52 protein-coding genes and 2 pseudogenes (1 of these 54 running past the window's edge) are annotated in these 56,923 nt (G+C 41.8%); 34 read left to right on the top strand and 20 right to left on the bottom strand.

Translation table 11 applies throughout. The features are described 5' to 3' along the window. The coding region (locus tag BC351_RS42380; RefSeq protein WP_079415173.1) for a hypothetical protein at positions 1-2,688 on the top strand (2,688 nt) is incomplete at its 5' end. A 45-nt stretch (positions 2,689-2,733) separates the two neighbouring features. On the opposite strand, the gene BC351_RS22640 is transcribed toward BC351_RS42380, so the two are convergent. Then, complete coding sequence (locus BC351_RS22640; protein WP_158082195.1) at positions 2,734-3,426, bottom strand: stalk domain-containing protein; 693 nt, start codon at positions 3,424-3,426, stop codon at positions 2,734-2,736. 104 nt (positions 3,427-3,530) lie between these two features. Between BC351_RS22640 and BC351_RS22635 the strand changes: the two genes are divergently transcribed. The 23 genes from BC351_RS22635 to BC351_RS22525 all read left to right on the top strand — a co-directional run bounded on the left by BC351_RS22635 (position 3,531) and on the right by BC351_RS22525 (position 24,510). Next, entirely contained in the window at positions 3,531-4,061 is a 531-nt protein-coding gene (locus BC351_RS22635; RefSeq protein ID WP_079415169.1) for a hypothetical protein, read from the top strand. Between the two features lie 148 nt (positions 4,062-4,209). Then, positions 4,210-4,479, top strand: a complete 270-nt coding sequence (locus tag BC351_RS22630) for an alpha/beta-type small acid-soluble spore protein (RefSeq protein WP_079415167.1) — start codon at positions 4,210-4,212, stop codon at positions 4,477-4,479. A 328-nt stretch (positions 4,480-4,807) separates the two neighbouring features. After that, a complete protein-coding gene (gene metK, locus BC351_RS22625; RefSeq protein WP_079415165.1) occupies positions 4,808-6,013 on the top strand; it encodes a methionine adenosyltransferase in 1,206 nt (401 codons plus the stop codon). 206 nt (positions 6,014-6,219) lie between these two features. Further along, on the top strand, positions 6,220-6,663 hold the full coding sequence (locus BC351_RS22620; protein ID WP_079415164.1) for a coiled-coil domain-containing protein: 444 nt from the start codon (positions 6,220-6,222) through the stop codon (positions 6,661-6,663). Positions 6,664-6,858: 195 nt separating this feature from the next. Beyond that, positions 6,859-9,462, top strand: a complete 2,604-nt coding sequence (locus tag BC351_RS22615; RefSeq protein ID WP_079415162.1) for a stalk domain-containing protein — start codon at positions 6,859-6,861, stop codon at positions 9,460-9,462. 95 nt (positions 9,463-9,557) lie between these two features. Further along, positions 9,558-10,745: a sensor histidine kinase gene (locus BC351_RS22610; RefSeq protein WP_079415160.1), complete on the top strand. Its 1,188-nt coding sequence runs from the start codon at positions 9,558-9,560 to the stop codon at positions 10,743-10,745. Then, a complete protein-coding gene (locus BC351_RS22605; RefSeq protein ID WP_079415158.1) occupies positions 10,723-11,448 on the top strand; it encodes a response regulator in 726 nt (241 codons plus the stop codon). The genes BC351_RS22610 and BC351_RS22605 overlap by 23 nt, the downstream gene beginning before the upstream one ends. Before the next feature lie 64 nt (positions 11,449-11,512). Then, on the top strand, positions 11,513-11,914 hold the full coding sequence (locus BC351_RS22600) for a hypothetical protein (RefSeq protein ID WP_079415156.1): 402 nt from the start codon (positions 11,513-11,515) through the stop codon (positions 11,912-11,914). Positions 11,915-11,956: 42 nt separating this feature from the next. Continuing rightward, positions 11,957-13,942: an ATP-dependent helicase ComFA gene (locus BC351_RS22595; RefSeq protein WP_079415154.1), complete on the top strand. Its 1,986-nt coding sequence runs from the start codon at positions 11,957-11,959 to the stop codon at positions 13,940-13,942. Then, positions 13,943-14,707 (top strand): ComF family protein, encoded by a 765-nt coding sequence (locus tag BC351_RS22590; RefSeq protein WP_079415152.1) that lies wholly within the window; start codon positions 13,943-13,945, stop codon positions 14,705-14,707. It abuts the gene before it with no gap. Between the two features lie 108 nt (positions 14,708-14,815). Then, on the top strand, positions 14,816-15,241 hold the full coding sequence (locus tag BC351_RS22585) for a flagellar protein (protein WP_079415150.1): 426 nt from the start codon (positions 14,816-14,818) through the stop codon (positions 15,239-15,241). Between the two features lie 96 nt (positions 15,242-15,337). Further along, positions 15,338-15,613, top strand: coding sequence for a flagellar biosynthesis anti-sigma factor FlgM (gene flgM, locus BC351_RS22580; protein ID WP_079415148.1), 276 nt, complete (start codon positions 15,338-15,340; stop codon positions 15,611-15,613). A 24-nt stretch (positions 15,614-15,637) separates the two neighbouring features. Continuing rightward, positions 15,638-16,144: a flagellar protein FlgN gene (locus BC351_RS22575; protein WP_079415146.1), complete on the top strand. Its 507-nt coding sequence runs from the start codon at positions 15,638-15,640 to the stop codon at positions 16,142-16,144. Between the two features lie 14 nt (positions 16,145-16,158). Continuing rightward, positions 16,159-17,724 carry a flagellar hook-associated protein FlgK gene (gene flgK, locus BC351_RS22570; protein ID WP_079415144.1) on the top strand — a complete coding sequence of 522 codons (1,566 nt, stop codon included), beginning with the start codon at positions 16,159-16,161 and terminating at the stop codon, positions 17,722-17,724. 25 nt (positions 17,725-17,749) lie between these two features. Next, on the top strand, positions 17,750-18,646 hold the full coding sequence (gene flgL, locus BC351_RS22565; protein WP_079415142.1) for a flagellar hook-associated protein FlgL: 897 nt from the start codon (positions 17,750-17,752) through the stop codon (positions 18,644-18,646). A gap of 150 nt (positions 18,647-18,796) precedes the next feature. Beyond that, positions 18,797-19,219, top strand: a complete 423-nt coding sequence (gene fliW / locus BC351_RS22560; RefSeq protein WP_079415140.1) for a flagellar assembly protein FliW — start codon at positions 18,797-18,799, stop codon at positions 19,217-19,219. Positions 19,220-19,222: 3 nt separating this feature from the next. After that, entirely contained in the window at positions 19,223-19,465 is a 243-nt protein-coding gene (gene csrA, locus BC351_RS22555) for a carbon storage regulator CsrA (protein ID WP_079415138.1), read from the top strand. Between the two features lie 108 nt (positions 19,466-19,573). Further along, positions 19,574-20,383, top strand: a complete 810-nt coding sequence (locus tag BC351_RS22550; protein WP_079415136.1) for a flagellin N-terminal helical domain-containing protein — start codon at positions 19,574-19,576, stop codon at positions 20,381-20,383. A gap of 67 nt (positions 20,384-20,450) precedes the next feature. After that, the gene (locus BC351_RS22545; RefSeq protein ID WP_079415134.1) at positions 20,451-21,515 is read left to right on the top strand and encodes a glycosyltransferase family 2 protein; all 1,065 of its coding nucleotides are present in this window, start codon (positions 20,451-20,453) and stop codon (positions 21,513-21,515) included. A 57-nt stretch (positions 21,516-21,572) separates the two neighbouring features. Further along, positions 21,573-23,354, top strand: coding sequence for a flagellar filament capping protein FliD (gene fliD, locus BC351_RS22540; RefSeq protein ID WP_079415132.1), 1,782 nt, complete (start codon positions 21,573-21,575; stop codon positions 23,352-23,354). Positions 23,355-23,376: 22 nt separating this feature from the next. Then, positions 23,377-23,754, top strand: a complete 378-nt coding sequence (locus BC351_RS22535) for a flagellar protein FlaG (protein ID WP_079415130.1) — start codon at positions 23,377-23,379, stop codon at positions 23,752-23,754. A 7-nt stretch (positions 23,755-23,761) separates the two neighbouring features. Beyond that, the gene (gene fliS, locus BC351_RS22530) at positions 23,762-24,151 is read left to right on the top strand and encodes a flagellar export chaperone FliS (RefSeq protein ID WP_079415128.1); all 390 of its coding nucleotides are present in this window, start codon (positions 23,762-23,764) and stop codon (positions 24,149-24,151) included. Next, on the top strand, positions 24,148-24,510 hold the full coding sequence (locus BC351_RS22525; protein WP_079415126.1) for a hypothetical protein: 363 nt from the start codon (positions 24,148-24,150) through the stop codon (positions 24,508-24,510). Before fliS ends, BC351_RS22525 begins: the two co-directional genes overlap by 4 nt. A gap of 91 nt (positions 24,511-24,601) precedes the next feature. On the opposite strand, the gene BC351_RS22520 is transcribed toward BC351_RS22525, so the two are convergent. The 17 genes and pseudogenes from BC351_RS22520 to BC351_RS22440 form a co-directional block, all read right to left on the bottom strand. Continuing rightward, a complete protein-coding gene (locus BC351_RS22520) occupies positions 24,602-26,563 on the bottom strand; it encodes a glycosyltransferase family 2 protein (RefSeq protein WP_079415124.1) in 1,962 nt (653 codons plus the stop codon). 9 nt (positions 26,564-26,572) lie between these two features. After that, complete coding sequence (locus BC351_RS22515) at positions 26,573-28,408, bottom strand: glycosyltransferase (protein WP_079415122.1); 1,836 nt, start codon at positions 28,406-28,408, stop codon at positions 26,573-26,575. A 250-nt stretch (positions 28,409-28,658) separates the two neighbouring features. Then, complete coding sequence (locus BC351_RS22510) at positions 28,659-29,111, bottom strand: transposase (protein ID WP_144028495.1); 453 nt, start codon at positions 29,109-29,111, stop codon at positions 28,659-28,661. 39 nt (positions 29,112-29,150) lie between these two features. After that, positions 29,151-29,456, bottom strand: a pseudogene (locus tag BC351_RS22505) (IS66 family transposase); the annotation flags it as partial. Then, positions 29,456-29,632 (bottom strand): annotated as a pseudogene (locus tag BC351_RS22500) (IS1380 family transposase); the annotation flags it as partial. The pseudogenes BC351_RS22505 and BC351_RS22500, both read right to left, overlap by 1 nt. A 325-nt stretch (positions 29,633-29,957) precedes the next feature. After that, positions 29,958-31,151 carry a UDP-4-amino-4,6-dideoxy-N-acetyl-beta-L-altrosamine transaminase gene (gene pseC / locus BC351_RS22495; RefSeq protein ID WP_079415115.1) on the bottom strand — a complete coding sequence of 398 codons (1,194 nt, stop codon included), beginning with the start codon at positions 31,149-31,151 and terminating at the stop codon, positions 29,958-29,960. A gap of 67 nt (positions 31,152-31,218) precedes the next feature. After that, the gene (gene pseI, locus BC351_RS22490; RefSeq protein WP_079415113.1) at positions 31,219-32,283 is read right to left on the bottom strand and encodes a pseudaminic acid synthase; all 1,065 of its coding nucleotides are present in this window, start codon (positions 32,281-32,283) and stop codon (positions 31,219-31,221) included. Then, positions 32,280-32,828, bottom strand: a complete 549-nt coding sequence (locus BC351_RS22485) for a formyltransferase family protein (protein ID WP_279628359.1) — start codon at positions 32,826-32,828, stop codon at positions 32,280-32,282. Before BC351_RS22485 ends, pseI begins: the two co-directional genes overlap by 4 nt. Positions 32,829-32,913: 85 nt before the next feature. Continuing rightward, a complete protein-coding gene (gene pseG / locus BC351_RS22480) occupies positions 32,914-34,020 on the bottom strand; it encodes a UDP-2,4-diacetamido-2,4,6-trideoxy-beta-L-altropyranose hydrolase (RefSeq protein ID WP_079415109.1) in 1,107 nt (368 codons plus the stop codon). Between the two features lie 3 nt (positions 34,021-34,023). Further along, entirely contained in the window at positions 34,024-35,367 is a 1,344-nt protein-coding gene (rfbH, locus tag BC351_RS22475; RefSeq protein ID WP_079415107.1) for a lipopolysaccharide biosynthesis protein RfbH, read from the bottom strand. After that, complete coding sequence (gene rfbG / locus BC351_RS22470) at positions 35,357-36,454, bottom strand: CDP-glucose 4,6-dehydratase (protein WP_079415105.1); 1,098 nt, start codon at positions 36,452-36,454, stop codon at positions 35,357-35,359. The genes rfbH and rfbG overlap by 11 nt, the downstream gene beginning before the upstream one ends. Continuing rightward, positions 36,436-37,215 carry a glucose-1-phosphate cytidylyltransferase gene (gene rfbF / locus BC351_RS22465; RefSeq protein ID WP_079415103.1) on the bottom strand — a complete coding sequence of 260 codons (780 nt, stop codon included), beginning with the start codon at positions 37,213-37,215 and terminating at the stop codon, positions 36,436-36,438. Before rfbF ends, rfbG begins: the two co-directional genes overlap by 19 nt. A 70-nt stretch (positions 37,216-37,285) precedes the next feature. Next, entirely contained in the window at positions 37,286-38,167 is an 882-nt protein-coding gene (locus BC351_RS22460; protein ID WP_079415101.1) for an NAD-dependent epimerase/dehydratase family protein, read from the bottom strand. Then, positions 38,164-39,975 carry a thiamine pyrophosphate-binding protein gene (locus tag BC351_RS22455; RefSeq protein ID WP_079415099.1) on the bottom strand — a complete coding sequence of 604 codons (1,812 nt, stop codon included), beginning with the start codon at positions 39,973-39,975 and terminating at the stop codon, positions 38,164-38,166. Before BC351_RS22455 ends, BC351_RS22460 begins: the two co-directional genes overlap by 4 nt. A gap of 12 nt (positions 39,976-39,987) precedes the next feature. Then, positions 39,988-40,980, bottom strand: a complete 993-nt coding sequence (gene pseB, locus BC351_RS22450) for a UDP-N-acetylglucosamine 4,6-dehydratase (inverting) (RefSeq protein ID WP_079415097.1) — start codon at positions 40,978-40,980, stop codon at positions 39,988-39,990. 22 nt (positions 40,981-41,002) lie between these two features. Further along, entirely contained in the window at positions 41,003-43,114 is a 2,112-nt protein-coding gene (locus BC351_RS22445) for a glycosyltransferase family 2 protein (RefSeq protein ID WP_079415095.1), read from the bottom strand. Between the two features lie 629 nt (positions 43,115-43,743). Next, positions 43,744-44,022 (bottom strand): IS66 family transposase, encoded by a 279-nt coding sequence (locus tag BC351_RS22440; protein WP_079415093.1) that lies wholly within the window; start codon positions 44,020-44,022, stop codon positions 43,744-43,746. 66 nt (positions 44,023-44,088) lie between these two features. Between BC351_RS22440 and BC351_RS22435 the strand changes: the two genes are divergently transcribed. Continuing rightward, positions 44,089-44,337 carry an ATP-binding protein gene (locus BC351_RS22435; protein ID WP_279628358.1) on the top strand — a complete coding sequence of 83 codons (249 nt, stop codon included), beginning with the start codon at positions 44,089-44,091 and terminating at the stop codon, positions 44,335-44,337. 30 nt (positions 44,338-44,367) lie between these two features. Beyond that, positions 44,368-44,523 carry a hypothetical protein gene (locus BC351_RS42375; protein ID WP_158082193.1) on the top strand — a complete coding sequence of 52 codons (156 nt, stop codon included), beginning with the start codon at positions 44,368-44,370 and terminating at the stop codon, positions 44,521-44,523. Here the strand turns inward: BC351_RS42375 and BC351_RS43970 are convergent. Beyond that, the gene (locus BC351_RS43970; RefSeq protein ID WP_144028494.1) at positions 44,493-44,927 is read right to left on the bottom strand and encodes a DUF6444 domain-containing protein; all 435 of its coding nucleotides are present in this window, start codon (positions 44,925-44,927) and stop codon (positions 44,493-44,495) included. The two genes, BC351_RS42375 and BC351_RS43970, sit on opposite strands and share 31 nt — an antisense overlap. A 432-nt stretch (positions 44,928-45,359) precedes the next feature. Here BC351_RS43970 and BC351_RS22425 point away from each other — a divergent pair, with 432 nt between their 5' ends. Further along, positions 45,360-46,466, top strand: coding sequence for a class I SAM-dependent methyltransferase (locus BC351_RS22425; RefSeq protein WP_079415091.1), 1,107 nt, complete (start codon positions 45,360-45,362; stop codon positions 46,464-46,466). Positions 46,467-47,038: 572 nt separating this feature from the next. On the opposite strand, the gene BC351_RS22420 is transcribed toward BC351_RS22425, so the two are convergent. Beyond that, positions 47,039-48,901 carry a glycosyltransferase gene (locus BC351_RS22420; RefSeq protein ID WP_079415089.1) on the bottom strand — a complete coding sequence of 621 codons (1,863 nt, stop codon included), beginning with the start codon at positions 48,899-48,901 and terminating at the stop codon, positions 47,039-47,041. A 352-nt stretch (positions 48,902-49,253) separates the two neighbouring features. On the opposite strand from BC351_RS22420, the gene BC351_RS22415 reads away from it, so the two are divergent. The 7 genes from BC351_RS22415 to argJ all read left to right on the top strand — a co-directional run. Beyond that, positions 49,254-49,451, top strand: coding sequence for a cold shock domain-containing protein (locus BC351_RS22415; protein ID WP_028556842.1), 198 nt, complete (start codon positions 49,254-49,256; stop codon positions 49,449-49,451). Positions 49,452-49,611: 160 nt separating this feature from the next. After that, positions 49,612-50,160 carry a ribosome hibernation-promoting factor, HPF/YfiA family gene (hpf, locus tag BC351_RS22410; RefSeq protein WP_079415087.1) on the top strand — a complete coding sequence of 183 codons (549 nt, stop codon included), beginning with the start codon at positions 49,612-49,614 and terminating at the stop codon, positions 50,158-50,160. Positions 50,161-50,395: 235 nt separating this feature from the next. Beyond that, on the top strand, positions 50,396-52,915 hold the full coding sequence (gene secA, locus BC351_RS22405; protein ID WP_079415085.1) for a preprotein translocase subunit SecA: 2,520 nt from the start codon (positions 50,396-50,398) through the stop codon (positions 52,913-52,915). A 69-nt stretch (positions 52,916-52,984) separates the two neighbouring features. Beyond that, positions 52,985-54,104 (top strand): peptide chain release factor 2 gene (prfB, locus tag BC351_RS22400; protein ID WP_144028493.1). Its coding sequence is split into 2 segments (ribosomal slippage): positions 52,985-53,056 and positions 53,058-54,104, totalling 1,119 coding nucleotides; the frame shifts between segments, so codons are not numbered across the junction. Positions 54,105-54,215: 111 nt separating this feature from the next. Further along, a complete protein-coding gene (locus BC351_RS22395) occupies positions 54,216-55,085 on the top strand; it encodes a YitT family protein (protein ID WP_425270938.1) in 870 nt (289 codons plus the stop codon). 475 nt (positions 55,086-55,560) lie between these two features. Beyond that, complete coding sequence (argC, locus tag BC351_RS22390; protein ID WP_079415079.1) at positions 55,561-56,610, top strand: N-acetyl-gamma-glutamyl-phosphate reductase; 1,050 nt, start codon at positions 55,561-55,563, stop codon at positions 56,608-56,610. 30 nt (positions 56,611-56,640) lie between these two features. Next, on the top strand, positions 56,641-56,923 hold the 5' end (the start) of the coding sequence (gene argJ, locus BC351_RS22385; RefSeq protein ID WP_079415077.1) for a bifunctional glutamate N-acetyltransferase/amino-acid acetyltransferase ArgJ. 944 nt of this gene lie beyond the right edge of the window; the window shows 283 of its 1,227 coding nt (coding positions 1-283); the start codon lies at positions 56,641-56,643; its stop codon lies off the right edge, out of view.

Here is a 56,923-nt window from a genome sequence, read left to right as displayed (position 1 = left end):
TACAACCCAGCTGGTAAAGTAACAAAAGAACAACTGGCTACTTTCTTGGTTCGCGTTCTTGGTAAAGATGCTGACGCTAAAGCAAAAACAGGTAACGATTCAACAGTTACAGACTGGGCACAAGGTTATGTTGCTCTTGCTCTTGAATTGAAACTTCTTCCAGCTGGCGACGGCGGTAAATTCAACGGTCAAGCAAACGCGACTCGCGATCTTCTTTTGACTGGTGCATACGAAGCGAAACAACAATATGTTTCCCCTGGTAAAGTATCCGTGACAGAAGCAAAAGCTACTGGCGCTCAAAAAGTGACTGTAACTTTCAACAAACCAGTTGATACAGACAAAGCAAAAATTGCCTTGAAAAAAGGTACTTCTGATGTAGTAACTACAACGAAGTTTGCTGATGACAAAAAATCCGCAGTTCTTACACTGACTGATGTTAAAATCAGCAATGGTGAATACACAGTAAACGTAACTGGCCTAGATGCAGCTAACACTGATAAAACAACTGCTTCTTTCACAGGTCAAGACGAAGTTCTTACAAAAATTGACTTCGTAAATGCTGGCGACACAATTGCTTATGCAGATAAAACGATCGTTAAGGTTAAAGCTTCCAACCAATACGGTGAAAATGCAACTACAAACGCTGGTTCATACAACGTTTACACATCTGCTGCATCATTCACAAAAATCACAAAAGACAATGATGGTACTTTGTTGATTACTTTGAATACAGCAAATCCTAACACTACTCAAGGTGTATCTGTAATTCCAGTAACGATTGTTAACAACGATAGCCACATTACTGCTACTAAGAACTTCAAGCTTGGTACGCAACCAATCCTGACTAAACTTGAGCTTGGTGCAGCTCGTTACTCCGTAGGTACGACGTTGAACGGTAAAGGTGAAAACGTTAAATTTGATCTTGTCCTGTTTGATCAATACGGCGGCACAATCTCCTATGATTCTTTGATCAATGCAAAAGTCTACAGCAAAGAGAACACTAATACTTCTAAATTATTTGGAGATACAACTCTAATTTGGAATGATTACATTTCAACTACTGATGTTAAAACAGAGTTTGAGGATAACGGAAACGATATCCCGCAAGTTAAGATCTCTTTATTGCAAGATATTGACAAAGCTGCTGAATACAACTTTACAGTGTTCAATCAAGCTGCTACAGCAACTGGTAAGATCTCCGTTAAATCCGCTAAAGTTGCCAATAAAGTTGTAATCGGCGACCTTAACGATGTAATTGCTGCTGGCGACCTAAATGTATATGTTCCAATTATTGCTTATGATGCTGCTGGAAATGAGCTTAGCATTGATGATTTGACTAGCGAACAAAACCGCAAACGTATTAGTATTAACGTTTCTGGCGTTTCCGGTCAATCTATCGCTACAATCCAAGATTCCGGTGAGCACAGAGGAACTATCAAATTGGATAAAATTAGCCCGAATTCTAAGGGCGCTGTTTCCGTCACTGCAATCATTGCAACAGCTAACGCAAGCAGCACTTCAACAAAAACTTACACAGTTCAAGACGCTCGTGTACCTGACCACTTCAATGTAGTAACTGATCCTGCGAAAGCAGCACTTCCAAGCGCTACAGTAGCAGTTGAGCTTGCTGTTATCGACCAATATGGTAAAAAACTTGACGATGCTCACTTCACAGACAGCCAAGGCAACAATGTTGAATCTGGGGGTAACGTATATCGAGTAACTGTAAGTTCATCAACTTACGATCAAGATGGCAAAGTATTTACAGATCCTACTAATGCTAAACTTGGATTGAAATTAAATGATTTCATCAATTCACCTGCAGTTTTTGGTAAAGGTGAAAGTTATGGTGACTTCAAGAAATTCAACGCCGAGTTCACATTGTTCACTAGTTCTACTGCTGATGCTGGTTCCAGAATTCAGTTCGTAGCTACAATTACTAAGAACGGTACTGAGATCTCCAAGATTACAAGATCAGTAACTGTTGCTCAAATTACAGATGATCTGACTTACTCCGTGAACGCTGTTCCTACTTTGTTCAACCTGAGCGATAGCGGTTCTGTTGTAGGAACAACTTACGGCAATGGCCAAACCATCACTGCTGATGATCTTAAAGATGTAACTAAGAGCCAAGTATTCGCACGCGAAGTTAAAGTTTCAGCTAAAAATGCTGCTGGCGATATTGTTAAAGTTCCATCTGGTACGATTACTGCTATTACTACGTCCAACAATGCTGCTGCTAAAGTAGCTCTTGTTAATGGTAAAGCTTATGTTCTTGGTAACAAAGTAGGTACTGCAACATTGAACGTATCCTACAAAACGATTAAAAACGAAATCAAAACAGCAACAGTAGCTGTAACTACTAAGAACGATGCATTGGCAGTTGATAAAGTTGCTGCTGACAGCACGATGACAATTGGTACAGCTGGAGGAAATGCATTCATCAATCCTGCTCTAAAAGTTACAGATAACTATGGTAAAGAGTATGAGAAAGATGCAGCTCAAAAAGCTAACGGCGTACTGGGTGTAACATTCGCAGCTAGCAACTACTCTACCGGCATTAAAAATGTTACAATTAATCCTTATGGTGATATCGCTGTAACTGGTTCTGGTACATTTGATCTGACAATTACTTCACCAAACGGTAAATCCGATGTTGTTGCAGTAACTGTTACTGCTACTCCATAAGATTAGCTAACGCGTAATAAAAAAGAAGGCCAATTGGCCTTCTTTTTATTTTTGCATAAATGTAGAATGCACATATTTATTTGTATTTGCTATATTTTTTTGACTGTTTTCAATACTGTTGAACAAACTAATTTGTAAGCTAGCGTTAATTTGCGAATCGTTTTTGCGAGTCAGCCAGATTTTAAACATTTCTTTGGTTTGTCCAACGTTTTCAAGCACTTTGGACTGGCTAGCGAGGATTTCGTTAATGCCGGTGTTCGCATTTTGCTTGTAGACGGAAGTCGCGAATTCCAATGATTTGTTATATTCGTCTGTAAGCTCCAAATAATCTCTATCGAGAATATCCTTGACGTTAGGCACTTGATCAAAATCCATGTATTGCTGTAGTTTATTTGCGTACATATAGATTTGCATGTCTGTATCACTTAGCCATTTATAAGCATTTACTATAGATTCGTTTTGATTTTCGTTTTTAGGTTGGTCATTCTTTAAAGAAACATTCACACTATACGTTGAATCATCCCAAGCAACATCAGCGCCTAACTGCTTCAACATATAAATAGGCACCATCGTTCTTCCCTTGTAATTGATAGCGGGAACGTCATCCACTTTAAGTTCATTTCCATTGTCTTTTACACTTACAATTGGATTGCCCTCGAAGTCTCCCCGGCTTGATGAAGCGTTGACGCTGCTAGTAATAAAGAATAAAATCATAGTTACCGTTAGTAATTTTTTCAAAAAATCACTCCGTTCTGTTGAATTATTTTTAATAGATAATTCAACAGAAGAAGTAAGATTTCCTTTAATTTTACAGATTATTATGACAGGAGAGTTTACTGCTAATGAATAGGAAGCAAATGATTTTGACAACAGGTTGCGTAATTCTTCTATTATCGTCATTTATTTCAGTTTCTCAAGCTGATGCCCCAACCCCTGGCTCATCCACCGACCCGGTGATTACGAAGAGCTACTTCGACCAGAACACCTTAAGCGAAGCCAAGGTGAAAGAGCTTGTCACAGCGGCGCTAGCTGCCAATGGTGGCAGCCAACCGAGCGCAGGAGGCTCTACGTCAGCGACAATGAAGGTTGTCCAGCTGCAGAACGGACAAACCCTTTACGCGGGAGCTGGCGCTGAGTTTATCGTGCGAAGCGGCAAAGTACTCGCCGTGAGCAACGATGAGAACGGTATCCCGGATGTAACGGGAGGCAAGGATTTGGCAGCGGGAACAGAAATCGCGCTGAATCATCTTTTGATTTTCCCGACCGAGGGCCGCGGGATTAAGCCAACGCCCAAGAATACGGCGGATATATTTGTCATGGTGCGCGGGGGTTATTTGATTTTGAATGCCGATGGTAGCAAGGTTACACAGTAACATCACTTTCCTCCATAATTTTACCCATTATGACAACTTCTTATGCGGTTTGGGTGCTGGATTCTAGCCATACTATAGATGCAACCCAATAAGGGTTCACGGCCTTATGAAGTATTGGACAACACAAACTCTAAGGAGGCGTTTAAGTATGGCTAGAGGCAATAAAGTGGTTCCTGAATCGAAGAAGGCACTTGATGTTCTAAAGTATGAAATCGCTGCAGAGTTAGGGCTGCCTGTAGGCAAGCAAATGTCGTTAAATGCCGATACGGAGTTTGCGACAGAACTAGGGGCGATTCCTTCAAGTTCGATCAAGGAAGATTACTGGGGACACATCTCTTCAAGGGATGCTGGAGCCGTAGGTGGAACGATTACGAAAAGGCTGATTCAACGTGCAGAAGAAGTGCTGTTTTCGCTGTAGCTACGGGCTTTATTCATAATATCTTCATGTTTTATACATTGACACTAGACGACAAATAAAGTAAGATAACTAATTGAAGGTCAATATTTAATTTAGCCTTTTCCAATCGGGAAAGGTTCATTTTTTTGTTGTCTTTATTCATTATTGCAGTGAAAATTATTTGTTTTTACCAGTGCGGAATTGAACGTTCTTGTTAGCGCTTGAGCGCAAAAGAGGGATTCCGTTTGGCGTGAAAAGCTGCGCGAAAGCCGGGCCCACATTTTTTCATATAGAGGCATCGAGTAGAAGCTTTTCAAACATACTAAATGATATTAGGAGGATGAATGATATGGCGCAAGTACGTGGACGTCGTTTATTTACATCCGAATCCGTAACAGAAGGTCATCCGGATAAAATTTGTGACCAAATTTCTGACTCGGTATTGGATGCATTTCTTGCCAATGATCCGAATGCTCGTGTAGCATGTGAGGTATCTGTAGCAACTGGTTTGGTTTTGGTAATCGGTGAGATTACATCAAGCTCTGAATATGTAGATATTCAAGCAATTGCTAGACAAACAATTAAAGAAATTGGGTACACACGTGCGAAATACGGTTTTGACTCCCAAACATGTGCGGTTCTCGTTTCATTGAATGAACAATCCCCTGACATTGCACAAGGTGTTAACAGAGCACTTGAAGCAAGAGAAGGTTCTATGTCCGATGAGGAAATCGAAGCAATTGGCGCTGGTGACCAAGGTCTGATGTTCGGATTTGCGGTTAACGAAACTCCTGAGCTTATGCCGCTTCCGATCTCCATTTCTCACCAACTGGCTCGTCGTTTGACAGAAGTTCGCAAAGACGGTACTTTGCCATACCTGCGTCCTGATGGAAAAACACAAGTAACTGTTGAGTATGTAGATGATAAACCAGTTCGTGTTGATGCGATTGTTGTATCTACACAGCATAGTGAAGATGTAACTTTGGAGCAAATCCAAAAAGACATCAAAGAGCACGTGATCAACCCAATTGTTCCAGCTCACTTGTTGGATGAGAACACAAACTACTTCATTAACCCAACGGGCCGTTTTGTTATTGGTGGACCACAAGGGGATGCTGGTTTGACTGGTCGTAAAATCATCGTTGATACGTATGGCGGATATGCTCGTCATGGCGGCGGCGCTTTCTCTGGTAAGGATCCAACAAAAGTTGACCGTTCCGGTGCATACGCAGCGCGTTATGTTGCTAAAAATATCGTAGCAGCTGGACTTGCTGAGAAATGTGAAGTTCAATTGGCTTACGCAATTGGCGTAGCGCGTCCGGTGTCCATTGCTGTTGATACTTTCGGAACAAGCACAGTTAGCGAAGAGAAGCTCGTTGAGCTTATCCACAAAAACTTTGACCTTCGCCCTGCGGGCATCATCAAAGAGCTTGACTTGCGTCGTCCAATCTATCGTCAAACAGCTGCATACGGTCACTTTGGCCGTAATGACCTGGATGTTCCTTGGGAACGTACTGACAAAGCTGAGACTTTGAAAGCACAAGCTTTGGTTTAAAATAGTTTAGCCGTCCTTCAGGGGCGGCTTTATTTATTTTTAAAAAGATATAACACAAAAGAGAACGTATGTTTGATTTTTGATTTAATTTATGGTAAAATATATAAGTACTCAATGAAAAAACAAAGGCTTATTGCTATACAAAATGTGATATACTTGGCTAACAGTAAACTTATTAGGGACAAGTGGTGGACGGGAGTGATGATATGGATAATGATTTGAAAGAGACGCTTTCTGCTTTACTTAAGGCTGAATTGTCACCCGTGATAATGAGACTTGATGGGATCGACTCCCGATTAGGTGGAATAGACTCTCGACTAGATAGTATGGATTCTAGATTAGACGGAGTAGACTCTCGACTAGATAGTATGGATTCTAGATTAGATGGAATAGACTCTCGATTAGATAGTATGGATTCTAGATTAAATGGAATAGATTCCAGATTAGATAGTGTGGATTCTAGATTAGACGGAATAGACACTCGCCTCGGTAAATTGGAAGTAGAACAGTCTCAAATCAAACAAGCCGTACTCGAAACCAATGAAACGGTGAAGAGGATGGAAGTTATTCAAGAACAGCAGCACGCGATTATCCAACTGTTATCCGTACGTTCCATTGAACAAGAAGCCAAAATAAAACACATCCTTTAATATATAGCCATGCATCTCAAGCAGAGAGCAGATCCAAGTAGGGTCATGCGCTCTTTTTTGCGTTTCGGTCTTTTATGACGTATAAATACAACTTCCTTCCTATCGTAACTTTTTCCATAGTTTTAGAGTCTATATAGATATCGCTATAAAGATAGATACTAGACTTAGACTGAAAGAGGAGAGTGGAAAAGCAACATGACGGTTCAGAAGCAAGTAGGAATGGGTGCGCTGGCTTGCGCATTGGTGTGGCAATTGGTTGCGGGAACGACGGTTTACGCGGCAGGTCCGACGTTGACACTTAGTTCACAGGAAACAATTACATCAGGTGCAATAATGAAGAATTATGTATGGACAACAACGAGAAGCAATAAGGATGTTTCGGTGAACGCCAACGTCGTAGAAGTTGATTTGACGAATCCGAACGTGAAGATAGACGCAATGGCAGGTACGAAGAATCAATTTACGAAAAATCAAAGTGTATTAGGCATGGTGAAGGATACCGGTGCGGTGGCTGGTGTGAATGGAGACTTTTTTAATACGCAAGCAGAAGGTGTTCCGGAAGGCGCACAAATAACGAATGGCCAGGTCATGGCAACGCCGGCGAAAATATCTGGATTGTATTCATTCGCGATTACGAAAAATAATCAACCGATTATTGATATATTAGATTTTCAGGGTAATGTAACAGCGAAGGATGGAACGTCGTTCGAGCTTGGTGGTGTGAACAAGACATATTATTGGGATGATAATGACGTCCCGTTGATTGCGGACGGGCTGTTTCTCTATACAAGTGCTTGGGCTATGACACAGAGAGCTGTAGATGGAACGCATGTTCCAACAGAGGCGCTTATCCAGAACGACATCGTTAAGGAGATTGCAGTAGATACGAATGTTAAAATGATTGCTCCAGCAGATGGCTATATCCTCAGAGGTTCTGGCTTAGCCCGGGAGTTTATCGTTAATCATCTCAAAGTTGGAGATAAGATCACCACCAAATATGATATGGTTCCGCACGATGCTTCTAAGACCTATGATTGGAAAAATTTTAAAATGTTAATCGGTGGCAGCACGTTGTTAGTGGACGATGCCAAGCCAAGTTATTTTACCCGTAATATTGGGGATTTCAGTGGGTATAGTCCTCGATCTCGAACAGCAATAGGCTATTCTAAGGACATGAAGACGGCTTATATCATTACTTCTGACCGAAGCGCAGGCAGTGCTGGCATGACGCTTCCTGAGCTTCAGCAGTTCATGATAGGGGCTGGTGTTTGGAAAGGGATGGTTCTGGACGGTGGCGGCTCGACACAGATGGTCTCAAGATCACTAGGTGATTTCGATCCGAAGCTTGTCAACAAAACGGAGAACGGCAATCAGCGTTCCGTAGTAAATGGAGTTGGTGTATATTCGACTGCACCTAAGGGCGATTTGAAGGGACTTATTCTAAAAGGTCAAAATATTTTATTCATGAATGAACCTAGCACTTATCAATTTAAAGCTTATGATGACTATTATAACCCGATTTCCGTAGAAGGTATTGTTCCACAGTGGAGCACTTCCACGACGAATGGTGCTTTTAAAGATAATGTATTCACACCTGCAGCACCTGGTAAAACACAAATTACAGCAAAGTCTGGTAAAGGATCAGCCTCCATGGACGTAGAGGTTGTAGGTAGGGATCAAATTACTGCGATGACTTTCAGTGCAGGAGCTTTTTCAGTGACAGAGGGTGGAGATTTCAAACTCCCTATTAGCGTGACTACACGAAGTGGAGTTACTCGGGATTTGCCCGCGGCGTCTGCGACATGGGAACTAAGTGGTATTAAAGGCTCACTCAAAGACGGGATACTTCATGTAGATAGTGCGTCAGGGTCTCAAGCAGCTCAAGTTATTGCTAGATATGATGGGTATAGTACGATGGTAACTTTACCTGTTGGCCGAGAAAAAATTTGGTATGATGTAGACAAATTCGCGGTAATGACAACTGGCGACAAATACCCGGCAGAGGTAGTCTCTTCCGTTAATATTGCACAAGATAACGGGAATAAGAATATCGAGATTGCTTACGATTTTACAAAAGGCACAGGAACAAAAGCGGCATACGCCAGGTTTAATGGAACGAGTGGTGCTCCGATTGAAGGGGAACCAGAATTTATTTCAGCAAGAGTATTTGGTGATGGAAGCTTCAATTGGGTACGAGCAGAAGTGGTTGATGCCAATGGTGTTACGAATTTAGTGAGTTTCACTGAAAATATGAACTGGACAGGCTGGCGCAAGATTACGGCCGATGTGTCTGATTTGAAATTCCCGCTTAAAATCAAGAGTGTTTACGTGGCTAACCCTGCCAATGGACAGGACGAAAGAGCTGCGAAAGGGAAAATTAATATCGATGATATTTCATTTATTTACAAAGGCCAGCTGGCATCATTGCCGAAAAACACGGTAAAGCTAACAGTAAATAAGAAACAAGTTACGCTGAATGATAAGCCTATGACTTTAGAACAAGCACCTACCATTGTGAATGACAATACTTTGATTCCGCTCCGTTTCGTTACTGAAGCCCTTAGCGGAAGTGTAAAGTGGGATGAGAAGGAGCGTAAGGTTACAGTCATCCGCGGTGATAAATTGATAGATCTATGGATTGATAATGCAGACCTATTAGTAAATGGGCAACGTGTGACTGCAGAAGTAGCGCCGAAAATTATGAATAACGTGACGATGGTGCCTTTGCGGCTTGTTTCCGAGAAATTAGGCTTCAAAGTAGGCTGGGATCCTAAAAATTATGGGATAACCCTTGAATAAATAGTGCTAGAAGTACACTTCAAATTGTCAGAACTATGATACAATATGGGGTAGACTAATTTCTAATATTGTTTGTTAAAAGGAGCTCGTTTCATTTGCAGCCAGACGCTATAGATCGTGTCATAAAAAACGCAATTAACGTCATGGAGAGCAGCAAGTATCAAATGTTTGAAATCGCTGAAGCCTCTCGCTTCGAAAAGGAATCACTTATTCGGGAACTCGAGGAAATTAAATATGAGACGAGTGTAACGATTGAGCTGGTTGATAAGTTGGAGAAGGATTACAAGCGTTCTCGCATTCGACTCACGGAAGTCAGTCGTGACTTTAATAAATATCGTGAGGAAGATATTAAGATTGCTTATGAAGCGGCTATTGCATTTCAATTACAGCTCACAATCGCAAGGGAAAAAGAAAATAATCTGAAGACCAGGCGAAATGATCTACAGATGCGAACGAAGAATGTGGACAAGCAGGTAGAACGGGCTGAGACGATCGTTTCGCAGATGAATGTCGTCCTGGAATATTTGTCAGGTGATCTCAATCAGGTGACTCGCATATTAGAATCGGCGAAGAATAGGCAGTTGCTTGGTTTGAAAATCATCTTGGCGCAAGAGGAAGAGCGGAAGCGTATCGCACGTGAAATACACGATGGGATGGCTCAAACCTTAGCAAATGTCGTGCTTCGCACAGAAATTGCACAGCGCATGCTTGTTAAAGATGATATTCCTGCTGTTAAGGAAGAATTGGTAGATTTGAAGGGTCAAGTCAGAGGAGGACTTGAAGAAGTTCGGAAGATCATCTTCAACCTCCGTCCAATGGCGCTTGATGACCTAGGTATCGTTCCTACATTGCGTAAGTATGTACAGGATTTCGAAGAGAAATATCGCATTCGCACACAATTTAATCTCGTAGGCAAACAGACTCGCATTCCATCTGGGCTTGAAATTGCTATCTTCCGACTAGTGCAAGAAGCTCTATCTAATGTAATCAAACATGCGAAAGCTACTTTCTTATCTGTTGAGCTCACACTGGAACCAGATCAAGTGCAAATCTACGTAGTAGATAACGGAATCGGATTCGACGTGCCACAGACAGAACAGAGAATAGCCAAAGGGAATAACTTCGGTTTGCTAGGCATGCGCGAGCGTGTTGAGCTTTTGGAAGGCACGATGGTCCTTGAGTCTGAGAAAGATTCAGGAACCAAAATTACGATGCTGATCCCTATTGGCAGCGGTGCAGAGAACAAGGAGGAAAATCAGAATGGACAACACGGCGAGTCATAAACGCAATGTACGCCTCGTCATTGCGGACGACCATCAATTGTTTCGCGAAGGTGTTAAACGAATTATTAATATGGAAGATGATATGGAAGTCATTGGAGAGTGCGGTGACGGGATCCAGGTTATCGAGCTATGCAACCAAATTACTCCTGATATTGTGCTTATGGATATTAACATGCCACTTGAAAACGGGGTAGTTGCAACAGAGCGGTTGAAACTTATCTTCCCTGATATCAAAGTAATTATTCTATCCATTCATGATGATGAGAGTTACGTATTCGAAACCCTTCGCAAAGGGGCTTCAGGCTATTTGCTCAAAGACATGGAGGCGGAGTCCCTTATTAACGCGATTCGCTCTGTTGTTGCCGGTCATGCTTATATCCATCCCAAAGTCACAGGCAAGCTGATTAATCAGCTTAGACGAATGACTTATCTCGATGATGTTGGTGTTGTAGGATCCGGTCAGGGTGTCAAAGATTCAGGGTTAAAATACATACATAATGCAAACAGTCCACTGACCAAACGGGAAGCGGAAGTTCTTCGTCTTATGGCAGAAGGTAAAAGCAATAAACTAATTGGTGAGTTCCTCTTTATCAGCGAGAAAACAGTTAAAAACCACGTCAGCAGCATCCTTCAGAAAATGGAAGTCGATGACAGGACACAAGCTGTTATTATTGCGATCAAAAATGGTTGGGTAACCTTGTAAAATCCCCTTGTTGGAACCCCTATTCCTTATGCGGCATACATTGCAAATAAGGGAGGGATCCGCTATGTGGGTTGGGTTGCTTTGGATCTTAGGTTGCTACGGAATCAGCATCGCTGTGCTCCATCTATTGTTCGGAAACCGGAAGGGCAAGAACAAGAAACAAACTAAAATTCTACTCGTTACCAAAAATAATCAAAACCAGATTGAATGGTATATTCGCTCTTTGTTTTTCTTCACTCGTCTAAAAGGCAACGAAGTGACGGCTACAATTTTTGATGAGGGGTCGTCCGACGATACAAGAAAAATTATTGAGCGACTATCCCATACCCATTTACTGGACCTGCATAGTGGAGCAGATAGTGGCACTGTAGACAACTACTTGCTGCAACATGAAAGTGAAGCTCTAATTGTAGTTCATCTAAGTAATCGGGAGGATCTTGTTAAGATTCCCTTTGGTTTACAGTAGGATGTTACAAGTACTTACATGACTAAGAGAGTAAGGTGAGCAATGAAAGTTCAACTTTACGCTGTATGCTTAGGACAAAAATGGGAATGGCGAATAACCATTCACACCCAGACAGACATTCAATATTGGTTCGAGCAATACGCAGCCGACGCCGGCCTCGTAGTGTTCGAACCTTTTATTTCTTTTGGGCAAGGTGTGCGGTTGCTGCAGAAGCTAAATAGTGATGCCTTTCTCACTGCAAGGAAATCTGGTGAGGGAATTGAAGAGATGGGTGAGACTGCGTTAGAACGGTTTCGCCGAATTGCAAGAGAACACGTAAATCTCAATCAAGAAGCCTTTAAGAAAGAAGTCATTCATCATGGTACTTGGAAGCAAAGCATGTATCCAAGAGTAGTTTTAGACACAGGAGTATACACAGGTATCGTTGATGCATGCAGCGGCAGATCGCTCCTCATTGAGGAAGTCCATCAACTGCTGGAGGAGATAGGTCTGGATTGCGGGACAGGGGAAGTTTGGCGAGCCTATTTGCAATTGGCACATCTTAATGGCGATCTTGAGTTGAGCAGTTGTTTGGAAGTCATTGAACATCGAGAATGGCGACAAGGATTTAAGAATAAGACGAGCTATCGCTGCAAGCGGTGTGGGAGTAGTGAAGATCGAATGTTTTGGTCAGCTTGCGTGCATTGCGGGCAGGAATGTCCTTATTGCGAGGAGTGTCTGACGATGGGACGGGCTAGGTTCTGCTCTTTGTTAGTCAGTGGGCGATCTGCGTTAGTTGCGCCATTCGGTGGTGGGGAAGACGATCTCCGCGCCTATATCGAGCCATGGGGGCTTAGTGAGCCTCAGGCAAGAGCCTCTCTGGAGGGGCTTCGTTATATCAGCAGTGGAGATGCGAGAGCACATAGAAAAGTGAATTGGCTGTCTAATACTAGCCTAAAGGTATTTGGAAGTGTGAGGAGAGCTGAGGTGTCGGTTCGAGGAAGGACAACTGCAAGCGAAGTCGTTAAACCCTTGGCTCTGAGGAAGTTTTTGATCTGGGCTGTAACCGGCGCCGGGAAGACGGAGATGATCTTTCCTTTTGTGCACCATACCGTGGCTAGAGGTGGACGAGTACTTATCGCAACACCCCGTAAAGACGTGGTGTTGGAGCTGCAGCCACGCATCGAGCGGGCTTTCGCAGGCTATAGCGTTGTGACGCTGTATGGTGGGAGTGAGCAGCGTTGGGAGCAAGGACAGATCACGATCGCCACGACGCATCAGCTAATGCGTTTTCATAGGGCTTTTGATCTGGTTATTATTGATGAGATTGATGCGTTTCCGTATCACAACAATCCTATGCTTTCTTACGCGGCTACTAAAGTGTGCAAGCCTAGCGGTGTCAACATTTTGCTTTCGGCTACGCCGCCCAAAGCAATTCGAAAGGCGGCTGAGCGCGGATTATTGCCGCATGTTCGAGTGCCGGTGCGTTTTCATAAGCACCCAGTGCCAGTTCCTCATCTAATTTCAGTTCCTTATCTGAGGAAATCACTTCAGGCACAAACGCTGCCGAGTTCGTTGTTTGGGAAGATAGCTGTCTCGATAGAGCGGGATGCGCAGGTTTTTGTTTTTGTGCCTAATATTCAATTTGTGGAGCCGACGGTTGAGCTTTTGAGGAAGATGATAAACTCAAGATCAAGCGGTTCAATGATAGGTGTGGAGGGGACGTCATCCAAGGATTCGGCTCGAACAGACAAGGTCCAACGTTTCCGAAACAGAGAGATTCGCTTATTAGTAACAACAACGATATTAGAGCGAGGTGTGACGGTACCTAAGTCGGATGTATTCATTTTGGATGCCGATTCGAAGTTATTTGACGAGGCTGCGCTCGTTCAAATGGCAGGGCGCGCGGGGAGATCGAAAGATGATCCAGCGGGGAAGGTGTATTTTGCAGCAAAAGAAATTACATATTCACAAAAGGAGGCGATTCGACAAATTCAACAAATGAACCGCATGGCATATAAACAGGGATACTTACTAAGGGGGAAGTGAATGACGAATTCAGGAATAGGGCATTGGCTCAAAAAAGCATGGACTACGTTAGCTTCAATACTAAGCCCTGTAAAGGCGGAATGCCTTCTTTGTAAGAAGGTTAGTGAACTTCGGTTAGAACAACTGGGGTTATGCATTTCATGTTATCAAAAGGTTCCGTGGATTCAAGAAGTGCGTTGTCCCACATGTGGGCGCTCAGAGAGATGTTGGGATTGTCAACGGAGACAACAAACCTTTTTTAAAAGAAGCCGTAGCGCTGTAAGATATGATGATGCGATGAAGGAGCTTCTTGCCCGATATAAATATCGTGGAGATGAAAGGCTGAAAACAGTCATAGGCAGGATGCTTGTTCATGCTTATCACTTATCGCAGCTAGAGCAACCAAATTCCGGCTCCGATCCAGCGCAGAAGATAATTACTTTTGTACCTGTGAGTGAACGTAGAATGTTAGAACGAGGTTTCAATCAAGCTGATCAAATGGCAATAGAACTAGGAAAAAGAGTAGGACTGCCTGTTATCCCACTTCTTAACCGTTCCAAGCACACAGACAAGCAAAGCTTTAAAAAGAGGAATGAAAGATTGGACGATTTAGAGCATGTATTTGAAATCGACCTATCGCGGCTTGACATAAGATGCTCAACGGCATCCTTGCATATTTACCTTGTGGATGACGTGTATACGACAGGAAGTACGATGAATCAATGTGCTAAGGTGCTCAAAACGAGTTTATCAGCTGAAGTAGTTGGACTAACATGGGCCAGATGAAGGAAGGAGTTCTATTGTTGTCAAAATATTAATATGCAAACGCTGTCGAATTGCGGTAAACTGGAATTATTAATTGGGAATTGGGAATAATAGAAGGGGGCGATACAAATGGGAATGAATGTCGCTAATTGTCCGCGCTGTGGCAAAATATTTGTTAAAGGGTTCGCTGAGGTATGTCCGAACTGTTTGAAGGATTTGGAGCAGCAGTATGATAAATGCTTGAAACACCTTCGTGAAAATAAAGGCACGAACATTAATGATTTGAGCGATGCAACAGGTGTTTCGATTAAACAAATCACGAAATTCATTCGTGATGGTCGAATTTCCATCATGCATGCACCGAATATGTTTTATTCCTGTGAAGTTTGTGGGACTCAGATTCGCGAGAATACGATTTGTGAACCTTGCCGCATGAAACTTGTGAAGGATGTAAGGAATAATTCCGAGGATGAGCGGCGGAGAATGGAGCAAGAGAAGAAGGATACTCAAATGAGTTTTAAAATCAAGGAACGTCTACAGGACAGGCATGAATAAAAGAAGTTCAACCATATAAAGTTTCTTATACAAACTGCCGATAATAGTAATAACGATTATCGGCTTTTTATTTTTAAGCGAATGAGGTGTCACCGAATGAAAGTTAATGAACCAAAGCGGGTTGGACCAGTTAATCCCTATAGGCAAGCAAGTGATCATAAGGCGTTGAACGGAACTAATAAAAAAGAAAAACAAAGAGACCAAGTCCAAATATCCAGTGAAGCTAAAGAATTGCTTTTGGAAACCAGTCAAGCCGTGCAGTCCAAAGAACGGGTAGCCAAGGTCAATCAACTGAAGCAATCTGTTGAATCGGGTACTTATCATGTAGATGCGGGGAAGATTGCGGAAAAGTTGCTCCCTTATTTTAAATAAATCACATGACAAGAGAATAGGTGAATGAACGTGAGCATAGCCCAGTTGCTTGAAGTCTTAGAAAATTTAATTTCCATTCATCAAACAATGTTAGAATTAGCGGCGCAAAAAACACCCGTATTAGTTAATAATCAAGTAGTTGAGCTTAATACTATTATTCATAAAGAAAATAAGCTTATTAAGCAAATTGAAGAACTTGAGCGAATGAGAGTTCAGTTAACTGGGGAATATTTGATCTCTCGTGGGTATAACCCCGACCCCAAGGTGAGAGTCAGCGACCTGATTAAAATTATATTCAAGGCAGAAGAAAAGAAAGCCTTAAGTGAAGTTCAAGCAAGGTTATTAGACGTTATGACAGAGATGAAGAAACAAAATGAAGTGAATCAAAAGCTAATTGAGCAATCATTAGCATTTATAGATTTTTCATTGGATTTATTCGTGAAAACCCCAGAGCAAGACGCATTCTATCAACATCCTAACCAGTCGGGATATAACTCCGTACGAAACGGAATATTTGATACTAAAGCCTAAAGGAGTGTTTTAATATGACCTCTACTTTTCATGGGATAGAAACAGCCAAGAGAAGTTTGTTTACCCAGACTGCCGCTTTAAATACCACAGGACATAATATAGCTAACGCAAATACAGCTGGGTATTCGAGACAAATTGTTAATATGGCGGCATCGCAGCCTATAGAATTTCCTGGGTTGAATCGGTCCAATACGCCCGGGCAACTGGGAACTGGGGTAGAGTTTACTTCAATTACCCGGATTCGCGAGTCATTCCTGGATGATCAATTTCGAAATGAGAACAAATCGTTAGGCAACTCCAAAATCCAATCCGACACCTTAAATAAACTTGAGACTATTATTAACGAGCCTTCCGACTCTGGACTTCGAACAGTGCTCGATAAGTTCTGGGCTTCTTGGTCTGATTTAAGCAAGGACCCAGAGAACACAACTGGACGCAAAATTGTTAGAGAAAATGCTATGGCCTTAACGGATGCAATGAATCAAATAAGCAAGCAACTGAGTGATTTAAGCTCGGATTTAACTGCCAACATTGGAGTGAAAGTGAGCGAAATTAATTCCAAGACCAGTACAATTTCTAGCTTAAACAACGAAATCACTCGCATTGAAGGTTTAGGTGATGATGCCAATGATTTAAGAGACCAACGTGATCTCTTGACAGATGAACTTTCGAAAATTGTTAATATTACGGTCACGAATACCCCTCAAGGTTATTCTATTTCTATGGGGAATACGAACTTGGTTACTGGTGATTCATTTACACCAACTACAGCAGATGAATTGCAAACTGCTTACGGCAGTGGCGATGGAACAGGGAATTTGAAGAGCGGTGAAGTATTCGGAATGATTGCTTCTCGAGATAAATATGTCGCTGACTACCAGAAGCAACTTAATACGATCGCTAGCAGTATTGCGACCGGTGATATCACGATAACAATTCCTAAGGGTTCCGTACTACCTGAAGGTACTGTATTAAACGGAGTGACTTATTCCGGAGCTACGAGAACGCTAACATCAGATCTCACTGCGACTGTGGCAGGCTTGAATGGTCTTCACAAGCTTGGTTATACATTTGGGACTCCAGCCGCTACGGGGACTGATTTTTTTACATCGACTAGCGGCAGTATAACCGCGGGCACAATTACTTTGAATCCGACAATTGCCGCGGATGCGAGTAAGATTGTAACCTCGTTGCGAACCGAGGGCTCAGGTGCCACCGAGAAAGCCGTCAAGGGTAACAACACCTTAGCCTTGCTTATAGCCCAACAAAAAGATAATAAGTTCCAATATACAACGAACAGCAACGGAATCACTGAAGGTACGATTGATGATTATTTACGCTCTGTAGTGGGTCAATTGGGTGTTCAAGCTCAGGAAGCGACTCGTCTGAATACGAATCAGCAAGCAATAGTTGATCAGGTTGATTCTCGTAGGCAGTCAGTAAGCGGAGTTTCATTGGATGAAGAGATGTCGAATATGATCAAATATCAACATGCTTATGGTGCAGCAGCTAGATTTATGACAACTTTTGATCAAATATTGGAGAAACTTATTAATAATACCGGAGTAGTAGGACGTTAAATCATCATTAGGGAGGTAGCTTAGCATGACTGTTCGTGTAACGCAAAGCATGATGCATAGTCAGCTGCTCAGGAATGTGAACAATAACATGGGCAGAATGGAAACTAATCAGAATATATTGGCGACAGGTAAGAAAATTAATAAACCATCTGACGATCCTGTTGGCATTACCTATGCATTAAGGTATCGCAGTGAGCTATCCATTAATGAGCAATACCAAAAAAATGTTGACATGGCTTCATCACAGGTTGAGCATACCGATACTATATTAGGCCAAGTTGGAGATATTGTTCAACGAGCTAATGAACTTGTAACGCGAGGGCTGAATGGAACGAACCCACAGAGTGCTTTAGACGCGATAGCGAAAGAGATTGGCCAGATATATGAACAAGCGGTTACGTTAGGAAATGATCAATTAAATGGAAAATACATTTTCAATGGGCAAAAGACAGACATCCAACCTTACACCTCTGCAGGAGCTGCGACTGAAACTACAGATTCAGGGAAGCTTATCTCACAATTTGCTGCTGGAGTGACTATACCTTTAAATGTGACAGGTAGTGAAGTATTCGGACAAACAACCGACTCGGACAACCTATTTTCGGTGTTAAAAGGCCTGCAGACTGCTTTTACAGCTGGAGACCAAGCCACCGCCAAATCACTCTATGATCAATTTGGAACAAGAATTACTAAGATTCTTGAAGTGAGATCAGAAGTAGGCGCTAGAGCCAATCGTCTTGATTTGATCAACAATCGCATTAAAGATTTGGATCTGAACTTAAATAGTCTGGATGCTACAACGGAAGATGCAGATATGGCCGAAACGATTACAAAGTTGAAGTCGGATGAAAGTGTATACCAAGCATCGCTGTCTGTAGGAGCCAAAATTATTCAGCCGAGTTTGTTGGATTACATCAGATAATTGCTGACGTGGATTGCCTGTGATTTGTTGCCATAATGGAGCGTCAAGTTTATGAATAATGAATGCAGCGAGTATGAGACTATTACAAATAAACTATCAATGCTGTAGCGAATGCTATAGCATTGTCGTGTTTTGAGGAGGTACCAAGGAATGATAACCATGTTACATGATGTTACTATTCAGCTTCAGGGAAGTATTCTGGGATTCGAAGCTCATAATGAATATCGTATTGATGTGATTGAAGAAAACGATCAATTCGCAAATTTACAAAGTATTGAAGATCCTAATATCTCTTTCCTGGTTACGTCGCCTTTTTCGTTTCATGAGCAATATGTATTCGAGCTTGAGGAGAGTATCAAATCTACGCTTCAGGTGGAGAGTCAAGAAGAGGTGGCTGTTCTAGCCATTGTAACGATCCATGAGAAATTTATGGAATCAACGATGAATCTGCTTGCCCCGATCGTGATTAATACCAAGAGTTTGATAGGTAGACAGATTGTACTTCCACCGGACAGTGGCTACAAAACAAGCGAGCCTCTTTTTGCTCCTATTTCCAAAGAAAGCGGTGAATAGGTCATGCTAATTCTTTCTCGTAAAAAAGGGCAATCCATATTGATAGGCAATAATATAGAAATCTTCGTTTCCGCCATTGACGGCGATCAGGTCAAAATAGGAATTAGGGCGCCACAGGATATCAATATACTGAGAAAAGAAGTTTATGAAACCATACAATTAAGCAACATTGAAGCCTCGAAAGGCAAGATAGACCTTGCTCTATTAAAAAACATGACGAGATCTAAAAAAAATAGCGAAAAATAGTGAAAATGCTATTAACAAATCAAAATGCGCATCCGATATATATATATGTAAGGCGAAAAGCCTACCCACATGGAAGTGGAAATTATACATTCAGGGAGGAATTATATCATGATTATCAATCACAATCTTAACGCAATGAACGCTCACCGCAACTTGCAAGGTAACAACATCCAACAAGGTAAATCCAGTGAGAAATTGTCTTCCGGTTTCAAAATCAACCGTGCTGCTGACGATGCTGCGGGTCTGTCGATCTCCGAAAAAATGCGTACGCAAATCAGATCGCTTAACCAAGCTCAATCTAACGCACAAGACGGCGTATCCTTGGTACAAACTGCAGAGGGCGCAATGAACGAAGTATCCGACATGTTGTCCCGTATGAAAGAGTTGGCAACAAAAGCGTCAACCGGAACTTACAACACTTCTGACCTTGCTGCAATTGACTCCGAGTTCAAATCGCTTACCTCAGCTATTGATAACATTGCTACGAAAACGAACTTCAACGGTATCAACGTGCTGAACACCAATACTGCAGTAACGATCCAAATCGGCGACAAAGGCGGAGATATTGTTACGGTTTCTCTGCAAAACATCACAGTGGTTTCGCTTCAAATCAGTGGTAAAGATCTTACAAGCATGACAAATGCAAGTACAGCACTTGGTGCCATTGACAAAGACATCTTGACAGTGAACTCCGCGCGTTCTTCTTTTGGTGCCGTTCAAAACCAATTGGAGCACACATTCAACAACCTCGGAACTACAACCGAGAACTTGCAAGCTGCTGAGTCCCGTATCCGCGATACAGACATGGCAAAAGAAATGATGAATTACACCAAGTTGAATATCCTTCAACAAGCGTCCACTTCTATGTTGGCGCAAGCAAACCAAGGATCTCAAGGTGTTCTTAAATTGCTTTCATAAGTTTAGTTTTTCGTTTCAAAGAAGCCCATTACATCGTAATGGGCTTCTTACTTACTAAGGGGGGCATATGAAAATCAGTGTATGTATGATCGTTAAGGATGAAGAGAAACAATTACCCAGATCTTTAGCAAGTATACCGATTGAGTATGAGACGATTGTTCTAGATACGGGTTCTAAAGATAGAAGTGTAGAAGTAGCCAAACAATTTGGTACACGAATTTTTAGCTATACATGGAATAACCATTTTGCAGAGGCGAGAAATTATTGTGCTTCTTATGCAACTGGAGAGTATATTCTTTTCATCGATGCTGACGAAGAATTACCACAAGATTGTTTCGTGAGGTTGCAACAATTCGTTCAACAATTCCCGAACTCGACAGGTTCGGTTACTATAAATAATGTATTGCAGGACGGTATTAAGCATCATCGTATGATTCGCTTCTACCCGAACCGACCGGAGTATAAATTCCATGGAGTCGTGCATGAACAAGTCTATTGTGGAACGCAGCCGGCTTTGTTTGAAGACACAGGACTTCAGATTTCTCACTATGGTTATAGCGAAGAGATATATAAGGAGAAGGATAAAGCTAATCGCTATCTTCCCATGTACCTATCCCATTTGGAACAGTATCCAAATGACGGATATATGCGATATCAGCTAGGCAAGCTGTACTATAGTACAGGTAAATATATCGAGGCTGAACAGCAGCTTCGTCTTGGTTTGAATATAAATGAAGTATCGGCTTTGTACTTTCCCGTCATGGTTGTCATGCTAGGTTACACGCTCAAAGAACAAGGGAAGTTCAAGGAAGCTGTCATGTTACTGAAGCAATATGCCCCTGTTTACCCGCAGTTTCCGGATATGCCGTTTTTACTTGGGCTTTTAGCGATGGATACAGGAGAAATTGGTGTAATTGAAACTCATTTCAAGATGGCAATTGAAATCGGTGAAACCGCTAAATACAGCTCTGTCGCTGGAGTTGGCTCTTACAAGGCGGCATATAACTTGGGTGTATATTATGAAGTGATCGGTGAATTAAACAAGGGCTTGGATTATTATCGCTATTCGTCCGATCTTGGCTATGAGGAAGCTGCGTCTAGATTATTAATTTTACGAAATACCTCTTCATAATAACCGAATAAAATACGATAAATAAAGTATAGAATTCAAACAAGGAGGTTGATAGGAATGGTTAATCGCGTAACAGGGCTTAACTCGGGTTTGGATATTGAAAGTATGGTAACTAAACTGATGAAAGCAGAAAATGCTCCCGTTGATAAACTGAAGGCGAAGAAAACAACACTGGGTTGGAGTTCTGATCTGTATCGGGAGGTCAATACCAAGCTCGCCAGCTTGAAGACGCAATTGGATGGTATGAAGCTTTCTGGAGATTGGAATCAGCTATCAGCGACAACATCGAATCCAACAGCGGTCACAGCTAAGGCTGACGGTACAGCTAATTCAGTCTCTCATAGTATTACTGTACAAAATTTGGCTTCTGGAGCTACAGCTTTCAACAAAAATTCCATCTCACAAAATGTAATGACAGGAAGTAGTAGCGTAAATGCCTCAACCGTCATTGCAGCAGCATCGAACAATAATTCTTTTCAAGTCACGTACGCAGGCGTTTCAAGAACAGTAACTATAGCTGATGGGACTTATGATAAGACACAGCTTGCTGCACAAGTTCAATCAAGTATTGATAGTAGCCTCGGAAGTGGAAAAATTGCAGTTTCCGCCAATTCCAGCGACAAAATTGAACTTACCGGTTTAAGTCAAATTTCCGTTAAAATTGTATCAGGAAATACGGGGATTGCCTCAATTGGTTTTACGAGCGCTCAAACGAATCGAATCGATCCTTCGCTAACTTTAAGTAATCAGACGCAATTTAGGACACCTCTAACAGGATCAGGTAATTTTAATATTAATGGTCAAACCATTTCGTATACCTCGGGTGATAAACTCTCTGCAATTATGTCGAGGGTTAATTCGTCTAGTGCTGGCGTCAACATGTCTTATGATGCTGAGACGGACAGAGTGACCGTTGCATCTAAAGATGCTGGGTCCAACTCGCAGGTGGTGATGAGTGATGCAACTGGTAATCTTCTGGGGGCATTAGGTTTGACGGGTAGTAACGTTACAAAACTCGCTGGAGCAGATGCTGTATTAACTATCGACGGTGCACCTTCTACACGGAGTTCCAATACTTTTTCGGCTGGTGGTGTTACTTATACGCTTAATCAAGTCACGTCGAGCGCTGTATCCGTTAATGTTAGTCAAGATATCGACAGCACAGTGAAGAAAATTACCAGCTTTGTGAATACATATAATGATGCAATAGATCTGATGAATAAAAGGGTCAAAGAGGGTAAATACCGCAGCTTTACGCCATTAACGGATGATCAAAAGAAAGATATGAAAGACACAGAGATTACTGTTTGGGAAACTAAGGCGAAGAGTGGTCTACTTCAGAACGATGATATGCTGAAATCAGCATTAAGTGGATTGCGTTCGCTTATAAGTACTACTGTCAGCTCAAATTCATCATCCACATACAATGCATTATACAAGATAGGTATCACAACGAAAGCATATGATAGCAGTGCCATTAACGATTCAGGGAAGTTAACTTTGGATGAAACCGCCTTACGTGCAGCTTTAAGTGCGGATCCGAATGCGGTTATCCAGACGTTCTCGAACAATCCAGACGGAATTGCTCAAAAGATGTACGACCAGGTCTCTACTTCGTTAAAGCAAATCATTGAAAAAGCGGGTGGAGCAAGTACCTCGACAGATAATGTAACTAGTACAATTGGTAAACAAATTACCGATTTGAACAAAAATATAACTGACTTTTCTGCGAAATTGGCCAAAAAAGAAACGTACTACTATAAAATGTTCTCATCTATGGATACGGCAATAGGTAAGAGTAATACGATAATGAACTCATTATCGAAATTTACAGGTTAAAATATAGTGAGGTGATGAACATATGGAGATAAATTCATTTGGGGGGGTCACGCGTAGTGGCGATCAAACTCCCTATACGAATATAACTGTTTCTCCCACTTCAACAAGCTCAGAAATCGGCGGCTTGGAATCAGTCAGTCAACTTATGCAGAAACAGAATTATGAGTTAACGGTTTCGGACAAAGCAGTAGTACAAGCAATTGAGAAAATTAACAAGACACTCGAGGGCGCTAAACATAAGTTCGCATATAGCGTACATGAAAAAACGGGACAAATCATGGTGAAGGTAATTAATGAGGATACCAATGAAGTCATTCGAGAAATTCCGAATGAAAAAATTGTTGATTTGATTGCTAATTTTCAAGAAATTAATGGACTCAATATTGACGAGAAGAGGTAGGACAAGCATGAATCAACAAGCTCAAGCAACTTATCTTAGAATGCAAGTCAACACTGCAGCTCCTTGGGAATTAACGACCATGCTTTTTAGTGGATGTATTAAATTTATGAAACAGGGTTTAATGGCGATAGAGAATGAGGATTTTAATTTAAAGAATATCAACATTAAGAAAGCAGTAGATATCCTGGATGAATTGACGATTACACTTAATCATAATTATGAAATTGCAGACCAATTAGGAAAAATTTATGATTATGTAAAAAGAAGATTGTTTCATGTAAATTTCAAGTTGGATGTATATGCTCTTCAAGAGTGTATAGAGTTAATTTCGGAACTACGTGATACGTGGGTTATGGCCATGAAGGAGCTCCATGGCGTTGCGAAAGTTCAATCATGATAGAGCAAGAAATGACGATTTTATCTTTACTGATTGAGTTAAAGCATAAGACTCAGCAGTTGTTGGAGATTGATATTGAGGAAGAGCAAGAAATCCCGCGACTGAATGCTTTGCAGCAGGAGCAAGAGATCCTTAGCCAGCGTTTGGCCCAATTCCAACCTGCTCCGCTAAACGATCAGATTAGACGGGTTGCCGCGGAATGTCAACAGTTAGAAACTCTTTTCAATGCAAAGCTGATCAACTTTCAGAAAGTAGTCAAGACTAATATTGATAAGATAGAGCGGATGAAGCAGCATAAGCATGCCTACCAGAATCAATATTTACAGGCAGAAGGTTATTTTGTTGATAATAGAAATTAAATGATTCACTTGTACATGAAAACGAGGCACTTGTAAGCAGATACTGCTTACAAGTGCCTCGTTTTTGCTCGGCTGAATAGATGTTTATGAGCTATCGCATAGCGTTCATCATTAGCCCATAGTAGTGTGGGTATTGCTCTTTATATCTGTCTAGCACGTCTTTGGAGAGGTCAGCATCTGAGCATTGCGCTAAATAAAATACATACAGGTAAGGACGGTATGGATTAAGTTCGATTGATTTACGCACAAAAGCCAAGCCTTCTTCCACATCGCCTTGATTCATATACAATTTCCCTACATTTTCGTATCCTACTGCGGCAAGCTGTTCATGCTGTATAAGCATAGAGTAATAGTCCAGTGCGAGCTGAATCTGACTTTGCGAATAAAAGTGGTCGCCAATTAAATTCGCTACTATAAAATAGTAGGGTTGAAGTTTTTCGATAAATCGGTCATACGCGTCAAAATATCCATATTTAAACAAGTCAATGAGCAAAGTAACGGCGTAATTAAGTTGTTCTGAATCGAGCGTTGGACATGTTCCTTCAGTGGTCAATTGAAAAGCTACTTGAACGATTTGGTAAAGCTGTTCCTTCTGTAGCGTGCTGCCATCAATGGTTTCACAGAATTGATCAGAATATGCGGCTCGGTTCCAAACTAAGCTCGCTAAGATGTAGAGTTTATTATTGTGTTCACTCTGTTCTTGTGGCAGCATCAATTGCATGATTCGTTCAAATTCATCCTGAGAATTACGGATCAGTGCCGAGAGCAGCTTGTAATGGGATGACAGCGAAATCTTGTGCTGTTCGCATTGGTGCTGATAATGAGCTGTTAATTCTTGATTTCCTAATAACAAGCTAACTTGAAACAACTGCAGGATATCTGCTTGAGATGGATTCACAAATATTTTTTCGAAGAAATCAATAATTGATGAAGTAGGCTCGCTTTGAGATAGCAGAATAAAAAGCTGATAGAGCACCTTCTGATCGCCAGGGCTTAGATTAATGAGCTTTGTTAAAGCGCTAACTGCTTTAGGCACATCTGAATCCTTCAAATATAGATTCACAAGATGTACCAAGGGTATAATACTTCCGTAATTGGGAGATACAAGCCAGTAACGACCGTCTTTGTTAGGCGGTGAATTTGAGATCTTCAGGCTGGTCTCAAACCATTCTATAGCTAAAGGGGCTAGCCCCACCTTTTCGAGAATGAGACCTTTAAAACAGTAGTAGTCAGCATAAGCGGGAAATCGGCGCAGTCCATTTTCTACCACTTCCAATGCTTCCTTCAGACGGTCGAGTTCAATAAGAGTGATAACCGTTTGATTCAAGCAGTGCAACATAAATGCTTGATTCTCCATTTTTTTTGTGGTTGCCCGTTTGTAATAATAGAGTGCTTTCTTTAAGTCCCCTACTGCGAAATATTCATTTCCCAACGTAAAATAATCGTACTCTTCGAATTGTTTGGTTTCTTTCAATCTCTCAAAAATAGCTAGATTTCGGGTTGATTTATTCTTTTCTTGTCTTACTTCGAGTGTATAACCTGTATGGAAGATCGAAAGACGATAATAAATTTGTTCAAAATGTCCGTGGCGGTACACGACCTGTTCATGGATGGGGCGCTCGAAGTAAATATCCGGATGATTAGAAAATAGGCGCAGTGCAGTCGATTCAACCATTTTTCCTTTTCTAATAGGCCCGGTGTAATTGTATATCGTAAGGATGTAGCCCATCGGGGCATCATGATTGGCTTGTTCGAGCATCGCTAGCAAATGGCTCATTTGTGTAGAGTCGACGTATTCATCTGCATCTAGGACTAGAATCCATTTGGACGTTGCTCTTTGGATGGCTGCATTCTTAGCTGCCGAGAAGTCGTTGATCCATTCAAAATCAAAAACTTGATCTGTATATTCCAGTGCAATTTGTTTAGTGGAATCGATGGATCCTGTATCCACAATGATGATCTCGTCCACATAGTCCTTTACACTATCTAGACACCGGCGTAGCACTTTTTCCTCGTCTCTTACGATCATGCAAAGTGAGAGCAATTGATCCATATGTCCTCCTTAAAGCAGCGGGAAATGGTTCAATCCCGGATACTTATCCACTATTGTAAGTTTTAAATTTTCTTGTTCGGATGCTTCGGTCAGATGTTGAAGTAAGTAAGTATAGAGAGTAATATTCATGGGGTTGAGTTCAATGGCTTTGCGTATATAATCAATCCCTTCCGCAACATCGCCTTGTGCAATGTATAAACGGCCAACATTCTCATAGCCTTCAGCTGTGAGAGCATTTTGATTCAACAAAGTGGAGTAGTAATCCATTGCCAATTCATACTGTCGATTATTAAAAAAGTTATTTCCCAGCACATTCAACAAAGAAGGGCTATTAAACTTCTCAACTAACCGATCACAGCAGTCAAATTGTTCGGCATAGAAAAATTTCATATATATTTGAGCGAGCCAATCGATATCATGTGCCTGTTTGTCTACTTCCAATAGGCTTTCTTCCCAGAGCAAAAAGGACATATAGGCAATGTCGATGTCTAGTTCTGCGGAAGGTTGGTTTTGTTTAAGTTTACCGAATAACTGCGCATCTTCATGAAGAATGGCGAACTGCAATCCTAATCTCGCAGGTAGTTCAACATGTTGTTCTGTGCAGATGTTCAAGTACGAGGTCGAGAGCGATTTACTTCCTAACTCGATGCATAACTCTAGTATCATGATGAGTTGATAAGGTTGAGGAAACGGATAAAACGAGCGTAGAAGTGATTCCATACCATCTAATTCACCAAAAGAATGCAAGATTTGTAGTAAGTGTTTTAGCACTGTTTTGTTGTTTGGAGTCACGTAGAGCAACTTGGATAATGTAGCTACTGCTTCCTGAAAGCTGAAATTGCGTATATGCAGAACCGATAATTGTTGGAGAGGTAACGAGCTAGCATTGTTGGGACTAATTAGCACTTTGTTGGATTCCAGTTGTTCCGAATTATCACCCAAACGAATGCATGTGCGCAGAGCCTCGATAGCGTAGCTGTCCAATCCTAGTCTAGCTAGAAGATAGCCTTGCAGCCAGTAAAAGTCGCAAGCGTCAGGCCAAGTTTTTTGCGCTGTCATAATATGCTGGCAGGCTTCGAAGTACTTCTCTAGGTTGATACAACAGTTAATCATGTTGCCGATACATAGCGGCAGCCAACTTTTCTGCATCTCGGATGGTTGATGTGCTTGTTCGTAGCATTCTAAAGCTTTCTGGTACTGACCTTGAACCGTGTGCTCATTTCCAAGTGTAAACCAGTCGTAGCAAGATAGATTGCCTTGACGGGACATCAAATTGAAGATCGCCATATTTCTTGACGATTTATCTTTGGCTTCTATGACTTCCTTCAAATAACCAGTATGATAAATTGGGAAAGAGCACTCTACTTCTTGAAGATCCCCCTGCGTGCAGAGAAGTTGTTCGTGGATCGGCCGGACGAAATGAATATGACGGTTGTTACTGAATATCCGAATTGCCTTGGACTCTGAGATTTTACCAGAATTTAATTCGCCGACATAATTGTAAATGGGAACGATTACACCAGTTGGGACATTACTAGGCAACCTCTCTAAGAAGTGCAGTAAATCCGTTGCAAATTCGGGGTTAATGAATTCATCGGCATCCAGATACAGAATCCACTTCCCTTTAGCAGGAAGGATTGAGGCGTTGCGTGCTGCTGCAAAATCCTGTTTCCACGCAAAATCGATCACGTGGGGGGTGTAACGGCCAGCAATTTCCCTGGTATTATCTGTTGAGCCTGTATCTACAATAATAATCTCATCGGCACAATTAGAGACACTTTGAAGGCATTTGTCCAAATGTTTAGCCTCGTCTTTTACGATCATACATAAGCTCAAGAATAGCATTATTGTATATCTCCTCAAATTGCCCTAAGCATTGTAATTTGATTAGGTAGGATGTGCAAATAATGTTGTAATTACTTATATTATATCAGAAATCGTAGAATAGTATCGAAATTTTGACCATTGATGAGAATTTGTTGATTGAGTCAATTGTAGAAAACCACAGTTTAATAGTTAATTACTTGAGTCTTGCGAATTTCACTTGAAAGAGGCCCAAATGGGCAGACCTGTAGCGTAAACGGTCATTTCGATTTCAGGCAGACAGCTTGAATTGCTGGAGAATGTCGAAAAGAGGCTTCTTCTCGAGGGCTTGCTGATACACATAGACGATGATCTGCCCAAAGTACTCTTCTCGAATGCGGCGCACCACATCACCAAGCGTCATTTCGGATTGACGCTCCATCCACTCTTGTCGCTGGAACTCCAGAAAGTTCTGCGTTAGGAACTGGATAGCCCAAAACCGTCCAATGCCTATAAACGAAAGCAACTGGTATTGGTCGAAGCCCAGCAACTCCTTAAAGTACCGGTATCCCGTCTCGATGTTCCAGCGCATGTGATAGTATCTCTGAATCGTAACGAGATCCAAAGACAAATCCGTACACAGGAGACAAACCTGCGGTTTGCTCGAAGCGATATACCCGTCCTTCCATGAAAGTAGTAGCTTGACGTTTTCGATTTCGCTGATGGGTCCCTCGTAAGGGTACACCTCGCCAACACAAATAGGGGGTACAAAGTACCCGTTGGGTTATGGAGCAGGAAGGAAGGGTCTTCCACATAAAGCATCATGGAGTGCATTCAATACGGAAAGAGAATGTTTCTTTACCGTAGAAATATATCCACGAATGCGGCAAAATTCGTTTGCCCCTCCTTGGCTTCGGAATGTACCGGATACCTTCTGCTTTACCTTGTTCATCCGCTGATCTCGTTCAACCAAATTGTTATCAAAGGGAACGTTCGGATCGCTCATGAAGCGCAGCACTTCGTGTTGTTTGTCTTTTAAGCGATCGAGCAAGTTTTTCGGATAGCTTTGTTTGGCTTTGCCCCGTTTGCCTTTAAAATTTCTATAAACTGAAAGTTTCCGGCATCGGTCACGGTATCGTTGTTGAAGGTTACCGCACGTAGTTTCCGTGTTATTTTCTTGCTACGTCGCCGCTCCTGCATAATGTGAATTCTTCGTTCACGACGCGATTGTTGTTCTGGCGCTTGGGACTGGTTCTGTGCTACCATGGTGCTAGGACACTTCCTCTCGAATGGTTTTTAGTGGTACTTTAACCTTTCGACAAGAGAACGGAGGTGTCCTTTTTCATGCTAAAAAATTCACATTATTCGTTACTCCGATTTCCTTGATAGCACTAGGTTTAACCCCGTTTTGATGTGAGTACTTTCTGAATTCATGATAAATAAAGCGAAATTTAAAAGGGTCACCCAAAAGACTTCTCGGGTCACCCTTTTTTTGCAGATAAATAAACAGGAAAACTGTTCTATTGGGTCAACTATGTAATCACAACAAAATCCACCACGAAGGAACAGCTGAAGCGGATCTACCGACATATTATCGAAGCCGATAATATTCCAACACTCGATCTACGGCAACAATGACATCGTTAACATCAGAGTAGGTCATTTTTGGATATAGCGGCAATGTAATCAATTGTTCATAAACATCTTCAGCGTTAGGGCAACTTCCACGTTTATATCCAAGTTCTTGATAATAGGGCTGAAGATAAACGGGAATATAATGGACATTAACCCCTATATTCTCCGCCCTGAGCGCTTCAAATATCTCCTTTCTCGATCCTCTAAGTTGGGTAGGATCTAGTTTGAGTATATACAGATGCCAAGCAGATACTGCATCGGGCTGTTGAAAAGGAGTGTCAACGCCAGCCATCACTTCGAACGCTTCATTGTAAAGCTGGGCAATCTCTCTGCGACGAACCAAGAACATCTCCAATTTATTCAACTGAGAAAGACCTAGAGAAGCTTGCAGATCTGTCATTCGGTAATTGTAGCCAAGGGTATGCATTTCATAATACCATGGACCTTGATGATCGATTAATTTCTTGGGATCTCTGGTTATCCCATGGCTACGAAACAGAAGCATACTCTGATAATATTCCTCGTTATCTGTGACGATAACACCGCCCTCGCCAGTAGTTATATGCTTCACTGGATGAAAGCTAAACATGGTCATGTCAGCCATTGCTCCAACCTTAGACCCCTGGTATCGAGCGCCTAGAGAATGTGCAGCGTCTTCAATGACAACCAAGCCGAATTTGCGAGCAATAGCGTTTATTTTCTCCATATCCGTCGGCTGACCTGTAAAATCAACCGGGATTAACGCTTTAGTTCTTGAAGTAATTTTAGCTTCGATTTGTTCGGGATCTATATTATATGTTCGTCGATCAATATCGGCAAAGACGGGTTTCCCCCCCTGGTACAGAACACAATTGCTACTCGCCACAAACGTTAAGGGGGTTGTAATAACCTCATCGTCCGCTCCAATGCCGGCAGCATAACAAGCAGCATGAAGGGCGGCAGTTCCGTTGCAGAATGCCACGGCATATTTAGCACTGACATAGGAGGCAACTTTTTTTTCAAATTCTTGGATAACAGGACCTTGAGTAAGATAATCACTTTGGAGCACCCTTACCACCTGAGCAATGTCATCCTCTTCAATCCATTGCTGCCCATAAGGCAGCATAGAATCCCTTACCGGAGTTTCGCCATGCACAGCCAAACGACTCATAAGATAACCTCCATTTCAAGAAGACAATGCTGCTTTATCCGATCAAAAGCAAGCATTCTTCAGCATGTTACCCCAGTATATCCCATGAAACAGGAGTCCCTTTAGGGACGTCCACCTTTACTTTTCGGCCAATAATCTGATCGTAATACTTAGGGGGCAATCCATATCCTGGGCGTATTGTACGCACATTCTGTTTGCTCAGAATGCTTCCAGCTTTAAGTTCTTCCACCACATAGAGTGAACGACGGAACTTGAGCGAAGCTCTTTCTCCATCCAAAGCACCGTACTTAACATGTCCGATTCCCTGCGATGCTCGCTTCGTTTCAATAACTAAACTTTTCAGTTCCTCTGGCTCCAATGAGAACTCGGAATCCACTCCTCCGTCTGCTCTCCGCAAGGTAAAATGTTTCTCAATAACCGTAGCACCCAGTGCTACACTTGCAACTGCCGCGCCTACTCCCATTGTGTGATCAGAAAGACCCACATGGCATTGAAATAGCTCTTTCATATGAGGGATTGTAGCCAAATTAGAATTTTCAGGTGTTGCAGGATAAGTGCTAGTGCACTTCAATAGCACAATATCTTTACAGCCTGCTTCTCTCGCAGCTCGAACCGTATCGTCCAGTTCAGCAACCGTTGCCATTCCAGTCGAGATAATCATCGGCTTTCCCGTTGCCGCTACTTTTCGTATTAATGGAAGATCGGTATTTTCAAATGAAGCAATTTTGTAAATCGGTACATCCAGCTCTTCAAGAAAGTCCACAGCCATCTCGTCGAAAGGTGTACTGAATCCGATCATCCCCAATTCCTTACATCTATCAAAGATAGGCTTATGCCATTCCCATGGTGTATAAGCCTGCAGATAAAGCGAATACAACGAACTTCCCTTCCACAAGCTGTTTGGATCATCAATGAAAAACTCACCTGTGCTGATGTTCAGAGTCATTGTATCGGCTGTATACGTTTGAAGCTTAAGAGCATGAGCACCTGCTTTTGCCGCTTCCTCTACAATTTGAAGTGCCCGTTCCAGGGATTGATTATGATTTCCAGACATTTCAGCTATAATGAATGGTTCCTTTTGCGTACTGATCGTATAACCGTTTACTTTAATATCGGACGGTTGAACACTCATACGTCGATGTCATCTCCTTTTTTTAATGCTTTACCTATAAGATGTTTAACAGGTGTATGCCAACCGTCTGTCAATAACGACTCGTATGTCTGCTTATCTCTCGAACGATGAGCCGTTCCTTCCGATAAGTTCTGAGGTACGGGTTTTATTTCTCCGCGTATTATAGAATGCCATGTTAAAATAATTAAGTTTTCTATTGCCTCTGACAGTCTTTGATAACTCGTATACAAAGTATCCTCGAAATTGTCATCAATCAGCTGTTGTACAACTATATCGCCTGTATCAAGACCGACGTCAACAAGATGAATTGTGACGCCCTTAGGAGTATTTTCAAAATAACTCCACAAATTCGGATCGGCGCCTCGATTCCATGGTAAATAAGAGATGTGGAGATTAATAATTTTTCCCGGAAAATGATTAATAACCTCTTTTTTGATCAAATGTCTGTATCTATAACTAATAATGAAATCCACGTTTCTCTCTAAAAGTTCTTTTAAAAAAATTTGTTCTTCCGTTTGACTGATTTCACAACCCTGCGATATCAAATAATTGCCTATAGTAGAGTTGAATGGACCTAAGAGAAGAACATGTATGACAATCTACCCACTTTCATGCTATTAAAGTTCTGTATTACCCATTCTTACCTTTTATTAAGGAAGCTATTTTATCAATAACAACAGAAGAACCTTGATAGTCACCTATAACATCCAAGCATCTCTTTGACATTATGTGTACTTCTAACGGATGAGTGACAGCATAGCGGACAGCTTGAATAATTGTTGTTTCCGCCACTTTCCAATGCTCACCTAGATTCCATGTGGCCCCATAATGTTCTACAGCCTCAGTGATCTCTTTTTGATTGTCCGCTACTACGGTTGTAATGGAAGGCACCCCCAACATACATCGCTCCCACGTTGTGGATCCGCCTGCACCAATAAATAAATCTGTTTGCTTCATCAACTCCGCCATATTAGAAACATGATCTTCAATTATATAATTACTTAACTGACGACAAATTTCTTTAATTTTCAATCGCTGAGGATTATTCGGACCAACAATAATCTTAATACTAATTTGTTCTAATGATAATTCCTTTAGGGCTCTTATTGCCTTAAGTGTTTCCCCGGTTAAATCAATCCCACCATAGAACACGGTAATGTTCTTAATGTTGCCGTTACGAATCTTTACTGTTTTTCGAGAATAAATGAATTCATCCCTCAATAATGCATAAGATGGTCCCAAATATGTAGTAGTTGAATCTGGCAATAATTTTCTATATCTTGTAAGTAAGTTCATGCTTAAATTTTGATCCAACAAAATATGGCACGTATGTCTTCGATTAGCTAAGTCATCAATGACAAAAATTTGAGTGGATTCCATATACGATAAAACTTGTTCTTCCCAACGCCAATCTATTGCATAATGATCCACTATTACCCAGTCAACAGAATTTAATTGCTTTAAATAATCGATTGTCTGCTGTGCATCTGTATACCAGTCAGCACCCAGCCAATTTAAATAAACTTCCTCCCTATTTTCATTATGATCAACCCCATAAAGTACGAAGACTTGATAGCCCTTGTTTCTAATAAAATCGATCATATTACCATAATGGTCTCTACAGATAAAGATTACTTCATGTTGTCTTGCAATGAGTTGCTCAGCTAAAGTCAGACATCTCATTATGTGTCCAGTGCCAATAAAAAGAGAGGCATCGGCCCGTATTACAATTCTCATGATTTATGCAACATCCCCGGAATACTCATTTAAATATTGTTTAATCTTATTTGCCATATAGTCTAACATTTCAACTGTCATACCCGGATAAACCCCAATCCAGAACGTGTTATTCATAATTTGATCGGTTTGTTCTAGATTTCCTATCACACGATAGCCCTTACCTTCTTGGCGCATCTCATCAAAACAAGGATGTTTCAGTAAATTCCCAGCAAACAACATGCGGGTTTGAATTCCTTGTTCCTCGAGATAACGTACCAGTTCATTCCGACTTATTCCTTCTTTCACCGTAATTAGAAAACCAAACCAGCTTGGTTTTGAATTTGCCGCGGGTTCCGGCAATATGACCTTATCTTGACAATCTATAAGACGTGAATATAGATACTCCCAATTTTTTATTCTTGCATCTACAAATGATGGTAACTTTTTTAATTGGGAACAACCAACAGCCGCTTGCATGTCGGTTACTTTCAGATTGTACCCAAAATGAGAATACACATATTTATGGTCGTATCCACAGGGAAGCTCTCCGTATTGGCCGTTAAAGCGACGTCCACAAGTATTATCTACTCCAGGATCACACCAGCAATCACGCCCCCAATCCCGAAATGAACGAATTATCTTATGCAGCAAACCATTTTTCGTATAAACCGCACCGCCTTCCCCCATTGTAATATGATGAGGCGGATAGAAACTTGATGTAGCAATATCACCAAAGGATCCTGTCTTCCCCCACTGTCCCTCCATTTCATAATCAGTCCCTAGAGCATCACAGTTATCTTCGATCAGCCAAAGCTTGTGTTCATCACAGAAATGTCGGATTTCTGCAATGTTAAAAGGATTGCCCAATGTATGTGCAATCATGACAGCTTTCGTCCTGTCCGATAATGCAGCCTTCAATTGACTACAATCAATGTTGTATTGTGGAATATTCACGTCCACAAAAACAGGTACTGCTCCAAATTGGATAATCGGAGATACAGTCGTAGGAAAGCCGGCGGCAACCGTAATGACTTCATCCCCACGCCGAATAGCCCTCTCTCCCAACTTTGGTGAAGTAAGGGCCATGAAGGCTATCAGGTTAGCAGAAGAGCCCGAATTGACAAGCGAACAAAATCGCACGCCTACATAACGAGCAAGGCTTTCTTCAAACTCTTCGGTATACCTACCGGCAGTCAGCCAAAAATCAAGTGAAGCATCTACGAGGTTAATCATATCCTCTTGATCAAATACCCGGCCCGCATAGGGAATACGATTTCCGGTAGTATAGGAATTTTGGGGTCTATGGTGCTCATTGTAATAATCATTTACCAAAGATAGAATTTGAGTTCTCAAGTCATCTGACATTTTTATTTACACTCCCGTAGTAATCCGAAATTTGAGCATCCGTATAGGCTGCAATATTATTTCCTTCATTGAGAAAGTGCTTGTACCAATCTACAGTTTTCTCGACTGCCTCTGTGATTGTCCACTTTTGCTTCCAATTAAGTATAGTTCTTGCTTTCATGCTGTCAATTTTTAAATATGTAGCTTCATGGTGTACACTGTCACTTTGGGTGAACCAAGTCAGATGGTCCCCCCAGTAATGACAAAATTGATCGACTAACTCCCCTGTTGTCAAACATTTTTCATCAGAGGGCCCAAAGTTGTAACTTCCCTCAAACCGTTCTTTCTCTTCATACTGTTTTTTTGCAAGCAGCAAGTAACCATCCAGACAATCCAATACATGTTGATAAGGTCTTACGGAATGAGGGGACCGTACAACTATAGCCTTCCCTTTACTGGCCGCACGAAAACAATCAGGGATAATACGGTCAGCTGCGAAATCTCCGCCTCCAATTACATTACCAGAACGCGCCGTAGATAAAGCTCTATTATCACCGGAATGAAAAAAGGAGTTGCGGTAACTGAATGTAACCAATTCACTACAAGACTTGCTATTAGAATAGGGATCAATTCCGCATAGGTTTTCGTTTTCACGATAAGCCCACAGGAACTCTTTGTTTTCATAAACCTTATCTGTTGTGATATTAACAATCGACCGAATGGTCTCACAGCGTCGGACAGCTTCCAAAATATGGACAGTTCCCATAATGTTAGTGCGAAAAGTCCCTACAGGATCAACGTATGACTGCAGAACAAGAGGCTGAGCCGCTAAATGAAACACGATATCCGGGCGAACTTTCGAAACAGTATCACAAAGAAAGTCCATGTTTTGGATATCCCCCGTATAGCTTTCTATCTTTTCTGACAGTTGAAACAAATTAAATAAGCCTTTACTTTCAGGCTCCAATGAATATCCTGTGACGGTGGCCCCAGCATTCAGTAAGAGGCGGCACAACCAACTTCCCTTAAATCCGGTGTGTCCGGTAACGAATATTTTTTTCCCTCGATAAAAATCAAGTACATCTAGACTTATATCCATACCTTCCATGGAGGATGCTCCTCTTTCCACAAGTCTTCTAAAGCGAACTTATCTCTCTGGGTATCCATGCACTGCCAGAATCCGTGATGCTTGTAAGCATGAAGCTGACCGTGATCGGCCAAATTTTTTAGAGGTTCTTTTTCAAAAAATTCGTTATCGTTTTCGCTTATATATTCGAACACCTGGGGCTCCAATACCATAAAACCACCGTTAATCCATGCGCTATTTTCAACAGCTTTTTCCTGAAAGCTATCTACTGTATTATCCTCATTTATTTCAAGCAATCCGAAACGGCCGGCCGGCTTAACAGCGGTCATGGTTGCTATTTTCCCCGCTTTTACATGATTTTCCAGCAACACATTTATATTAATGTCACTTACACCATCACCATAGGTGAGAAAAAATCTTTCATTTTGCACATACTTCTCAATCTTCTTGATTCTACCACCTGTTTGGGTTTCTAGTCCTGTATCGACCAGCGTGACCCGCCAAGGCTCCACGTTATTGTTATGAATGGTCATGCTGTTGTTATTAGAGAAGTCGAAAGTAATATCCGACATATGTAGATAATAGTCGGAGAAAAATTCTTTTATAACGTAACCTTTATATCCAAGACAAATGACAAAATCATTGAATCCAAAGCTAGAATAAATCTTCATAATATGCCAAAGGATGGGCTTACCGCCAATTTCAATCATTGGTTTTGGCTTCAGATGTGATTCTTCACTGATTCTTGTGCCTAGACCACCAGCCAACAATACAACTTTCATTCAGCCTCCTCTTTTCTATTCATTATTTTAATCAAACTATGCTGCAACTCATTGTTTTACTAAGAACCCCCTATTTAGTCTGAACCAGCACGTCATAATCAATCAATTTACGATTATTAAGGTACCAGTTATACAGCGACCCAATGCCGCTTCGTAAACTGCGGGGAGAAAAATCTAGCACTTGCTCTCGAAGCCTGTTGTTTGCACCAGTATAAGTCAAATTGCGACCTTCATTATGGACGATTATTGGTAAATCTTTGCCCGCAACCTCCAGAACCATCCGTGGGATATCAGTAAGGTCGCACGGAGCAGAAGTGCAAACGTTATAATCATGGAAATCCGGTGAATGTTCCAAAAACCAGTCCACTACCGAAAACAAATCGTCAATATAAAGAAAATCAAAAGAACAATCCTGTCGGATGGAAAGCGGCAAATCGAATATGGCCTTGCAACACAAATTTGAAATAAAGGTTGTTCTCCAGTTTTCATATTTACCATAAACGCCGAAAAGCCTAAGATTAAATATATTTTTGGAAGCTCGGGCAGCATGATTCATCACATATTTACCAAATCCATAAGCATTAGCGGGAATACTACGACCGATATCATTCTCTGAAACCAGATTAATTTCGTAACGTTTATCAAATTCTGCCCCAGAACCAAAATAAATAATCTTTTCTAGCTGATTATGACAGAATTCGAGATTATAATACATTTTTAAGTTAGCATCCAGTTCTGCTTCTGAATTAAGGGCACGGTTAGTATATGTCGCAGCATGAACTACACAATCAATTCGGTTTTTATCAATAAAGCGCATAACTTGATCTAGATCACATAAATCTAATTCCGTACTTGATGTTACGAAAACCTGGTTGCTGTCTTCCAAATGTTCTTTCAGATTACGCCCAATGAATCCGTTTGGCCCCGCTCCTGTAATCCAAACCCGCTTCATTTTTCGTCCACCGAAACTTTCATATTTTCACGAACCTCTTCAGGAGAAAGGTAGGGATATAAATTTTCTAGCGAAGAAGAAATTAGGGTCCCATCCTCATTAACCTTAGTCATCGCTTTGGGAATTTCATCAAATAAGATGCTCCCCATAACTTCACATAGAACCGGACGGCTGTCTTTCATCACCTGATCAAGGATTTCGTCCAACTTATCATTGGTATCGATTCGGTAGTAGTCCAAACCGTACAAATCGGCCAATTTGTCAGCAGCAGGAAACTCAAGTAATGTCTCTGGGGTACAAGCCGAGTAATTAGATTTAAAATGATTTCGCTGCATCACATAGATGGAAGCGTATCCTCCATTGTTCAATACGAAGAGCTTAATAGGAAGCCCATATGTGGATATAAGCTGAAGCTCTTGAAGGTTGTGCTGCAAGCTTCCGTCTCCTTCTAAAGCTATCGTCCTCTGCTTGCCCCCGGCAATGGAAGCGGCGATAGCGGAAGGTAATGTAAAGCCCATAGAACCTAGTCCCATTGAAGTAATGAATTTTTGGCCTTCATGGACATTAAAAGCCATATGGGAAATTCCACAAGTACGGCCGGATGATGAACCAACCAAAATATCATCTTGTGAACACCGGCTACTAATCTCGTACCCCAACCTGTATCCGTCTACACAACCACTGTCTTCAAATGGTTGCTTTTCTTTTATCAGCTGATATTTTTCCCGCATTTCACGACAATAAGAGAGCCAATTGGTTAAATTAGGTTTATCATAAAGTTCAATTTGATCCTGCATAGCTAGGACAAAAGAAGAGGCGTCAATCACTAAAGTTTCTGAAAGTGGGATTGATAGCCGATTGATTTCGTTCTCATCAATGTCAACGATTACTTTCTTTGCATTTGATGCAAAATTTTCAAGATTGTACGCTGTCATGGGGGCATTCAAACGTGACCCAATAATAATCAAAAGATCGGTATTCTGTAAGATGTAGTTGGAAGATCGTGCACCTGGCGAACCTGGATGACCAAAGTATAACGGATCAGAATCAGAGAAAACTCCTTTTGCCCTCCACGAGGCAAGAACGGGAATACCCAAATTGCGTACGAGCAGTTGAAACTCCTCGGAAGCATCCGAGGCGACCAAACCATATCCAATCAAAAAGGCAGGTCGTTTCGCTTTATTCAATAAGTCATAAATTCTGTTTATTTGCATTTCATCGATTGTATTGGATTTTTTGAAAAAACCCTCTTCTTCAGGATTAAACCCGTAAAGTGTGATCTCATCTATTGTTGCACCCTGTATGTCGAGAGGAATATCTACCCAGACAGGGCCACGACGTCCATTGGTTGCTAAATAAAGCGCCTTCTCCAAGTGATAGCGTATACTTTGCTTGTCCAGCACGATTACAGCATACTTGGTAATAGGCTTGGCAATAGCAACAACATCAACCTCTTGAGCACCCACCTGCCGTACGCCGGTGCCAATTGCAAGATCGGTTGATTTAGCTTGTCCGGAAATCACCAGCACGGGATTGGAGTCCAGATAAGATGCCGTTACGCCCGTAATAGCATTGGTTCCGCCCGGTCCAGTTGTTAAGAGACACACTCCTAACTTATTCGTATATTGAGCATAGCTATCTGCGCAGATGGACGTAGCTTGTTCATTTAAATTACATATAATGTTTAAGGCTGGTGAACGTTCGGCTGAGTCTAGCAAATGCATCATTCCGCCACCGGAAATAAGAAAAACATCCCTCACTCCAATGTTTTCAACGAATTGAATGACATAATCAGAGAGCTTTATCATGAAAAATCCTCCTTATTCCATCCCAGCGACCAGATCGGTTAATTGTTCTACAGTAAGCCATTCGGTATTTGTACCGGAATTGTATTCGAATCCTGGGGAGACCTTTCTTCCACCAGGAATATAATTTTTCTCGTCATAGACCCACCAATCCATGTTTGGATATATAACGAAGTAATCGTCATACTCATAGGTATAAGCGGAATCTTCGGAGGTGATCATAACTTCGTGCATTTTCTCGCCTTCACGAATCCCCACCTGTTGCAATTCATGAGAAGGAGCCATCGCTTTAGCCAAGTCAGTTATTTTGAAAGAAGGAATTTTAGAAATATAGGTTTCTCCACCACGGGAATTCTGCAAAGCGGTCAGTACAAGCTCTACACCCTGGTTTAAACTGATCCAGAACCGAGTCATTTGGAAGTCTGTTATAGGCAGACTTGAAACTCCGTTACACAAAAGTTCTTTGAAATATGGAATGACCGAACCACGGCTGCCTGCAACATTTCCATAACGGACAACCGAAAAGGAACTTTTTGTCCCTCCTGTGTAGGCATTTGCGGAAATGAATAGCTTATCAGAAACTAATTTTGTACCGCCATACAAGTTGATCGGGTTAACTGCTTTATCGGTCGAGAGTGCCACGACCTTCTTTACATTGCGGTCCAAAGCCGCATCAATAACATTCGTTGCACCATTAATATTTGTTTTAATGGCTTCAATTGGGTTGTATTCACAAACAGGAACTTGTTTCATAGCAGCTGCATGAATCACGTAGTCCACACCGTCAAATGCTCGCATAAGACGATCAGCATCGCGGACATCACCGATAAAAAATCTTAGAACATCTGTATATTCTTTAAACTTACTCTTCATTAAAAATTGTTTATACTCATCTCGGGAGAAGATAATGATTTTTTTCGGCTTATAATTATTCAATAGATATTCAGTAAAATATTGACCGAACGAACCAGTTCCTCCAGTTATCAGTACTACTTTATCATTCAGCATTGTATCATCCTAACTGTATCGCTTAGATACGAAAAATTTTGTTAAACAATTCACAGGCGTCATATACATTCTCTACTCCAAAAAGGGAGGAATCCAAAACCAACGAACCATCCTTTTGGATTCCTCGCTTGTATTGCTTTTCAGTAGGGTTAAGATAAGTCACCCCTTTAAAGTTGGGGTTTTCCGAGTACGTTTCTTTGAACCATTGCGTGAACGCCTTATCTCCAAGAGCTGTTGAAGAAACTTCATACTCATGTACTCTCTCTTGAAAACTAGGATCTGTTGCCGAAAGAGATTCAACACATGAGGAATACGCCAAAATCCAGTTCAAACCATATAGATTAAACTTGGGATTTATTCGTTTTTGGCATATTTTTGCATACTGGTTAAACAACAGCCATTTATCAGAAAACCCTCGAAGAGGAAATACTTTGGTATTATAAACTCTCTGATAGTTGGTGTAAAATTGCTTGTTTTTTTTCTTATACTCCATTACTGCATCGCTGGACTGAAGCATTTTTGTGGTTTGAATACCAGCACTATGAGAGGACATCCCTGCGATTGTTATTGGGTGCATGATATAAAGCAAACGATCGTTTAGCGCATAGTTTATCAAGCCCATATAAATATCCTGTGAATCACCATCAAGAAACTTCCCAGTTTTCTCTATTATTTTGTGTATGTAATTTCGTCGAAATCCGGAATTAATGTAAAACATAGGAAGCGCGTACATTGGGACGGTCAAATTCATTATGGATTGAAGAGAATCATTGCAATCAATATAGCCAGTTTGGACATTCTCCGCTTGATAAGAACAAGTTGGAATAACAAGTTGATCCTCCTGACTCTTATTCCCCCCAGGCCAACAATATAACAGCCGGTCCCAGAAAATCACATCTTCATCCGGGAAATCGTTCAGTTTGTTCCGCAGCGTTTCCAATCCATGGTATAACACAGCGTCATCGGATCCGATTGAGAAAACAAATTCCCCCTCCGCTTTGCAATATGCAAATTCAAAACTTTCTTTAAGCAGCAGTTCCCGTTCGGGACGATAGTATTTAATGCGCGGATCGTTCACTTTCTGAACAAGCCGCAAAGTGTCGTCGTTATCTGGTGAGCTGTTATCGCTAATAACAACTTCAAAATCATCACCTTGATCATAAAGGCATGTTTTCAGCGTATGTTCCAATGTTTCCGGATTGTTCCGTGTCGGAATCACAATGCTGATTAGTAAAGAAGGGTTTGTCCAATCCTTAGAAATGTTAATATTGTAGAGCTTATTAAGAGTACGGTAGAAATCGCCGAACAAGCCATGCGATAGTACGTCTTCATTAGTCGGGGCAAAAACGATTTCAAAACGATTACCTATGCCGTCAAGGGTGTCCGCATCCTCAATCCTATCCAGCGCTATCGAACGACAAATGACATCACAATGCCGATGAGGACTAAATTCATCTGTAATTTTCTGAATAATATAAGGTATGGTGTCAAACTTATTAGTTTCGGATTGAAGCATCACTGGTCGAATGAGATGAATGCCGCCTTTGTCCTCCATATTCTCGAAGATGACTGTAAGGATCTCACCCAAATCAGGAGAAGCTTGAACAGTGACTTCAACAGGCTCAGCAAGATAAAAAATTTGGTTGCCCAACTGGCGCAATATAAAAGTCAACAACATAAAAGCTGTGTCTTCCCCAAACGGTTTCTCTGTTATAAAAATAAAATCTTGCCCGGCGGCGGATCTAAAACTGTTGAACACAACATATAGCTTCGAAATCTGCTTCATCTTATTCTCAATATCTTCTATTACATCTTTAGTGTCTTCTGAGGAATCTGCCGCATAACGACAATAAGCTGCAAAGCAAAGTGCACTTTCGACAAAAAGCTCACGTACGAAATAGATATTACCCAAATTATAGTATAGATCAGCACATTCCGGATACAGTGATAGGCCATCTATCACTGTATCTTCCGCATCTTCTGGTTGCCGCATTGCTAAGAGAAGTATAGCTTTGGCATCAATAAACTCAGGATCAGAAAATTCATCAAGAGATCTCATAATTTCAAAAGCGCCCTCTAGATTTCCAACCTCAATAAATCTTTTCATTTTTGCCACGGCATTTTCTGAATTCATTATTTTAGCTCCGCCCAACCATCTTAGATGAGGAGATATTATAGTCTAGTAACATCTCCATATAACTGGTACTCGTCTTTTTATTACTTCATCTATATACCAATACAGTTATTATCGGCACTATTGATTACAAACTTCACTGCAAATAAATTCCTGTTATTAGAAAAAATTAGCAATTGGTGAAGTTTAGCTGTCAGTCCTCTCTGGGATTACAAGTACAGCAAGGAGTTGGCCCTGAGTCGGTCGCGACGCGATCCGCATCGGGACCGTTGCTTCTCCGACGCTTTAATTCGAGTCTTGGAGAGAAGAGGGGGGAGAAATCTGCTTTCAAGCGGAAATTGTAACTTTGATACTACAAAGATAACAAGTTTAGTTATAGCTTGGAAGTTCAACTTGAGTCCCTTCAGAAATATTGTAGGACTAACAGGTTGTCGATCTATCAGGCTCACCCAACCATCTTAGATGAGAAGATAGTATAGTTTAGGAACATCTCCATATATCTGGTACTTGTCTTTTTATTACTTCATCACATACCAATACAGTTATTATCGGCAGTATTGATTACGAACTATACTATGTCACTAAAGAAATTCCTGTCTAATGTAAAAATTAGTTACTACTTAGGTTGTCTAAAAACTGAATTGGTTACGAAGAGCGTTGGTTAGCGAGGAGAGCACGGGAAGTTGCTGTTTGAGGAGCGTCGAAATCACACTCCGCATTCTTGCAAAGTTTCTTGCGCCTGACCCTGTGCGGAACGAGCCGGAAACCTTCTGCTTAACTTTAACCATACGCAAATCACGCTCTGCCTGATTGTTGTCAAACGGGATGTGGTCATCCCAAAGAAACCGGATAATCGACTCTTTATGAATTAGGAATCGCTCTCCAAGGTTGGTGGCTTTGCTCTTTATTTTTCGACCTTCGGAGGAACGCTAGAGAGATTACTAAACGAAATTCAGCGTACGTAGCTACTTATTTTGGATGAATGGGGATATATTCCTGTGGGTAAAGAAGGATCGCAACTCCTCTTCCGCGTCATTGCTGACAGTTACGAGAGCCGAAGCCTAGTGATTACGACAAATTTGGAGTTTTCTAAATGGGGTACTGTCTTCACGGATGACCAGATGGCAGCTGCGATGATTGACCGTTTGGCTCATCATGGGCACCTGCTCGTATTTGAGGGTGAAAGTTACCGGATGAAGAATGCACTTATGAAACAGCGTTAACAGGAGCGCATGTAAAAGGAGGAGATTAACATGATGAGGATTGAAGATGAGCGAAACGGCATCGCTGAGATGGATGCGACCATTGATAGTCTACGGAAGGAAATCCAGCGACTCAAGGAAGAACGCGATGCGCTCGAACGGGGGAATTTGGGGCTTTACCGGAAGCTGACCGAGCCTAGTTTTTGAAGATCCATATGAAAAAAATACCCATGATAACGATGGGGAAAAATGCACGATTTTTTTTTGGAAATTAGCTTGACGAAATACAAGCAAGTCAAGAGCTCATGAACAACGATTTCATTGGGCTCGTCCACAAAGTGAAGCGTCGTCCCTGCGTGACCTTTCGGGGCTCCTTTTTTACCGCCAGGGGTACGAAGATTCGTCGGTTTGCGCAATCCATCGCTAGAAGGAGGCTTGCTGCTGTTGTTGCTATTCTGACTGAGTTGCGGTTCTAATTCGTGAACGCGCTTCTCCAATACTTCTATCCGTTTGGCTTGTTGATCTACAATCGCGAGTAACGCATGGAAGTAACCCGCAATTTCTTCATCACCTTTGCAAATGTTGTTTACCTGTTGCGCTGTTAACTTCATCGGTCTCGCTCCCTCACAGAAAATCTTTATGTAATACTTCTACATGAGGACCGAGTTTTCCCGTAAAGCGATAAAAAAAGTTTCTATCGGATTAGGGAGACCTAAGTAGTAACAAAAATTATGATAATGATATCATTTTGCTAATTGGATTGACTATGCCTTAATACTCCCAGTACAGCCAGATTAGGCTCATCCGAAACATCAAGGACGTGCTGAAAAGCAAGGGGATTTCCGTAAGTTCTTCCCTATTTGCTACTAAAAATTTTGCGTTATTTATGATACGGTTCACCGTAAGAGCGTTGGAGAATCGTCTTGCATTGAATTTTTCCCAAGTGGAAGATACAATGGGATTACCCTTTTCTTAAGCACACTGCTTAGAATATGAAAATATATGCAAAAGGTGAGTACTGATATAATTGGAGGGATTAAACAATGGGATGCCGAGTATGTGGAGAAGAGCTTGTTCTTTTTGAAATTGTAGATGACTGCAGGTACGAACACAATTTCTTAAATACAATAGCTTTTAAAACAATTACTAAAAATATTGAATGTTATCAATGCCCAGTATGTACACATCTTCAAACGGAATATATATTACCGGATGATTATTATAATAAGTATACTGGTTTTGGGGGTGCATCACAGTACTATGGTTCATTAAATTTAACAGATAATAAAATAGCTAAAATTAAAAAATATTCTTCAAGCAATGAGAGGATTATGGATATAGGGTGCGGAACGGGAAAAGCGCTTAAAGCAGCTGAAAAATATTTTAAAAGTTGTTTAGGTGTTGATCCGTCTAAATTACATTCAGACATGGCAAAAAGGGATGGTCTGAATGTGATTAATGCCTATTTTGATAAATCTCTTAATATTGGAAAAGACTATTCAGCTTTTATGAGCTCTCAAGTTTTTGAACATCTTTGTGATTTTTATAGCATTTTGGATTATGCTTATGAGATATTGGAACCAGGTGGGGTAGGACTAATTAATGTACCAAATGGGCAGAGCATTGTAGAAAAATCTCTATATCATCAAGTTATTTGTGAGCACGTGAATTATTTTACACCATTTAGTTTGGCGACAATGGTAAAAAAATCAAAATTTGATATTATTGAAATAGAAAATGTTACGGATACAACAGAATTAGATATATATGTAAGAAAACCAAAAAAACATACTGGATTTAATAGTGCAAAAGAACATCAAAGAAAAAAGTTGCAACAAATAATATATAACCATAAGAACATTACTATTTGGGGCGCTGGCGCAAAAAGTGAAGTGTATTCAAAACTGATAGATAAAACAAATACTATTAAACACCTTGTAGATTCATCTGATGATAAAGTAGGTCTTTATATTAGTGGCATTGATTTGCAAATTGAAAAAGTTCAGCAAAGCATAATTAATGAGAGTGATTTGATTATAATTTTTGCTTCGGCATACAATAAAGAAATAACTGATACTTTACGTATTAACTATGGTTATACGAATACCATAGTTTGTTTTGAAGGAGAAGAGGTTCTTGTACAACTATAGATGTTGAAAAAAGATAATGTAAGCACTGATTTATTTTAATACTTGGTTTCAATTATTGTTACTGCATCTGATGATGTCATTGATTTTTACAAAGTGTTAATCATGAATTCGGAATGTGGATAACCTGAATCTGTGGATAAGTTGCTATACAATGAAATTCGGGATCGAGTTGTTACGAAACTTTCGTTATTATGCACAAACACGCAAATCGGTTGTGTGTTTGTGCAACCCAAAGAAACCTTGATTTTTACAGGTGAAGGAAAGGCGATTTTCGTTAGGTTTTGCTCGTATGCAAACCTTTGAAAAAAAACACGAAACTACCAATCTATTAATAGAGCTCTATTTCTATCATTCCACACCAAATGGCGAAGAGCCTTTATTTAACAATGAAAGATGCCACTATTGGAAACATCATGAAGTGATAGGGTAGTAGCTCAAGCTGTATGTATATAAAAATGCACCTTGCTGATAGGTAATTTTGGTTGTAGTGATACCTCCATTTACCATATTCGCATAGGTGCATGTTTGTTTATTTATACTCCCAGGGGTACCGTTTGAACAGGCCCTTTAAATTAATAGTTCTTAACCACTGAATAGCATTCCGGAAACCTCTCTTTAAATACTCGCAGTACTTCTTTTTTTTCTTCCTCGTCACAATATCTTAGCAAAAGAGTGTAAGCTCCAAGGCTGTTTGTTTCTAACTCAATTGCTTTTCGCAAAAACTGCAAACTCTCTTTAATCTCATCTTGCATCAGGTAGAGCCTAGCTAGATTTTCATATCCAGATGATTCTAGTTTGTCATCTAATAGCAGGTGTGAATAATAGTCGATAGCAAGCTGATATTGACCGTTTCCTATAAAATGGTCTCCTAATCGATTGGCTATAACATACTTATCCTGTTGTGAGGCATTCTGAATTAATGAATCATAAGCACTATAATGACCCATATTAAATAAATCGATAAGTATCGATACACTTAACTCAATATCAATATGATCTTCTGAGTGATAAGGCTTATTCCAAATTACTTCGGCAATTGTCATAAGTTTATTGATTTGTCCCTGTTGATCTGATGAGTTGTCCAAGTGAATATCCGATAAACAGGTGTCAAAAGTCTGAAGATCATCAGAAATCAAAGCGTATCGCATTTGGGATAGAGAAGATAAAGGAATATTTTCTCTCAAACATAGATGATAAAAGTGCTCTGCTAGTTCCTTATGACTTAGTAGCAATGCAATTTCAAATAACTGTAACACTTGTGTCCGACTCATTTCGAGGTAAATCTTGTCTAGTAAAGTAATGATTGATGATATAGGTTCATTTGGCAGCAAAATTTTTAAAAGTTGAAACAAAACGGCTTGGTTGCTACTGTCGAGATTTATTAGTTTGGTTAATGCATAGACTGTTTTTGGAATATCGAGTAGTGAATGATAAATGCTGGCTAAATTAGAATAAGGAATAAAGCTGCCGTAGTTTGGTGATACAACCCAATAACGCCCGCTTGAATCCTTGGGATTCTCCGCGATTTGGATACACAATTCAAAAAACTCAGCCGCCTTTTCGTAGAGACCGACATCTTTGTATATCGCGGCCTTGAAACAAAAATAATCAACTTGATCAGGCCAGCGTTGGATACCTTCCTCAACCAAACTCATGGCATCGTCAAACAGTTCTAACGTCATAAGTACAGAAACAGTCCGATTAAAGCAATGTAGCATATAAACTTGATTTTTTGATCGATTAGTCATAGCTTTTTTGTAGTTTTCTAGGGCCTTAGGAAAGTCCCGAATAGCGAAATATTCATTTCCGAGTGTGTAGTAGTCGTATTCTTCAAATTCCTTTGTTTCCTTTAGTTTTTCGAATATAGCTAAGTTACGATTGGATTTGTCTTTTTCACGCAAAGTTTCTTCCGTGTAACCAGTATGAAAGATGTGCAGAGATGGATAAAAAGTTGTTTGCAATTCCCCGTTTTGGTATATAAGTTGTTCATGTATTGGGCGTACAAAATAAATGTCAGGATGATTTAGAAATATGCGTATAGCTGTTGATTCAACAAACTTACCTGATTGAACAGATTCTGTAAAATTATAAATGGGGAGCAAGAAACTGATGGGTTTTGTACTATCCAGCGAAAGTAAAAAACTCCGCATTTGAGCCAGCTCTTCTGTTTGCACATATTCATCAGCATCCAAAATAAGGATCCATTTAGAGCGAGATTTACGAAGGGCTTCGTTCTTAGCAGCGGAGAAATCTTGTTCCCATTTATATTCATATAACTGCTCCGTGTATTCTCTAGCAATTTCTCTAGTTCCGTCAGTAGATCCAGTATCAATGATGATAATTTCGTCCACGCAGTCACGAATACTAGTCAGACACCTACGAAGAACTTTTTCTTCATTTTTGACAATCATGCAAAGTGACAGCAGCTTATCCATGAATCCTCCTTATTGAACTCATCTATTGAAGTGAACATATTATACCATGTCAAATCATGTTTGTAAGATAAGAGGGGAGTTATAAAACAAATAAATTATGAAAACTATTTAGTGAGATTATTTACCCTGTGGATAATGTGCACAACTCTGTGCATAACTTTGTTAATAAGTTGTAAAGAAGCCCGCCGCGACAAGATTCTACAAATTTCTCACTTATCCACGGCTTGTATATACCCGAATTTTCTAAATATTTAATTTATGGTTAAGTTAGAAATTGACAGGTCAAGCTTAGGGGTGATATAGTCGAAAAGTAAGGGCTTACATTTTTTAAAACGAAGGGAATGTGTACGTTATGCAAGGTAAAGTGAAATGGTTCAATGCGGAAAAAGGTTATGGTTTCATTGAGCGTGAAGATGGAGGAGATGTATTCGTGCACTTCTCAGCAATTCAATCTGAAGGGTTCAAAACGTTGGATGAAGGTCAAGCCGTTGAGTTTGACATTGTGGAAGGCGCGCGCGGACCACAAGCCGCTAATGTAAGCAGACTATAACCATTCGGTACGAGGTACCGCTTGTATACATCTAAGAGCACACTCTAGGGAATACTCCTAGGGTGTTTTTTTTGTACAATGTTAGCTCGGAATTTAAAGGAATTATGAAGATGAGGGTGGAATGTAGTATACTGTAAGTAAGGAAGGGAGATGTTTAACTATGATGATTAGCATACGCGGAGAACACCTTGAAGTAACTGAAGCCCTTAGGGACTATGTGGACAAGAAATTGACCAGACTTGAGAGGTATTTTGAAGCCCCCCTTACATCAGATGTACAAGTGAAACTAAGCGTTATTAAAGGACTGCAATCCATTGAGGTTAGCATTCCACTGACAGGCGTGCTGCTCCGAGCTGAGGAGCGTAATGCGGATATGTACGCATCGATCGATTTGGTCGTGGACAAGTTGGAACGCCAAATTCGCAAACACAAAACGAGAACGAACCGCAAAATTCGCCAAGAAGGCGGCAAGCGTGACCTGTTTAAAGTTGAAACTTCAGCTGTTACTTATGTAGAAGAGGAAGAAGATTTTGAATTGGTTCGGAACAAACGCTTTGATTTGAAGCCGATGGATGTGGAAGAAGCGATTCTTCAAATGAACATGGTTGGGCATAACTTCTTTGTTTTCTCCAACATGGATACAGACACGGTAAATGTCGTTTATAAACGCAACGATGGTAAATACGGACTTATAGAGCCAGCTATTTAAGAAATTTAGCCCTTATACTTTCTCAAAAATGAGCTTGATTCGATTTTGTCGAATTAAGCTTTTTTATATGCATTCATTTTAAACTTCGAATCAATACTACTTAAATAAGCAATAACCTGATCTTTTTACAGGAAATGGACAGTTTATCAGTAAGAAGACCTGAGCGTTTGTTGCGACAAGGCTGTCAAAAGTGTTACAATTTAAGGATACGAATGCAATAGAAAGGGGTTCACCGATGCTAGGACTAGTGAAGAAAATTTTTGGTGATTCCAATGAACGGGAAATTAAACGGATGCTTAAGGCTGTTGATTACATCAATGAGCTTGAGGCTACTATTAAGCCGCTATCCGATGAGGAGTTAAGAGGCAAGACGGTTGAGTTCAGAAATCGTTTGGAAAAAGGCGAGGAACTGGATGATTTGCTGCCTGAAGCTTTTGCTGTGGTTAGAGAAGCGGGCTTGCGCGTTTTGGGTAAACGTCATTACGACGTTCAGCTCATCGGGGGTATGGTGCTGCATGAAGGCCGTATCGCGGAAATGAGAACAGGGGAAGGGAAGACGCTCGTTGGAACACTCCCTGTTTATTTGAATGCTTTGCTGGGTAAAGGCGTACACGTAGTTACGGTCAATGACTATTTGGCACAGCGGGATAGCGGTGAAATGGGTCAGATTTATGAGTTCCTCGGCTTGACGGTTGGGGTAAATCTGCATGACTTGTCCCATGAGCAAAAGCAAGCGGCTTATGCTTGTGATATTACGTATGGAACGAATAACGAATATGGCTTCGATTACCTGCGTGACAACATGGTGCTGTACAAGGAACAAATGGTTCAACGGCCGCTTTATTTCGCGGTTATCGATGAGGTTGACTCCATTCTTGTCGATGAGGCGAGAACGCCATTGATTATTTCTGGACAAGCTGCGAAGTCAACAGATTTGTACTACGCGGCAGACCGTTTTGTGAGCACGTTGAAAGCAGAAGAAGATTACACGATAGATATTAAAGTGCGTTCCGTGGCTCTTACTGAAGAAGGGGTAGCTAAATCGGAGCGTGCATTCGGCATTGAGAACTTATTCGATCATCAGAATGTGAATATTAATCATCATGTGACACAAGGGCTTAAAGCACGTTTCATTATGAAACGCGATGTGGATTACGTGGTGCAAGATGACGAAGTGATGATTGTTGATGAATTTACAGGCCGTATTATGACAGGCCGTCGTTATAGCGATGGGCTGCACCAGGCGATTGAAGCCAAAGAGCAGCTGCAAGTTCAGAATGAAAGCATGACGCTGGCGACGATTACTTTCCAGAACTATTTCCGGATGTACCGCAAGCTTGCGGGTATGACGGGTACAGCGAAGACGGAAGAGGAAGAGCTCAAGAAGATTTATGGTCTTGAAGTTATCATAGTTCCGACGAACCGTCCGATGATTCGTAAGGATATGCCGGATGTGGTGTACAAGTCAGAAATAGGTAAATTCAGAGCTGTTGTTGAGCAGATCGTAGAGCGCCATAAGCTGAATCAACCGGTTCTTGTCGGTACTGTTTCAATTGAGAATTCCGAGGTATTATCGGACATGCTCAAGAAGAAAGGCGTTCAGCACAAAGTATTGAATGCGAAGTATCATGCGGAGGAAGCTGAAATCGTAGCACGCGCAGGCCAACCGGGCTCTGTGACGATTGCGACGAACATGGCGGGCCGCGGTACGGACATTGTACTTGGCGAAGGCGTACATGACGCAGGCGGACTGCATATTATAGGTACAGAACGTCATGAAAGCAGACGGATCGACAACCAGCTGCGTGGACGCGCAGGCCGTCAAGGTGACCCAGGTTCTTCCCAGTTCTACCTCTCCCTAGAGGATGAATTGATGAAACGCTTCGGCGCGGAAAATATCATGGCGATGATGGACCGCCTCGGAATGGAAGAAGATCAGCCGATCGAGAGCAAATTAATTTCCCGCGCAGTGGAATCGGCTCAAAAACGCGTTGAGGGCAACAACTTCGACGTGCGTAAAGTCGTTCTTCAATACGATGATGTAATGAACCAACAGCGTGGTATCATCTATAAACAACGTCGCGAGCTTCTGGAGTCCGACAATATTCGTGAGGTCATTGAAGGTATGATTACTTCTGTGATTGAGCGCGTGGTGAAAGCACACTGCCCGGAAGAACAAATTCCGGAAGAGTGGGAAGTTCAAGAAGTGGCTAACTTCGTGAACAACAATTTGCTGCATGATGATGCGCAAATTACGGATCAAGATCTATGGGGCAAAGAGCAAGAAGAAATCATTGAATTTATTCAAGCTCTTGTCAGCAAACGGTACGATGAGCGTGAAGAAGAAATCGGCGCTGAATTCATGCGTGAATTCGAGAAGGTTGTCGCTCTTCGCGCGGTAGACAGCAAATGGATGGATCATATTGATGCTATGGATCAGCTTCGCCAAGGTATCCACCTTCGTGCATACGGCGGTACGGATCCGCTTCGTGAATACCAATTTGAAGGATTCGAAATGTTCCAAGAGATGATTGACAACATCCGGGAAGAAGTTGCGATGTACATCATGAAAGCTCACGTTCAAAGCAACCTGGAGCGCCAAGCGGTAGCTGAAGGTCAAGCTGTGGACACGAAGAACGAAGCTGGCGGCAAGAAACCACTGGTGCGCGACGAAGAGCAGCGTATCGGGCGTAACGACCCATGTCCTTGCGGCAGCGGGAAGAAGTTCAAACAGTGCCATGGGCAAGGCAGCTAAGCAGGATTTACCCGGCCGCAGCTAATTAACCCGATGATAGGGGCACAAGAGAATAAAGAGGTGTAAGACATGCTGGAACCAGAAGTGAAACAAGACTTAAGAGAAACAGCAAAGCGACTAACCGAATTACGGGGGTCTCTTTGACTTAGATCATAAGCTGGAAGCGATCGGCGATTTTGAGGAAAAAATGGGGGCGCCGGACTTCTGGGACGATAACGAACGTGCCCAGAAGACCATCGCAGACCTCAACGTGATCAAAAGTGTCGTTGATGAATTCAATGGCTTCTCGAACGCGTTCGATGACCTGCAGGTCATGGTCGAGCTCGAGGAAGAGGAAGCCGATGCTGGCCTGGCAGCCGACATTGAGGAAGGCATCGCGGCACTTAAGAAGAAGCTCGAAACGTTCGAGCTTGGCTTGCTTTTGAATCAGCCGTATGACCGGCTGAATGCTATTCTTGAGCTGCATCCCGGTGCCGGCGGCACCGAGTCGCAGGACTGGGCGGAGATGCTGCTGCGCATGTATCGCCGCTGGGCGGAGAAGCGGGGCTACAAAGTCGAGGTCCTCGACTATTTGCCCGGCGACGAAGCCGGCGTGAAGAGCGTCACGCTGCAGATCACAGGCTTCAACGCCTACGGCTATTTGAAGGCGGAGAAGGGCGTGCATCGGCTCGTTCGCATCTCGCCGTTCGATGCCTCAGGAAGGCGTCATACGTCCTTCGTGTCGTGCGACATCATGCCGGAGATTGAGGACGATACAGAGGTTGAGATCCGCACGGAGGATCTCAAAATCGATACGTATCGTGCCAGCGGCGCCGGCGGTCAGCACATCAACACCACGGATTCGGCTGTGCGGATTACGCACATGCCAACCGGTGTCGTGGTGAGCTGTCAGCAAGAGCGCTCGCAGATCAAGAACCGCGAGAAAGCGATGAAAATGCTCCGCTCCAAGCTGTATGAGAAGAAGATCGAAGCGAATTTAAAGCATTTGGCTGAGATTCGCGGCGAACAATCAGACATTGGATGGGGAAGCCAAATTCGTTCATATGTGTTTCATCCCTATAGCATGGTCAAAGATCACAGAACTTCGGCGGAGACAGGTAATGTAGGTGCGGTAATGGATGGAGATCTCGATACGTTCATTGATGCTTATCTACGTCATCAGATTCGGAAGCCGGATAGTGAAGTGTAGTCAGAAGTTGGCGTATCTTGTTGCGCTCAGGTCTGCTGCGCATACCCGAAGCCATAGACGATCATCCTACACCTAGAAGGTGTAGGATTTTTTGTGAGAGGAGGGCCGCTCGTGCCCAGAAAAGAACCGCGGATACGGATCGGAAGTCCTTCCCATACCGTATTTGAATATACGTTATTAATAATTGGCTCGCTCATCATGGCCGCGAGTTTTAACTGCTTTTTAAATCCGAATCAGATAGCAACAGGTGGGGTCTCAGGGATCTCAACCATTGTGCAGCATATAACGAATCTAAACCCGGCCATCACGCAATGGGCATTGAATATCCCTATTTTTTTGCTAGCCCTTTGGCTTTTGGGGGGACAGTTTGGGGTTAAGGCTGCCGTAGGGTCGGTCATTTTTCCGCTTTGTGTACTGTTAACAAGTCATCTAGGCGTACCTACTCATAATCCTTTATTAGCGGCAGTTTATGGAGGGATGGGAGTCGGGCTTGGGTTAGGCATTGTTTTTCGTGGACGTGGTTCAACGGGCGGATTGGGTTTGGCTGCTCAAATTCTACATAAATATTCGGGTTTAAGCCTTGGCTTTTCGGTTGCGGTGTTTGATGGGTTAGTCATTATAAGCTCAGCTTTGATTTTCACCCCGGAGAATGCTCTTTACGGAATGATCGGTTTATTCGTCACAACGAAAACAATTGACATTGTACAGCTTGGATTCAACTATGCCAAAGTGGCCTTTATCATTTCGGATCATACGGATGCTATTCGCAAAGCGATTTTATATGATTTGGATCGGGGACTTACAGAGTTGAATGGGTCCGGAGGTTTCACGGGGGAATCTCGTACGGTCATGATGGTCGTCGTGAAACAGAATGAGGTAAGTCGTTTGAAAACGCTGGTGCAATCCGTGGACCCGCAAGCTTTTGTCATTTTGAGCGAAACGAATGAGGTCTTGGGTGAAGGTTTTAAGAAGCATGCCTAAGAATTCGCTTTGATGGAGTGGGGTAAAAAAATTAGGCGCACATTGGTGCGTCTTTTTGTCTTTTTGTGCATAACTCAACTTTTGGCCAATATTGTTGTGGGTAAATTGTGGATAAGCTGTGCATAACCCTAATACTTACCCACATTTTCGAAAAAGAAGAAGCAGCGAACATACAAAATTTGCTTGTGTGGCGTTTGTTTTGGGATAATAGAGGGAGTGTGCACGGCTAAGGTGAGAATATATCTGAAATGACTCATTTTTATGCACGGGACACGTGAATTTGATGCATATTATGTATATTTTTCTCTAAAAAGCAGGTTCCTGCACAAGCTTCGCAGAGATGCGAGAAATCCTTGAAACGACTTGCTGTAAATCAATTTTATTGACAAAAATCGGACAAAAAAATTCATTGAGTTATTATGTATGCGACTGTATAATAATACATATATTTTGAGGACGTCTGGGGGAAATTCAAATGAGTCATGGCGTAAGAGCGGCTATTATTGGAGCCACAGGTTATGGTGGTGCAGAATTGATTCGTCTATTGCAGGCGCATCCGTTAGTTCAAATTACTTCGGTTATCTCAACTTCGAATGCGGGAGCACCGCTTGCTGAGCATTTTCCGCATTTGCAGGAGATCGTTTTGGATGTGCTCGATGTATTGGATGTTGACCTTATCGCAGGCAAAGCGGATGTTGTTTTCTTGGCAACGCCAGCGGGTGTGAGTGCAGAACTTTCGCCGAAATTGTTGGCAGCTGGATTGAAAGTCATTGATATCTCCGGAGATTTGAGATTGAAGTCGTCAGCGGATTATGAGAAATGGTACAAAAAACCGGCCGCTTCCGAAGAGGCGCTGGCTCGTTCGATCTACGGTCTGTCCGAAGTGTTCGGGGACGAAGTGAAAGGGAGCGATCTGATCGCAAATCCTGGCTGTTATCCGACAGCTACGCTGCTTGGTCTGATACCTGCTGTTGCAGCGGGCTGGATCGATCCTTCGACGATTATTATAGATGCCAAATCCGGTGTGTCCGGTTCTGGGCGCGGAGTGAGCTTGGGTGTTCACTACTCCGAAGTGAATGAGAATTTAACTGCATATAAAGTGAATAAGCATCAGCATATTCCAGAAATCGAGCAGGCGCTCAGTCGGGTTGCCGGCAAGCCGGTGATTACGACGTTCACAACGCACCTTGTACCGATGACTCGTGGTATTATGGCTACGATGTATGCCTCTGTGAATGGCGAGCGTACGCTGGAAGATTTCACCGAGCTGTACAGCCAGTATTATGAAGGAAGAAAGTTTGTGCGTATTCGCAAGAATGGCAAACTGCCTTCAACGAAAGAAGTATTCGGCTCCAACTACTGTGACATCGGTTTTGCTGTGGATGAACGTACAGGACGTGTGACGATTGTTTCGGTCATTGATAATGTGGTGAAAGGCGCTGCAGGTCAGGCCATTCAAAATTTAAATATGATGCAAGGCTGGGACGAAACGACAGGGCTGTTGTTCGCACCGGTGTATCCATAACGATAAGATGAGGACAGGTGACGAACGAACATGCTAGAGCAAGGTAGCTTTACTGTCGTGCCAGAGGGCACGGTTACGACGCCGAAAGGCTTTCGTGCAGGCGGTCTGCACTGTGGTTTGAAGAAGACGGAGCGCTATGATCTGGGCGCAATCGTCTGTGATGTTCCTGCGGCAGCGGCGGGCGTGTACACGCTGAACGCATTCCAAGCGGCACCGCTGCGCGTGACGCAAGAAAGCATCGCCCATAGCGGCAAGCTGCAGGCGATGATCGTGAACAGCGGCAACGCCAATGCGTGCACCGGCGAGCAAGGCG

Source organism: Paenibacillus ferrarius, from assembly GCF_002027705.1.
Classification (GTDB): domain Bacteria; phylum Bacillota; class Bacilli; order Paenibacillales; family NBRC-103111; genus Paenibacillus_E; species Paenibacillus_E ferrarius.
The sequence above is the reverse complement of the archived record's forward strand: the minus strand, read 5'-3'. Positions and strand labels throughout refer to the sequence as shown.

Coding starts and splice junctions, on each gene's coding strand:
- BC351_RS22520 (WP_079415124.1), bottom strand. CDS start 26,563: ATGGATCAATTGCTCTCACTTTGCATGATCGTAAGAGACGAGGAAAAA.
- BC351_RS22445 (WP_079415095.1), bottom strand. CDS start 43,114: ATGAATTCAGAAAATGCCGTGGCAAAAATGAAAAGATTTATTGAGGTT.
- BC351_RS22425 (WP_079415091.1), top strand. CDS start 45,360: ATGGGATGCCGAGTATGTGGAGAAGAGCTTGTTCTTTTTGAAATTGTA.
- BC351_RS22455 (WP_079415099.1), bottom strand. CDS start 39,975: ATGATAAAGCTCTCTGATTATGTCATTCAATTCGTTGAAAACATTGGA.
- BC351_RS22515 (WP_079415122.1), bottom strand. CDS start 28,408: ATGCTATTCTTGAGCTTATGTATGATCGTAAAAGACGAGGCTAAACAT.
- BC351_RS22635 (WP_079415169.1), top strand. CDS start 3,531: ATGAATAGGAAGCAAATGATTTTGACAACAGGTTGCGTAATTCTTCTA.
- csrA (WP_079415138.1), top strand. CDS start 19,223: ATGCTAATTCTTTCTCGTAAAAAAGGGCAATCCATATTGATAGGCAAT.
- BC351_RS22420 (WP_079415089.1), bottom strand. CDS start 48,901: ATGGATAAGCTGCTGTCACTTTGCATGATTGTCAAAAATGAAGAAAAA.
- fliD (WP_079415132.1), top strand. CDS start 21,573: ATGGTTAATCGCGTAACAGGGCTTAACTCGGGTTTGGATATTGAAAGT.
- rfbG (WP_079415105.1), bottom strand. CDS start 36,454: ATGGAAGGTATGGATATAAGTCTAGATGTACTTGATTTTTATCGAGGG.
- fliW (WP_079415140.1), top strand. CDS start 18,797: ATGATAACCATGTTACATGATGTTACTATTCAGCTTCAGGGAAGTATT.
- pseG (WP_079415109.1), bottom strand. CDS start 34,020: ATGAGAATTGTAATACGGGCCGATGCCTCTCTTTTTATTGGCACTGGA.
- argC (WP_079415079.1), top strand. CDS start 55,561: ATGAGTCATGGCGTAAGAGCGGCTATTATTGGAGCCACAGGTTATGGT.
- BC351_RS22605 (WP_079415158.1), top strand. CDS start 10,723: ATGGACAACACGGCGAGTCATAAACGCAATGTACGCCTCGTCATTGCG.
- pseB (WP_079415097.1), bottom strand. CDS start 40,980: ATGCTGAATGATAAAGTAGTACTGATAACTGGAGGAACTGGTTCGTTC.
- BC351_RS22545 (WP_079415134.1), top strand. CDS start 20,451: ATGAAAATCAGTGTATGTATGATCGTTAAGGATGAAGAGAAACAATTA.
- BC351_RS43970 (WP_144028494.1), bottom strand. CDS start 44,927: ATGAAGTTAACAGCGCAACAGGTAAACAACATTTGCAAAGGTGATGAA.
- BC351_RS22535 (WP_079415130.1), top strand. CDS start 23,377: ATGGAGATAAATTCATTTGGGGGGGTCACGCGTAGTGGCGATCAAACT.
- hpf (WP_079415087.1), top strand. CDS start 49,612: ATGATGATTAGCATACGCGGAGAACACCTTGAAGTAACTGAAGCCCTT.
- BC351_RS22460 (WP_079415101.1), bottom strand. CDS start 38,167: ATGAAGCGGGTTTGGATTACAGGAGCGGGGCCAAACGGATTCATTGGG.
- BC351_RS22585 (WP_079415150.1), top strand. CDS start 14,816: ATGGGAATGAATGTCGCTAATTGTCCGCGCTGTGGCAAAATATTTGTT.
- BC351_RS22525 (WP_079415126.1), top strand. CDS start 24,148: ATGATAGAGCAAGAAATGACGATTTTATCTTTACTGATTGAGTTAAAG.
- BC351_RS42375 (WP_158082193.1), top strand. CDS start 44,368: ATGATGAGGATTGAAGATGAGCGAAACGGCATCGCTGAGATGGATGCG.
- BC351_RS22620 (WP_079415164.1), top strand. CDS start 6,220: ATGGATAATGATTTGAAAGAGACGCTTTCTGCTTTACTTAAGGCTGAA.
- metK (WP_079415165.1), top strand. CDS start 4,808: ATGGCGCAAGTACGTGGACGTCGTTTATTTACATCCGAATCCGTAACA.
- flgL (WP_079415142.1), top strand. CDS start 17,750: ATGACTGTTCGTGTAACGCAAAGCATGATGCATAGTCAGCTGCTCAGG.
- flgM (WP_079415148.1), top strand. CDS start 15,338: ATGAAAGTTAATGAACCAAAGCGGGTTGGACCAGTTAATCCCTATAGG.
- BC351_RS22415 (WP_028556842.1), top strand. CDS start 49,254: ATGCAAGGTAAAGTGAAATGGTTCAATGCGGAAAAAGGTTATGGTTTC.
- BC351_RS22575 (WP_079415146.1), top strand. CDS start 15,638: ATGAACGTGAGCATAGCCCAGTTGCTTGAAGTCTTAGAAAATTTAATT.
- BC351_RS22600 (WP_079415156.1), top strand. CDS start 11,513: ATGTGGGTTGGGTTGCTTTGGATCTTAGGTTGCTACGGAATCAGCATC.
- BC351_RS22550 (WP_079415136.1), top strand. CDS start 19,574: ATGATTATCAATCACAATCTTAACGCAATGAACGCTCACCGCAACTTG.
- BC351_RS22595 (WP_079415154.1), top strand. CDS start 11,957: ATGAAAGTTCAACTTTACGCTGTATGCTTAGGACAAAAATGGGAATGG.
- BC351_RS22630 (WP_079415167.1), top strand. CDS start 4,210: ATGGCTAGAGGCAATAAAGTGGTTCCTGAATCGAAGAAGGCACTTGAT.
- BC351_RS22590 (WP_079415152.1), top strand. CDS start 13,943: ATGACGAATTCAGGAATAGGGCATTGGCTCAAAAAAGCATGGACTACG.
- rfbF (WP_079415103.1), bottom strand. CDS start 37,215: ATGAAAGTTGTATTGTTGGCTGGTGGTCTAGGCACAAGAATCAGTGAA.
- rfbH (WP_079415107.1), bottom strand. CDS start 35,367: ATGTCAGATGACTTGAGAACTCAAATTCTATCTTTGGTAAATGATTAT.
- flgK (WP_079415144.1), top strand. CDS start 16,159: ATGACCTCTACTTTTCATGGGATAGAAACAGCCAAGAGAAGTTTGTTT.
- BC351_RS22615 (WP_079415162.1), top strand. CDS start 6,859: ATGACGGTTCAGAAGCAAGTAGGAATGGGTGCGCTGGCTTGCGCATTG.
- pseC (WP_079415115.1), bottom strand. CDS start 31,151: ATGAGTCGTTTGGCTGTGCATGGCGAAACTCCGGTAAGGGATTCTATG.
- secA (WP_079415085.1), top strand. CDS start 50,396: ATGCTAGGACTAGTGAAGAAAATTTTTGGTGATTCCAATGAACGGGAA.
- pseI (WP_079415113.1), bottom strand. CDS start 32,283: ATGAGTGTTCAACCGTCCGATATTAAAGTAAACGGTTATACGATCAGT.
- fliS (WP_079415128.1), top strand. CDS start 23,762: ATGAATCAACAAGCTCAAGCAACTTATCTTAGAATGCAAGTCAACACT.